The sequence below is a fragment of the Neobacillus niacini genome (assembly GCF_046591715.1).
In the GTDB taxonomy this organism is placed as follows: domain Bacteria; phylum Bacillota; class Bacilli; order Bacillales; family Cytobacillaceae; genus Neobacillus; species Neobacillus niacini_L.
Genome location: NZ_JAWVNQ010000003.1, coordinates 57,672 through 115,342, shown reverse-complemented (window position 1 = coordinate 115,342; position 57,671 = coordinate 57,672). Strand labels below are relative to the sequence as shown.

61 protein-coding genes, 1 pseudogene and 1 other annotated feature (2 of these 63 cut by a window edge) are annotated in these 57,671 nt (G+C 38.3%); of the genes and pseudogenes, 8 read left to right on the top strand and 54 right to left on the bottom strand.

The window, feature by feature from the left end; all coding sequences use genetic code 11:
• The 3 genes in view from zur to SFC47_RS10360 are tightly spaced (each overlapping or abutting the next) and all read right to left on the bottom strand, a layout consistent with a single transcriptional unit that may run on beyond the window.
• Positions 1-97, bottom strand: the 5' end (the start) of a protein-coding gene (gene zur / locus SFC47_RS10370; RefSeq protein WP_411254208.1) for a zinc uptake transcriptional repressor Zur. It extends 314 nt beyond the left edge of the window; 97 of the gene's 411 nt are visible here — the first part of the coding sequence; it begins with the start codon at positions 95-97; its stop codon lies off the left edge, out of view.
• Positions 94-957, bottom strand: coding sequence for a metal ABC transporter permease (locus SFC47_RS10365; RefSeq protein WP_411254207.1), 864 nt, complete (start codon positions 955-957; stop codon positions 94-96). Before SFC47_RS10365 ends, zur begins: the two co-directional genes overlap by 4 nt.
• Complete coding sequence (locus SFC47_RS10360) at positions 954-1,733, bottom strand: metal ABC transporter ATP-binding protein (protein WP_411254206.1); 780 nt, start codon at positions 1,731-1,733, stop codon at positions 954-956. The genes SFC47_RS10365 and SFC47_RS10360 overlap by 4 nt, the downstream gene beginning before the upstream one ends.
• 169 nt (positions 1,734-1,902) lie before the next feature.
• Here SFC47_RS10360 and SFC47_RS10355 point away from each other — a divergent pair, with 169 nt between their 5' ends.
• A complete protein-coding gene (locus SFC47_RS10355; RefSeq protein WP_411254205.1) occupies positions 1,903-2,157 on the top strand; it encodes a DUF2624 domain-containing protein in 255 nt (84 codons plus the stop codon).
• 42 nt (positions 2,158-2,199) lie between these two features.
• On the opposite strand, the gene SFC47_RS10350 is transcribed toward SFC47_RS10355, so the two are convergent.
• Positions 2,200-3,093, bottom strand: a complete 894-nt coding sequence (locus tag SFC47_RS10350; protein ID WP_411254204.1) for a deoxyribonuclease IV — start codon at positions 3,091-3,093, stop codon at positions 2,200-2,202.
• A 23-nt stretch (positions 3,094-3,116) separates the two neighbouring features.
• A complete protein-coding gene (locus SFC47_RS10345) occupies positions 3,117-4,427 on the bottom strand; it encodes a DEAD/DEAH box helicase (RefSeq protein WP_411254203.1) in 1,311 nt (436 codons plus the stop codon).
• Between the two features lie 277 nt (positions 4,428-4,704).
• Between SFC47_RS10345 and vrrA the strand changes: the two genes are divergently transcribed.
• Both vrrA and SFC47_RS10335 read left to right on the top strand, forming a co-directional pair.
• Positions 4,705-5,358 carry a VrrA/YqfQ family protein gene (gene vrrA / locus SFC47_RS10340; protein ID WP_411254202.1) on the top strand — a complete coding sequence of 218 codons (654 nt, stop codon included), beginning with the start codon at positions 4,705-4,707 and terminating at the stop codon, positions 5,356-5,358.
• Positions 5,359-5,893: 535 nt separating this feature from the next.
• Positions 5,894-6,832, top strand: a complete 939-nt coding sequence (locus tag SFC47_RS10335; RefSeq protein WP_411254201.1) for a 4-hydroxy-3-methylbut-2-enyl diphosphate reductase — start codon at positions 5,894-5,896, stop codon at positions 6,830-6,832.
• A 343-nt stretch (positions 6,833-7,175) separates the two neighbouring features.
• On the opposite strand, the gene SFC47_RS10330 is transcribed toward SFC47_RS10335, so the two are convergent.
• From SFC47_RS10330 to rpsU, 23 genes are all read right to left on the bottom strand, one after another.
• On the bottom strand, positions 7,176-8,291 hold the full coding sequence (locus tag SFC47_RS10330; RefSeq protein WP_411254200.1) for a Nif3-like dinuclear metal center hexameric protein: 1,116 nt from the start codon (positions 8,289-8,291) through the stop codon (positions 7,176-7,178).
• Positions 8,269-9,000: a tRNA (adenine(22)-N(1))-methyltransferase gene (locus tag SFC47_RS10325; protein WP_411254556.1), complete on the bottom strand. Its 732-nt coding sequence runs from the start codon at positions 8,998-9,000 to the stop codon at positions 8,269-8,271. The genes SFC47_RS10330 and SFC47_RS10325 overlap by 23 nt, the downstream gene beginning before the upstream one ends.
• A gap of 79 nt (positions 9,001-9,079) precedes the next feature.
• Positions 9,080-9,439 (bottom strand): cytochrome c550, encoded by a 360-nt coding sequence (gene cccA, locus SFC47_RS10320; protein ID WP_411254555.1) that lies wholly within the window; start codon positions 9,437-9,439, stop codon positions 9,080-9,082.
• 541 nt (positions 9,440-9,980) lie between these two features.
• Positions 9,981-11,108: an RNA polymerase sigma factor RpoD gene (gene rpoD, locus SFC47_RS10315; RefSeq protein WP_179157159.1), complete on the bottom strand. Its 1,128-nt coding sequence runs from the start codon at positions 11,106-11,108 to the stop codon at positions 9,981-9,983.
• A gap of 42 nt (positions 11,109-11,150) precedes the next feature.
• Positions 11,151-12,962, bottom strand: a complete 1,812-nt coding sequence (dnaG, locus tag SFC47_RS10310) for a DNA primase (RefSeq protein WP_411254199.1) — start codon at positions 12,960-12,962, stop codon at positions 11,151-11,153.
• 690 nt (positions 12,963-13,652) lie between these two features.
• Positions 13,653-14,462, bottom strand: a complete 810-nt coding sequence (locus tag SFC47_RS10305; RefSeq protein ID WP_411254198.1) for a pyruvate, water dikinase regulatory protein — start codon at positions 14,460-14,462, stop codon at positions 13,653-13,655.
• A gap of 68 nt (positions 14,463-14,530) precedes the next feature.
• Positions 14,531-15,166: a transcriptional regulator CcpN gene (ccpN, locus tag SFC47_RS10300; protein WP_411254197.1), complete on the bottom strand. Its 636-nt coding sequence runs from the start codon at positions 15,164-15,166 to the stop codon at positions 14,531-14,533.
• 47 nt (positions 15,167-15,213) lie between these two features.
• Positions 15,214-16,599 carry a glycine--tRNA ligase gene (locus SFC47_RS10295; RefSeq protein WP_411254196.1) on the bottom strand — a complete coding sequence of 462 codons (1,386 nt, stop codon included), beginning with the start codon at positions 16,597-16,599 and terminating at the stop codon, positions 15,214-15,216.
• Between the two features lie 67 nt (positions 16,600-16,666).
• Positions 16,667-16,851, bottom strand: a binding site (T-box leader).
• 50 nt (positions 16,852-16,901) lie between these two features.
• Complete coding sequence (gene recO, locus SFC47_RS10290; RefSeq protein WP_411254195.1) at positions 16,902-17,654, bottom strand: DNA repair protein RecO; 753 nt, start codon at positions 17,652-17,654, stop codon at positions 16,902-16,904.
• Positions 17,655-17,685: 31 nt separating this feature from the next.
• A complete protein-coding gene (locus tag SFC47_RS10285; RefSeq protein ID WP_081954416.1) occupies positions 17,686-17,829 on the bottom strand; it encodes a YqzL family protein in 144 nt (47 codons plus the stop codon).
• 288 nt (positions 17,830-18,117) lie between these two features.
• A complete protein-coding gene (gene era / locus SFC47_RS10280) occupies positions 18,118-19,038 on the bottom strand; it encodes a GTPase Era (protein WP_411254194.1) in 921 nt (306 codons plus the stop codon).
• Positions 19,028-19,429: a cytidine deaminase gene (locus tag SFC47_RS10275; RefSeq protein WP_411254193.1), complete on the bottom strand. Its 402-nt coding sequence runs from the start codon at positions 19,427-19,429 to the stop codon at positions 19,028-19,030. Before SFC47_RS10275 ends, era begins: the two co-directional genes overlap by 11 nt.
• 192 nt (positions 19,430-19,621) lie before the next feature.
• Entirely contained in the window at positions 19,622-19,999 is a 378-nt protein-coding gene (locus tag SFC47_RS10270; RefSeq protein ID WP_411254192.1) for a diacylglycerol kinase family protein, read from the bottom strand.
• Positions 19,983-20,456, bottom strand: coding sequence for an rRNA maturation RNase YbeY (ybeY, locus tag SFC47_RS10265; protein WP_411254191.1), 474 nt, complete (start codon positions 20,454-20,456; stop codon positions 19,983-19,985). Before ybeY ends, SFC47_RS10270 begins: the two co-directional genes overlap by 17 nt.
• Complete coding sequence (locus tag SFC47_RS10260; RefSeq protein ID WP_411254190.1) at positions 20,453-22,621, bottom strand: HD family phosphohydrolase; 2,169 nt, start codon at positions 22,619-22,621, stop codon at positions 20,453-20,455. Before SFC47_RS10260 ends, ybeY begins: the two co-directional genes overlap by 4 nt.
• Positions 22,622-22,811: 190 nt before the next feature.
• Complete coding sequence (locus tag SFC47_RS10255; protein ID WP_411254189.1) at positions 22,812-23,780, bottom strand: PhoH family protein; 969 nt, start codon at positions 23,778-23,780, stop codon at positions 22,812-22,814.
• Entirely contained in the window at positions 23,777-24,970 is a 1,194-nt protein-coding gene (gene yqfD / locus SFC47_RS10250) for a sporulation protein YqfD (RefSeq protein WP_411254188.1), read from the bottom strand. The genes SFC47_RS10255 and yqfD overlap by 4 nt, the downstream gene beginning before the upstream one ends.
• Positions 24,967-25,269 (bottom strand): sporulation protein YqfC, encoded by a 303-nt coding sequence (gene yqfC, locus SFC47_RS10245; protein ID WP_411254187.1) that lies wholly within the window; start codon positions 25,267-25,269, stop codon positions 24,967-24,969. Before yqfC ends, yqfD begins: the two co-directional genes overlap by 4 nt.
• Before the next feature lie 96 nt (positions 25,270-25,365).
• Positions 25,366-25,803, bottom strand: a complete 438-nt coding sequence (locus SFC47_RS10240) for a hypothetical protein (RefSeq protein WP_411254186.1) — start codon at positions 25,801-25,803, stop codon at positions 25,366-25,368.
• Positions 25,804-25,837: 34 nt separating this feature from the next.
• On the bottom strand, positions 25,838-26,830 hold the full coding sequence (gene floA, locus SFC47_RS10235) for a flotillin-like protein FloA (RefSeq protein ID WP_411254185.1): 993 nt from the start codon (positions 26,828-26,830) through the stop codon (positions 25,838-25,840).
• A gap of 28 nt (positions 26,831-26,858) precedes the next feature.
• Entirely contained in the window at positions 26,859-27,494 is a 636-nt protein-coding gene (locus SFC47_RS10230; protein ID WP_411254184.1) for an NfeD family protein, read from the bottom strand.
• 112 nt (positions 27,495-27,606) lie between these two features.
• Positions 27,607-28,053 (bottom strand): GatB/YqeY domain-containing protein, encoded by a 447-nt coding sequence (locus SFC47_RS10225; protein WP_411254183.1) that lies wholly within the window; start codon positions 28,051-28,053, stop codon positions 27,607-27,609.
• A 15-nt stretch (positions 28,054-28,068) separates the two neighbouring features.
• A complete protein-coding gene (rpsU, locus tag SFC47_RS10220) occupies positions 28,069-28,242 on the bottom strand; it encodes a 30S ribosomal protein S21 (protein WP_007087607.1) in 174 nt (57 codons plus the stop codon).
• Between the two features lie 213 nt (positions 28,243-28,455).
• Between rpsU and SFC47_RS10215 the strand changes: the two genes are divergently transcribed.
• Positions 28,456-29,385 carry a Na/Pi symporter gene (locus SFC47_RS10215; RefSeq protein WP_411254182.1) on the top strand — a complete coding sequence of 310 codons (930 nt, stop codon included), beginning with the start codon at positions 28,456-28,458 and terminating at the stop codon, positions 29,383-29,385.
• A gap of 927 nt (positions 29,386-30,312) precedes the next feature.
• On the opposite strand, the gene deoC is transcribed toward SFC47_RS10215, so the two are convergent.
• From deoC to gpr, 13 genes are all read right to left on the bottom strand, one after another.
• A complete protein-coding gene (gene deoC, locus SFC47_RS10210; protein WP_411254181.1) occupies positions 30,313-30,987 on the bottom strand; it encodes a deoxyribose-phosphate aldolase in 675 nt (224 codons plus the stop codon).
• 87 nt (positions 30,988-31,074) lie between these two features.
• Positions 31,075-32,433 (bottom strand): tRNA (N(6)-L-threonylcarbamoyladenosine(37)-C(2))-methylthiotransferase MtaB, encoded by a 1,359-nt coding sequence (gene mtaB / locus SFC47_RS10205; RefSeq protein ID WP_411254180.1) that lies wholly within the window; start codon positions 32,431-32,433, stop codon positions 31,075-31,077.
• Positions 32,434-32,438: 5 nt separating this feature from the next.
• A complete protein-coding gene (locus SFC47_RS10200) occupies positions 32,439-33,188 on the bottom strand; it encodes a 16S rRNA (uracil(1498)-N(3))-methyltransferase (RefSeq protein WP_411254179.1) in 750 nt (249 codons plus the stop codon).
• A 104-nt stretch (positions 33,189-33,292) separates the two neighbouring features.
• Positions 33,293-34,234: a 50S ribosomal protein L11 methyltransferase gene (gene prmA, locus SFC47_RS10195; protein WP_411254178.1), complete on the bottom strand. Its 942-nt coding sequence runs from the start codon at positions 34,232-34,234 to the stop codon at positions 33,293-33,295.
• 17 nt (positions 34,235-34,251) lie between these two features.
• Entirely contained in the window at positions 34,252-35,379 is a 1,128-nt protein-coding gene (gene dnaJ / locus SFC47_RS10190) for a molecular chaperone DnaJ (protein WP_411254177.1), read from the bottom strand.
• 121 nt (positions 35,380-35,500) lie between these two features.
• Complete coding sequence (gene dnaK, locus SFC47_RS10185; RefSeq protein WP_411254176.1) at positions 35,501-37,333, bottom strand: molecular chaperone DnaK; 1,833 nt, start codon at positions 37,331-37,333, stop codon at positions 35,501-35,503.
• Between the two features lie 32 nt (positions 37,334-37,365).
• Complete coding sequence (gene grpE / locus SFC47_RS10180) at positions 37,366-37,968, bottom strand: nucleotide exchange factor GrpE (RefSeq protein ID WP_411254175.1); 603 nt, start codon at positions 37,966-37,968, stop codon at positions 37,366-37,368.
• Between the two features lie 131 nt (positions 37,969-38,099).
• Positions 38,100-39,131 carry a heat-inducible transcriptional repressor HrcA gene (hrcA, locus tag SFC47_RS10175; protein ID WP_411254174.1) on the bottom strand — a complete coding sequence of 344 codons (1,032 nt, stop codon included), beginning with the start codon at positions 39,129-39,131 and terminating at the stop codon, positions 38,100-38,102.
• Between the two features lie 123 nt (positions 39,132-39,254).
• Positions 39,255-40,397, bottom strand: a complete 1,143-nt coding sequence (gene hemW / locus SFC47_RS10170; RefSeq protein ID WP_411254173.1) for a radical SAM family heme chaperone HemW — start codon at positions 40,395-40,397, stop codon at positions 39,255-39,257.
• Positions 40,398-40,479: 82 nt separating this feature from the next.
• Positions 40,480-42,315: a translation elongation factor 4 gene (lepA, locus tag SFC47_RS10165; RefSeq protein WP_411254172.1), complete on the bottom strand. Its 1,836-nt coding sequence runs from the start codon at positions 42,313-42,315 to the stop codon at positions 40,480-40,482.
• A gap of 161 nt (positions 42,316-42,476) precedes the next feature.
• Entirely contained in the window at positions 42,477-42,791 is a 315-nt protein-coding gene (locus SFC47_RS10160; RefSeq protein ID WP_486348377.1) for a YqxA family protein, read from the bottom strand.
• Positions 42,792-42,822: 31 nt separating this feature from the next.
• On the bottom strand, positions 42,823-44,013 hold the full coding sequence (spoIIP, locus tag SFC47_RS10155) for a stage II sporulation protein P (protein WP_411254170.1): 1,191 nt from the start codon (positions 44,011-44,013) through the stop codon (positions 42,823-42,825).
• Between the two features lie 90 nt (positions 44,014-44,103).
• Positions 44,104-45,228 carry a GPR endopeptidase gene (gene gpr, locus SFC47_RS10150; RefSeq protein ID WP_411254554.1) on the bottom strand — a complete coding sequence of 375 codons (1,125 nt, stop codon included), beginning with the start codon at positions 45,226-45,228 and terminating at the stop codon, positions 44,104-44,106.
• Positions 45,229-45,496: 268 nt separating this feature from the next.
• Between gpr and rpsT the strand changes: the two genes are divergently transcribed.
• On the top strand, positions 45,497-45,757 hold the full coding sequence (rpsT, locus tag SFC47_RS10145) for a 30S ribosomal protein S20 (RefSeq protein ID WP_063251355.1): 261 nt from the start codon (positions 45,497-45,499) through the stop codon (positions 45,755-45,757).
• A gap of 170 nt (positions 45,758-45,927) precedes the next feature.
• On the opposite strand, the gene holA is transcribed toward rpsT, so the two are convergent.
• On the bottom strand, positions 45,928-46,944 hold the full coding sequence (gene holA, locus SFC47_RS10140; protein WP_411254169.1) for a DNA polymerase III subunit delta: 1,017 nt from the start codon (positions 46,942-46,944) through the stop codon (positions 45,928-45,930).
• Positions 46,945-47,255: 311 nt separating this feature from the next.
• Between holA and SFC47_RS10135 the strand changes: the two genes are divergently transcribed.
• A complete protein-coding gene (locus SFC47_RS10135; protein ID WP_411254168.1) occupies positions 47,256-47,390 on the top strand; it encodes a YqzM family protein in 135 nt (44 codons plus the stop codon).
• Positions 47,391-47,463: 73 nt separating this feature from the next.
• Here SFC47_RS10135 and SFC47_RS10130 read toward each other — a convergent pair whose 3' ends face one another.
• The 3 genes and pseudogenes from SFC47_RS10130 to SFC47_RS10120 form a co-directional block, all read right to left on the bottom strand.
• Positions 47,464-49,797: a DNA internalization-related competence protein ComEC/Rec2 gene (locus SFC47_RS10130; RefSeq protein ID WP_411254167.1), complete on the bottom strand. Its 2,334-nt coding sequence runs from the start codon at positions 49,795-49,797 to the stop codon at positions 47,464-47,466.
• Between the two features lie 82 nt (positions 49,798-49,879).
• Positions 49,880-50,326, bottom strand: a pseudogene (locus SFC47_RS10125) (ComE operon protein 2); the annotation flags it as partial.
• A 78-nt stretch (positions 50,327-50,404) separates the two neighbouring features.
• The gene (locus SFC47_RS10120) at positions 50,405-51,040 is read right to left on the bottom strand and encodes a helix-hairpin-helix domain-containing protein (protein WP_411254166.1); all 636 of its coding nucleotides are present in this window, start codon (positions 51,038-51,040) and stop codon (positions 50,405-50,407) included.
• A gap of 87 nt (positions 51,041-51,127) precedes the next feature.
• On the opposite strand from SFC47_RS10120, the gene comER reads away from it, so the two are divergent.
• On the top strand, positions 51,128-51,952 hold the full coding sequence (comER, locus tag SFC47_RS10115; protein WP_411254165.1) for a late competence protein ComER: 825 nt from the start codon (positions 51,128-51,130) through the stop codon (positions 51,950-51,952).
• Between the two features lie 51 nt (positions 51,953-52,003).
• On the opposite strand, the gene SFC47_RS10110 is transcribed toward comER, so the two are convergent.
• Genes SFC47_RS10110 through SFC47_RS10075 form a run of 8 tightly spaced genes read right to left on the bottom strand, consistent with a single transcriptional unit; the run spans position 52,004 to position 57,035 of the window.
• The gene (locus SFC47_RS10110) at positions 52,004-52,756 is read right to left on the bottom strand and encodes a class I SAM-dependent DNA methyltransferase (protein ID WP_411254164.1); all 753 of its coding nucleotides are present in this window, start codon (positions 52,754-52,756) and stop codon (positions 52,004-52,006) included.
• The gene (gene rsfS / locus SFC47_RS10105; RefSeq protein ID WP_179596928.1) at positions 52,753-53,109 is read right to left on the bottom strand and encodes a ribosome silencing factor; all 357 of its coding nucleotides are present in this window, start codon (positions 53,107-53,109) and stop codon (positions 52,753-52,755) included. Before rsfS ends, SFC47_RS10110 begins: the two co-directional genes overlap by 4 nt.
• Positions 53,109-53,678, bottom strand: a complete 570-nt coding sequence (gene yqeK / locus SFC47_RS10100; RefSeq protein WP_411254163.1) for a bis(5'-nucleosyl)-tetraphosphatase (symmetrical) YqeK — start codon at positions 53,676-53,678, stop codon at positions 53,109-53,111. Before yqeK ends, rsfS begins: the two co-directional genes overlap by 1 nt.
• Positions 53,668-54,237, bottom strand: a complete 570-nt coding sequence (locus SFC47_RS10095; RefSeq protein WP_411254162.1) for a nicotinate-nucleotide adenylyltransferase — start codon at positions 54,235-54,237, stop codon at positions 53,668-53,670. The genes yqeK and SFC47_RS10095 overlap by 11 nt, the downstream gene beginning before the upstream one ends.
• A 19-nt stretch (positions 54,238-54,256) precedes the next feature.
• Entirely contained in the window at positions 54,257-54,547 is a 291-nt protein-coding gene (gene yhbY / locus SFC47_RS10090) for a ribosome assembly RNA-binding protein YhbY (protein ID WP_411254161.1), read from the bottom strand.
• Positions 54,541-55,380, bottom strand: coding sequence for a shikimate dehydrogenase (aroE, locus tag SFC47_RS10085; RefSeq protein ID WP_411254160.1), 840 nt, complete (start codon positions 55,378-55,380; stop codon positions 54,541-54,543). The genes yhbY and aroE overlap by 7 nt, the downstream gene beginning before the upstream one ends.
• A gap of 26 nt (positions 55,381-55,406) precedes the next feature.
• Entirely contained in the window at positions 55,407-56,489 is a 1,083-nt protein-coding gene (yqeH, locus tag SFC47_RS10080) for a ribosome biogenesis GTPase YqeH (RefSeq protein WP_411254553.1), read from the bottom strand.
• 30 nt (positions 56,490-56,519) lie between these two features.
• Entirely contained in the window at positions 56,520-57,035 is a 516-nt protein-coding gene (locus tag SFC47_RS10075; RefSeq protein WP_411254159.1) for a YqeG family HAD IIIA-type phosphatase, read from the bottom strand.
• A gap of 398 nt (positions 57,036-57,433) precedes the next feature.
• Here SFC47_RS10075 and SFC47_RS10070 point away from each other — a divergent pair, with 398 nt between their 5' ends.
• Positions 57,434-57,574: a sporulation histidine kinase inhibitor Sda gene (locus SFC47_RS10070; protein WP_411254158.1), complete on the top strand. Its 141-nt coding sequence runs from the start codon at positions 57,434-57,436 to the stop codon at positions 57,572-57,574.
• A gap of 55 nt (positions 57,575-57,629) precedes the next feature.
• Here the strand turns inward: SFC47_RS10070 and SFC47_RS10065 are convergent, their stop codons facing one another.
• Positions 57,630-57,671, bottom strand: partial view of a phosphatidylserine decarboxylase gene (locus SFC47_RS10065; RefSeq protein WP_411254157.1) — the final stretch only. 759 nt of this gene lie beyond the right edge of the window; the window shows 42 of its 801 coding nt (coding positions 760-801); the start codon falls outside the window, past its right edge — the gene reads right to left on this strand; it ends in the stop codon at positions 57,630-57,632.

The following is a 57,671-nucleotide window of genomic DNA, read 5'->3' as shown; positions in this document are numbered from 1 at the left end:
TATCACTATCAGCAAACAATTGAAGCATGTCTTCTCTTTTTCCTGTTTGTTTAAACCCATTCTCTTTTAAGAATTGGATGGCTTCATTAACATTCACCCTGCTGCACCCCCTTGTGAAACATGACTTTTTATCATTATTTTTTTATATATGATGGTAAACACTAATATCGCAACAGCTATCATAACGATCGTTCCACCAGGAGCAAGGTCTAAATAATAAGAAGCAAACAGTCCACCGAGAACAGATATTTCACCAAATATGATAGACAGGAAGATGGTTTGTTTAAACCCTTTAGCAATGCGGATACTTGCCGCAACAGGTAACGTCATCAAAGAAGAAACAAGCATGATTCCGACAATCCGCATGGACGCGGCAATCACAAGAGCAACCATAATGATAAAGATAAAATGAATACTTTTTGCTGCAATTCCAGAGGCTTTTGCATGCTCTTCATCAAACGATAATAAAAACAGCTCTTTATATAATAAAATGATGGTCAATACGACAACGATACTAATAAGAAAAATCACCCATAAATCCGTACGGCTGACTGCAGATACACTTCCGAATAAATAGCTATACAAGTCCGTATTAAATCCATCAGCGAGTGATATAAAGATTACCCCCAGCCCGATACCGCCTGACAAGATGATTGGAATAGCAAGCTCTTGGTAATGTTTATAAACTCCACGTAGTTTTTCAATGAACAACGAGCCGCCCACTGAAAAAACCATTCCTAAATAAAGAGGATTTAAACCGCTTAAAGCAATAAAATATTTTTCAAGAAGAAGGCTGGCTGCGATTCCGGCCAAGGTGACATGACTTAAGGCGTCAGCAATTAACGACAACCTTCTTACAACAATAAATACACCTAATAATGGTGCAAGAAAACCAATTAAGATCCCTGTTAGAAAGGCATTCTGTAAAAATTCATATTGAAAAATCCCTTGAATCATTTAAAAACGCCTCCGTGATCATGATGATGGGAAATGAGCTTGACATCCGTACCATAAAATTCAGACATCCCTTCACTTTGGTGCTTTTCAAATTCACGCGTATCACCATGGAAATGCAAGTGCTTATTCAAGCAGGCAACGTGAGTCACTTTATCTGAAATAGTTCCAACATCATGTGTAACTAATAAAAGTGTTATTCCCCGCTTCTTATTTAAATCCGCTAGCATTTGATAAAAAGCATTTACATTTTCCGCGTCAACGCCAACCGTAGGCTCATCTAGAATCAACAGCTTAGGCTCGCTAACAAGAGCTCGGGCAATGAATACTCTTTGCTGCTGCCCTCCTGAAAGTTCTCCTATATTTCGATGACTAAATTTTCTCATTCCTACAGACTCCAACGCATCATATACCTTTTGAGAATCTTCCTTCTTAAAGAAGCGAAATAATCCCAGTTTCTTTGTTAACCCACTGGAAACAACTTCAAAAACTGTGGCTGGAAATCCAGTATTAAAGGAATTTGCTTTTTGAGATACATAACCGATTTGCTGCCATTCTTTAAATTTACTCATTTCCTGCCCAAAAAGGAAAATTTCGCCTTTTTGCGGCTTTAATAGTCCCAAGATCAACTTTAACAAAGTAGATTTTCCTGAGCCATTTGGTCCGACAATGGCTAGAAATGAACCGTTTGGTATGGCTAGGTTAATATTTTCAAGAACAGTATCCTTTTCATATCGATAGGAAACTTGTTTTATTTCAATAATTGAATGTGAATTCATATGCTCTCACCTTAATTTTAAGAATCATTCCGATTTAACTTAAAGTAGTATACAATAGGAACTTGTTAATGTAAAGCTTTTACCTTTACACGAATACCAAATATGTCAATCTAGTCATATGTCACACTCTATTTTCCTCTTACATACATTAGATGAAGGAGTGATGAGTGTGAAGATTTTTGAGACCGTTATTAATCATAAGATTAATACCATTACTGGCGAAGAGCTTTTCAAGTATGCTGAACAATTTAATATTCGAGTAAATAGGCAGCAAGCCAATAAGGTTGCTCAATACTTAAGAGGCAAAAAAGTAAATATTTTTGATGACCGCGAAAGAGCATTACTCATTAAAGAAATTGCAAAGATTGCTGGCCCTGAGGTAGCGAGAGAAGTAAATAAATTATTTGTTCAATTTACAAAATGAATTTAAAAAGCTGTGCCCACATTGTTGAGCACAGCTTTTGTTTTATGATCGCATAATTTTATCCAAAAGATCTTCGTTGAATTTTTTCTCTCTGAGCATCTCGATTTCAAATAAGTATGGCGGCTTTTTATTATCCTTGTCTTCCCCAACATATGGTGTCTCGAGTATCTTCGGTATATCTGTCAGCTGTGGATGGTGTACGATATAATTAATCGCATCAAAGCCAATATGTCCAAAGCCGATATTCTCATGACGGTCTTTTCTCATCCCAATTGCATTTTTACTGTCATTAATATGAAGAACCTTTAGTTTATCAATGCCGACAATTTTATCAAATTCATTTAATACTCCATCAAAGTCTTCGACAATGTTATATCCAGCATCATGAGTATGACAGGTATCAAAACAAACTGAAAGCCTGTCGCTATAATTTACACCATCAATGATCATCGCCAATTCTTCAAATGACTTCCCGCATTCAGAGCCTTTACCCGCCATTGTCTCTAAAGCAATTTGCAGCTGCTCTTTACCGGTTAGTACTTCATTTAGTCCTTCGATGATTTTCTTAATACCTGCTTCCGTACCAGCCCCAACATGCGCACCTGGATGAAGCACGATTTGTTTAGCACCAATGGCCTCTGTTCGCTCAATTTCTGTTCGGAGGAACCTTACACCTAAATCAAACGTATCTGGATTTGTGGTATTACCAATATTGATGATGTAAGGAGCATGGACAACGATTTCAGAGATTCCGTTCTCCTCCATATGCCTTCTCCCAGCTTCAATGTTCAAATCCTCAATTTTTTTCCTTCTAGTGTTTTGCGGTGCTCCTGTATAGACCATAAATGTATTCGCACCATAGGAAACGGCTTCCTCGCTGGCTGCCAGGAGCATTTTTTTACCGCTCATGGAGACGTGTGATCCTATTTTCAACAAAACGTTCTCTCTCCCTTCAAATCTTACTTTTTCTTTAATTTTCTTTGGCGTTTCTTTATTTTATCGATTTCCCACTGCATTTTCTTTTTATAACCAGGTTTCACTTTTTGAGGTTTTTTGACCATGGATTTAGCGGTCTTATCTGCTTCATCTTCTTTTCTTACTCTTGTTTTCCTTTTATTGCGATCTTCTAATTCCACAAATTCCTCTTTTTTCAGATCCACATACTTAAACTGTATCCCCATTTTTTCAAGGCGGTTTAGTGCATCTTCGTCAGAAATATCATAAACTGTTAGAGCAATTCCTGAGTTTCCTGCTCTTGCAGTCCTTCCCACCCGGTGGATATAAAAGTCTAAATCTGTAGGTAATTCATAATTGATAACATGACTAATACCTTCAATATCAATTCCTCTTGAAGCCAGGTCAGTCGCAACGATATATTGGTACTCTAAATCCTGGATTTGTTTCATCATCTTTTTCCGCTCACGGGGATTAAGATCTCCATGGACCCGGGCAACCTTCAGCCCTTTATTAATCAAAAAGTTGGCAACTTCTTCAGCCATCTTTTTTGTATTGGTAAATACAATCGCTAAATACGGGTTGTATTGAATAAGAGCATCGTGGACAAGTTGTTTTTTATTTCTGTGCCTTGAAGGCAAAAGATAGTGTGTTAGGTTCTCAGCACTCTTTCTCTTGGCGTCAATTTGAATAGTTTTCGGATTTTCCATGTATTTTTTGAGAAACGGTTTAAGTTTTTCGGGAATCGTTGCTGAGAATACAAGCATCTGTAATTTCTCAGGCATTTTGGCAGCTACCTGATCCAAATCCTCGATAAATCCCATATCCAGCATCATATCTGCTTCATCAACGACAAGGACATCTGAAGTGTGAACAAATAGTGCTTGTTCAATCATCAAATCTTTAATTCTGCCTGGTGTTCCTACTACTATATGGGGCTGCACTTTTAGTTTATCAATGGTTCTCTGCTTGTCTGTACCGCCGATGTAGCATCTCGTCATGATGGCTTTATCCGGGCTGCAGTGTTCTGTCACCTTTAAAATTTGGTGATAGATTTGTGAAGCAAGCTCTCTAGTTGGTGCGGTAATGACAGCTTGTACCTCTTGCACCTCTGGTTTTATTTTTTCTAGAATGGGCAATACAAAAGCAAGTGTTTTACCTGTTCCAGTTTGTGATTGACCGATGGCACTTTCGTTTTTCAACACCAATGGGATCATTCTTTCCTGAATTTCAGTTGGTTCATAAAAACCTTGTTCCTTCATTGCGTCTATAATAAAAGGTTGTAAATTAAAACGTTCAAAACGATTTTCCTTCATGTAATTGCTCCTTATTTATTAATATCTCGTTCATGGAGTAGTTTTCTTACTTAAGGACAAAACTTAACCTCTTGTCCATGCATGAGCTTCCACTTTTATTTCCATCTCGTAATTATAGTAAAGTTTCGTCTAAATAACCAGTTATTATCATCTTTTACTTTTGAACTACTTTTAATCATGAAATTTTACAGTTTATCCTAGTGTTTATTCCTAAACCAAATGCAGAAATTTGCATACCTTAGATTATAAGGCTTTATTTTACAGAGGAGGCATATGTATGCAGCAGCCTAGACCGAGATATCCCCTGCATGGGCGTATGGGTCCAAACATGATGGGAAGAGTACCATATGGAGGTCATCAGCAGATGATGAATCCTTATGGCGGCAATGGGACGATGATGGGATATCAACAAAATTTTCATAACGGCAGCGCGATGATAGGACAAACGATGGGAAGAGGGCAAGGCAGAAGAAATGGCGGCGGCTTACTTTCAAAAATACTTGGCGGGAAAAAGCAAGGTAATCAACGAGCAGGCCTCCCAGGGTTGCAGAGTGCCCCGCGCAGCGGGCAAGGGGGAGTTTCCTCTATACTGCAAACCTTGAGTAATCCTGAAAGTCTCACAGGGTTTCTAAATAATACCCAGCAAGTTCTTAAAACAGCACAATCGATTGGGCCAATGATTCAACAATACGGGCCGATTGTTAAGAATCTTCCTATGATGTGGAAATTATATAAGGGGTTTAAAGACCTGCCATCAGAAGATCAATCTGTTGAGGACAAAACAGAGAGCCTGCACGTGGAAGAGCAATCTATCCCAGTGGAAGAAGAACGTTCACACAACAAACCGAAACGGAAAAAAAATATAGAACCTGAGACAGAAGCAGACAGAAAACAACACAGAGGTCCATCTATGCCAAAACTATATATTTAAAAAATGGGTGCTGGAGAAACAGCATCTTTTTATTTGCAATTGTATGGGTTTACTCTTGGATAACTTCAATTACTCTCGGATAACCTTAGCTTACTCTCGGATAACCTTAGCTTACTCTCGGATAACCCAGATTTACTCTCGCATAACCCAGTTTACTCTCGCATAACCCAGATTTACTCTCGGATAACCTAGCTTACTCTCGCATAACCCAGTTTACTCTCGCATAACCCAGTTTACTCTCGCATAACCCAGTTTACTCTCGCATAACCCAGTTTACTCTCGCATAACCCAGTTTACTCTCGCATAACCCAGGTTTACTCTCGCATAACCCAGTTTACTCTCGCATAACCCAGTTTACTCTCGCATAACCCAGGTTTACTCTCGCATAACCAAGGTTTACTCTCGCATAACCCAGATTCACTCTCGCATAACCCAGGTTTCACTTTCCAGAAATGTATCTTTGTATTATTTCTATTAGTTTTATATAATAATTACATAGATTCAAAGTCATATGTTCCTTAGGAGGACTTTATATATGCAAATCATTAAGATTTCACCACGCGGGTACTGTTATGGTGTCGTTGACGCCATGGTAATTGCACGTAATGCTGCATTAGATAAATCATTGCCGAGGCCTATCTACATTCTGGGAATGATTGTTCATAATAAACACGTAACAGATGCTTTTGCGGAAGAAGGCATTATCACACTGGATGGAAAAAATCGCAAAGACATTCTAGACAAGGTTGATACTGGCACTGTTATTTTTACAGCCCATGGTATTTCCCCTGAAGTCAGAGAACTTGCGAAGAAGAAAGGTCTAGTTACGATTGATGCGACTTGTCCAGATGTAACGAGAACGCATGATTTAATAGAAGAGAAAACAAAAGAAGGTTATCAAGTCATTTATATCGGAAAAAAAGGACACCCTGAACCAGAGGGTGCGGTTGGTGTTGCTCCTGGTGCTGTCCATCTTGTAGAGACACCAAGCGACGTTGAAGCGTTAAACCTTCAGAGTGATAAATTAATTGTTACCAATCAAACCACCATGAGCCAATGGGATGTCACTGATACGATGAAGAAGGTTCAGGAGAAATTTCCACATGCAGAGGCTTATAATGAAATTTGCAATGCCACACAAGTACGTCAGGAAGCAGTCGCTGGCCAAGCCACCGAAGCAGATGTAACCATCGTGGTAGGTGATCCTATGAGTAACAACTCTAACCGCCTTGCTCAAGTTTCAGAGGAAATCGCTGGTACAAAGGCTTATCGAATCGCTGATATTTCAGAATTAGAAATTGATTGGATTAAGGATGCGAAGAACGTCGCTGTAACATCAGGCGCCTCAACTCCAACACCAATTACTAAAGAAGTGATAACATTCCTAGAGCAGTTTGACCCCAATAACGAAGCAACCTGGGAACGCCGTAAAAATGTTCCATTAAATAAAATATTACCTAAAGTAAAAAAATAACCGGTCGAATCGTGGTTAAAAAACATTAAAAATAGCAAGGGTTGCTACCCTTGCTATTTTTCATTTATTCGGATTGCGTATTAACGAAGTTTGCAAATCATTTCCGACTTCTCATAACGATTTTTGCGTAGGTATGAGAATTTATAAGCGGAGAATTTCCGCCTAATGTATAAAAGGAAGCTTAATTAGTGGAAATAAGCGGAGGAATTCCGGTTAACTGCTCTAAATAAGTTAAAATCTAGAGATTTGGATAATATAAGCGAAAAATCTCCCCTTATTTAAAAGGAAATATGGGTATTTCCCAATTTAGACGGAATTTCTCCGGTTATTTTTCAATCCCTGCCTAAATAAATTTAAATGGATCTGTATTCACTTCTGAAGGGAAAATTTCAACTTCATACCCTGATTCCTTGCACATTTTGGTTAGTGTTTCGGTAAGTCCTTTTTTCATAACTTTCTCGACATTATGACCGGGATCTATCATATTTAATCCCTCCATCATCGCATCATGAGCTGTATGATAATAAATATCTCCTGTAATATAGACATCCGCACCCTTAAACTTAGCATGTTTGAAATATTTATTGCCATCTCCGCCTAATACGGCCACCTTCTTGACACGCGATGATAAATCACCAACTACCCTAACCTTTTCTACTTCTAATGCTTCCTTGACCCTCTCAGCAAATTCTCCGAGTGTCGTTTCTTTGACTGTTCCAATTCTGCCAAGACCCAGCACTTCACCTTTATTTTCAACAGGATAAATATCATAAGCTACTTCTTCATATGGATGTGCTTTTATCATGGCTGTAACTGCCCTTCTTAACAAGTGTTCAGGTACAATCGTTTCGATTCTTACTTCATCTACTGTTTCTAAACGGCCATGCTGTCCAATATGGGGGGTTGTATTTTCACCAGGCAGAAACCTTCCTGTCCCTTCTGCAGAAAAGGAACAATGGTTATAATTGCCTATATGACCCGCCCCAATGTCCCCGAGCACCTTTCGAATATCCTCAGCGTGACTACTTGGTGTATAGACGACTAATTTCTTCAGCTTCATTTCAGATGTAGGTACTAGTACTTCAGGGCTTTCTAATCCAAGTGCATCCGCTAAGAGGTCGTTGACACCGCCCTTAGCTACATCAAGGTTCGTATGAGCTGCATAGACCGCTACATCATGTTTTATTAGTTTTTCAATCATTCTCCCTTGTACAGTATCTGTTAGGACATTCTTCAGCGGGCGGAAAATTGGCGGATGATGGGCTATGATTAGCTGTACATTCCTTTCAATCGCTTCATCAATTACCTCTTCAAGAACATCAAGGGCAATCATGATTTTATCTATTTTCTTGTTCAATCTGCCAATTTGCAGACCTATTTTATCGTCCTCCATCGCAAGACCCTTAGGAGAAAACTTTTCAAAGAGTTGTATGATTTCATGACCATTCGCTTTCTTCATTGTCCAATACCCCCTCTACCAGAGCGATTTTTTTAGCAATCTCTTGTTTTTTCTCATCATTTTCATTAGAAGGCGCAGCACTTTCTAACTGTTCATAAATCCGCTTCCAGTTCTTTATTTCAAAACTCCATTTCTTTTTAAACACATTTTCTTTTCTCTCAAGGAGAAAAGGTCCTACTAAAAGGCCAGTTTCTATATTCAGATTGCGGTAGGGCTTTAAAGGGTCTCCTCTTTCCGCAACTACTATCTCATAGATTTTGTTATCCTCTTCAATAATTTCTTCTGTAATTAGTTCCCATTCATGATCAACAAGCCAGTTTCGGATGGCAATAGCATTAATATTAGGCTGCAGGACTAGCCGTTTGACTGAAGATAGTTTTTCTTTCCCGGTTTCTAAGATATTGGCAATTAGAGTCCCGCCCATACCGGCAATCGTGACACAATCCACTTCGCCTGGCTGGATTACCTCTAAACCATCTCCCATTCTCACCGATATCATGCTAGTAAGTCCTTGTGCCCTTACATTTTTTTCAGCAGACTGAAAAGGCCCTTTTACTACCTCTCCAGCAATCCCAAAGGTTATCACACCATTTTTTGCAAGAAAACTTGGTAAATAAGCATGATCAGATCCAATATCGGCTAACCTGGAATTCTTCGGAACATATTTTGCTACTGTTTCTAAACGTAAGGATAATTTATCTGTATTCAAATCATTCACCACTTTTTATGTATTACCTACAGTATAAAAAAAGTCCTTTACATTAGCAAAGGACCTTTTCATTGTAACATTATTTAATATCTGCTAACCAGTCAGCCATAGCATCGGCTTCTTCTGGTTTAACCATACCACCTGGCATATTTCCTCTACCCTTGGTAACTACTTCGATAATCTCTTCCTTGGATAACCTATCTCCAACACCAGTTAGAGCAGGACCCATTCCCCCTTGGTATGAGTCACCGTGACAGCTGACACAAGAACTTGTGTAAATTTCTTCAGGGCTTTTTGCTACTTGTTCTGTTTCAGCTCCGCCTTCTTTTTCCTTGGCAAGCTCATCCATATCCCCGAGGCCTTTGAAAGACAATAAGAACATTAGTCCGATTCCAAATACAAAGATTAGGATGTAAGGAATTACCGGATTTCGATTCATCATATAACCTCCCTTATGTACGTATAGCTGTAAATAAATAGTCTTCTACAAACAACTACTATTTTACTTTAAAAACTTAAGAAGGAAAAGCCCTAAACTTACTTTGTCACGATAATATTTATAAAAAAAAACAAAACAGGCTGGTTTCCTTAGAAATGTCAGCCTGTTTATTCTTCCCATTTATTCCTTTTACCAACCAATTAATCGGTAATTGTTAAGCTGATTCAAAACATTTGTCTAATTTTATTTTCAGGAGTTTACAGACTGTCAACAATAAAAAAATTAAAAAATAATTATAGCTATTTTTGTATATGATTTTTATTTTGTTTTACTTAATGCCTTGCGGGATGTACAAAGGAATACCTTTTTTAAAAAAATAAATTGTGATTAAAGTCAAAAAGTTTGCTTTTACCTATTTGCAAAGTGTAAAACAATTCAGTAAAATAAATACAAATGGAGAAAGTGCTTTCATTTCCAGCAAACTCCAAAAAAAATAGTTTACTCCTTTGTCAGAAGTAAACTACTTTATATTAGTAATTATTTATTCTAAAAAGTCTTTTAGACGCTTACTGCGGCTAGGATGTCTTAATTTACGCAGCGCCTTTGCTTCGATTTGGCGGATACGTTCACGGGTAACACCGAAAACTTTTCCTACCTCTTCCAGAGTTCGGGTGCGGCCGTCATCTAATCCAAAACGTAAGCGAAGGACGTTCTCTTCACGATCGGTTAGTGTATCAAGAACATCTTCAAGCTGCTCTTTTAACAATTCATAAGCGGCATGCTCTGAAGGTGAAGTGGCATCTTGGTCTTCAATGAAATCACCTAAGTGCGAGTCATCTTCTTCACCTATAGGAGTTTCCAGCGAGACAGGCTCTTGAGCAATCTTTAAAATTTCTCGTACCTTGTCTGGTGTTAAGTCCATATCTTCACCAATTTCTTCTGGCGTTGGTTCGCGGCCTAAGTCCTGAAGTAACTGTCTTTGGACACGGATTAGTTTATTAATGGTCTCAACCATATGCACAGGGATACGAATTGTCCGGGCTTGGTCAGCAATCGCTCTTGTGATGGCTTGACGAATCCACCAAGTGGCATACGTACTGAACTTAAAACCTTTTTGATAGTCAAATTTTTCTACTGCTTTAATTAATCCCATATTACCTTCTTGGATTAAATCAAGAAACAGCATACCACGCCCAACATAACGCTTGGCAATACTTACCACGAGGCGGAGGTTTGCTTCAGCCAGTCGTCGCTTCGCTTCCTCATCTCCTTTTTCAATGCGGAGTGCCAACTCTTTTTCATCGTCGGCAGAAAGTAAATCAACACGGCCAATTTCTTTTAAGTACATACGTACAGGATCATTTATCTTAACTCCAGGAGGTACGCTAAGATCATTTAAATCAAATTCATCGTCATCCCCTTTTGCTAATTGCTTAGGGTTTGGATCTTCGTCTTCACTTTCACCGACCAATTCAATACCCTGCTCAGTTAGGGATTCTAAGAAATCATCCATCTGATCGGATTCTAAGTCGAAATTTGCCATTCTTTCCGCAATATCATCATAGGCAAGGACGCCGGTTTTTTTTCCCAGTACCGTTAACTGGTCTTTTACTTGTTCAAAAGTTAATTCGTTCTCAGCTTCTTTTGAACGGGCTGATTTTTCAGCCATATGTCCCCCTCCTTCCAGAATCAAAGACATTAAAAATGGAATCTATAGCGATTTACGCAATTGAATAATTTCATTTCCAATTACGGCAGCTTTACTAAAATCACTTTGTCGCTCAGCTTCTTTTTGTTCCACTTCTTTTTCTTTTATCTTTAACAATTTTTGATAATTCAACACCTGTTTGATATAATCAGTTAATTCTTGATTGCTTAATTCTTCATTAATTGACATCATTTCAATATCAGCGACTATTCTTCTAAGATTATCATCTTGAATATAGGTTAAAAATGCACTAGAATCAGGATTCAAATGATCTTCGTAAAAACCAATTAGATATGTTATTATTGCCTGATGTTCATCGATATTAAACGTATTACCCTGTAATAAATCCTGAACCTTATAGGCTGTGTCCCGATTTCTTAACATATGGGCAATTAAACGTCTTTCTGCAGTAAAATGAGCAGGCTTTAATTTCTTATCTGGTCTTACAATTACATTTGGCTTATTATGAATTTGCGGTGCTTGACCATTTGCCTTCTTTTTTTCCGAGAAGAAAATCTGTTTTAGCTGCTGCTGTAAGGCATCAAGAGAAATGGAGAACTCAGAAGCAAGCTGCCGCAAATAATGATCTTTTTCAACAGCTTTTGTCAAAGTACTAATTTCTTTTAATATTGTTTCGATATAGGCTAGCCGTTCTCCTTCTATTTGAAGATTTTTTCCTCTTCGATAGTAGAGAAATTTAAATGCCATCCAGGTAAGGCTCGCACCTATGACCTCATTACGAAACTTATCAGCACCATTCTTCTTTATATATTCATCAGGATCAAGGCCATCAGGCATCATCGCTACTTTTATTGAACAACCGTTCTCAATCAGCATATTTCCTGCTCTAAAGGCAGCTTCAATTCCTGCTTTATCGGAATCAAAACAAATCGTTATTGATTCTGTATTCTGCCGTATCAGGGTGATGTGCTCTTCCGTTAAAGAAGTTCCCATCGTGGCAATGCCATTTTCAACACCAGATTTATCAGCTGCAATGACATCAGCAAATCCTTCAAAGAGAACAGCTTGCTGCAATTTTCGTATACTAGGTTTGGCCAAATGAAAATTATATAAAATTTTACTTTTATTAAAGATTACTGTTTCGGGACTATTTAAATATTTAGGCTCATCGGCCCCTAGTGATCTTCCCGAATAAGCAATGCAGTTTCCATTACGGTCAGAAATTGGAAACATAATTCGGTCTCGAAATCGATCAAAATATGTTCCATCCCTTTCTCGTTTGATAATCAAACCGGCCTTTTCCATTAATTCTGGAGTAAAATCTCTTTTAGTAAGAAATTTATAGACAAAATCCCATGAATTTAATGAATAACCTATTTGAAATTTATCAATCGATTCTCTAGTAAAGCCTCGGTTCAACAAATATTCTAAAGCATGTTGACCGTCTTTCGTATTTACTAGTAAATGGTGATAAAATTTACGCAAAAGCTCGTGCGCGTCCAGCATTGACTGAATTTCTGGAGAAACACTCTTACCCTTCCCATTAGCTGAGAAGTTTACTTGTAAATCAATATTAGCCTTTTCAGCTAATTTAACGGCTGCTTCTAGAAATGAAATTCCTTCAAGCTCCATTAAAAATGAGAAAACATTTCCTCCCGCTCCACAGCCAAAACAATGATAAATTTGTTTATCGGATGAAACGGAAAATGATGGGGAGTTTTCTCCATGGAAAGGACATAATCCGAAGTAATTTCGCCCTTGTTTTTTAAGTTGAATATATTCGCTAATAACTTCAACTATATCAACAGACTGACGAATTTGATTGATTTTTTCTTCGGCAATCCGTTCTGCCATGAAAACATCTCCAATTATACTTATTCTGCAAAGAAATTTGATTTCCTGCATATTTCGACAAAATTTTAATAGAACTTACATAAATTTTGCACGTGCACGGGCAAGTCCAATATCCTGTGTTACAGTAATATCCCCCTTTGCAGTATGATTCATTGATTAAGTCCATCGCTTCTATCTTGGAATCAACAAAGTTCCATGCAGCATTACCATATGTAGTCGTATTGTTCCTTGATCCTAGATAAGAAGCAATAATAAGAACTTTTATGGAAAATGTAGAAGCAATTTCGACAATTTCCCCTTTCAACGGGCATGAATCTGCATCGACAAATTAGTTGGAATGCCGTTTGTATAAGTAATAATTCTACATCTCTCAGCATATTCCTTCTTTATGAAGCCAACTTTTTTAACTAACCCGCCACCCGGCAAGCCCTATAACGCGCTTCATTGGGTAATTGTGCTTATGCATTCCGTAGTAAATGAATGTGAAATGAGAATTGCCCTAAAGGACTTATGTCGAATTTTTTTCTTTAGGTTCCCTTGACATCTAACAATAAATAGTTTATTCGTATACATGCAAGTCTAAACCTAAAAGATTCATTTTTATCACAATTTTTTATTATAGTACATTATTTTCTATATTTCCATACTTTTTTGGCCTTATTTGAAAAACACATAATCTAAGATTATGTGTTAGGATCTTCTTTTATGAAAGTAATTTAGGATAACATTCGCTGTCTCTTCTACAGCCTTATTGGTAACATCAATAACTGGACAATTAATTCGGTTTACTACCTTTTCAAAGAAGGTTAACTCATCACGAATTCTTTCAATATTCGCATAGCTTGCCTGATCATTTAAACCTAGTGAGATTAACCTTTCCCGCCTAATATTATTTAATTTTTGCGGGCTGATCTTCAGACCGAAACACTTTTCGGCCGGCACCTTATATAATTCCTCTGGAGGGTCCACTTCTGGAACAAGCGGGACATTGGCAACCTTCAAGCGCTTTAAAGCTAAATATTGGGAAAGAGGGGTTTTTGACGTCCTAGATACTCCTATTAAGACTATATCCGCTTTTAATATTCCCCTAGGATCTCGTCCATCGTCATACTTCACCGCAAATTCAATGGCTTCAACTTTTTTAAAATAGTCCTCGTCAAGTTTTCTTACGAGTCCAGGTTCGCAAAGAGGGGTTTTACCGCTGAAAATTTGAATCTGGTCCATAATCGGTCCCATTAAGTCTACAGCATAAATTCCTGCTTCATCTGCTTTCTCCTTCATATAAACCCTCATATCAGGTTTTACAAGCGTAAAGGCAATCATTGCGTGGTCCATTGTAACTAGCGAAATGACTTCATCAATATGCTCCTTGTCCTCTACATAAGGGAATCTTTTCAGTGTCATTCCTGACCCATTAAACTGGCTGATTGCTGCTTTTGTAACTAATTCAGCTGTTTCCCCCACTGAATCAGATACGACATATATGACTGGTGTAATCATTCTTCCTCAACAGCTCCTCTAGGTATACTTTTTATTATTTTTCTACATCCGGGCCATAATGTTACGGATTACTCATCACCTAAGGCGACAAATGCCTTTGTAATATTTGTTTTTGTTATTCTGCCGATTACTTCTAAACCATTTGCAGCCTTCCTTACTACAGGAAGTGCGTCAATTTGTTTATCAATAAGTAATTTAGCAACATCAATCAATGAGTCTTCCATTTCACACACTGTTATATTAGGCATTCTTGTCATAATGATGTTTATTGGCAGTGCTGTAAGCTCCTGTTTGCCGATACTAGCTCTTAGCAAATCTTTTCTTGATAAGACACCAACTAGGTAAGCGTTTTGGTCTACAACAAATAATGTTCCCACATCCTCAAGGAACATTGTACAAATTGCATCATACACTGAAACATTTTCTCTCACTATGACAGGGATTGAATTATAATCTCGTACAAGTATCTTTTGGAGATTTTCAGTTAGCAGCTGTGTTCCAGATTTGCCTGTGTAAAAGTAACCTACACGAGGTCTTGCGTCCAGATACCCGGCCATGGTTAATATCGATAAATCAGGCCTGAGTGTTGCTCTTGTTAGGTTTAACTGTTCAGCAATGCTCTCCCCAGTAATCGGTCCATTATCCTTCACGATCTGAATAATAGTTTCTTGGCGTTTGGTCAGTTCTATTTTTCTCACCACCATCTTTTATCCATTATGCAGGGGTGCGGCATAAACCGCACCGCCAAACTTTAAAACAATATCTTTTCTTGGATGAAAGTGACTAGTTCTGCGATTGGTACTCTGGTTTGTTCCATTGTGTCACGGTTTCTGATTGTTACCATTTTGTCTTCTTTAGAGTCAAAGTCAAATGTTATACAGAATGGTGTACCTATTTCATCATGTCTGCGGTAACGTTTTCCAATTGAGCCAGCTTCATCATAGTCAACTGAAAAATGTTTTGCTAATGTTTCGTACACTTCTCTTGCTTCTTCTGACAGCTTCTTCGATAACGGAAGGACTGCAGCCTTAAATGGTGCCAGTGCAGGATGGAAACGCATAACAGTTCTGGATGTTCCATCTTCGAGCTGCTCTTCGTCATAAGCATCAATTAAAAATGCTAATGTTACCCTGTCTGCTCCCAAAGAAGGCTCGATACAATAAGGTACATATCTTTCATTAGTCTCTGGGTCTATATAGTTGAAATCTTCACCAGAGAATTGCATATGCTGTTTAAGATCATAATCCGTCCGAGAAGCTACGCCCCAGAGTTCTCCCCAGCCAAATGGGAATTTATATTCAAAGTCAGTAGTCGCATTACTATAGTGTGAAAGTTCATCCTCTGAATGATCACGAAGTCTTAAGTTTTCCTTATTTAATCCTAGAGAATGAAGCCATTGTTCTGCAAAGTTCTTCCAATAATCAAACCATTTCAATTCCTCACCAGGTTTACAGAAGAACTCAAGCTCCATTTGTTCAAACTCACGAGTTCGGAATGTAAAGTTACCAGGTGTAATTTCATTACGGAAGCTTTTTCCGATTTGTGCAATCCCAAAAGGTAATTTCTTTCTCATTGTACGCTGAACATTTTTGAAATTAACGAAGATCCCTTGTGCCGTTTCAGGGCGGAGAAATATTTCGTTCGTGCTTGATTCTGTTACCCCTTGGAAGGTTTTAAACATAAGGTTAAACTGACGAATACCAGTAAAATCATGACTTCCGCAATCTGGGCAGGCAATATTATGTTCTTTAACGAGTTCTTCCATTTTATCAAACGGAAGTCCATCAACAATCATCTCGATTCCCTTTTCATCAAGGGCATTTTCAATTAACTTATCAGCACGGTGTCTGGCTTTACAGTTTTTACAGTCAATCATAGGGTCATTAAAGTTACCGATATGACCTGAAGCTTCCCAAGTCCTTGGGTTCATCAAAATACTGGCATCTAAACCAACATTGTATGGAGACTCTTGAACAAACTTCTTCCACCAAGCCTGTTTAATGTTGTTTTTAAATTCAACACCTAATGGTCCATAATCCCATGTATTTGCAAGTCCTCCGTAAATTTCGGACCCTGGAAAGATAAATCCTCTGTGTTTTGCATGAGAAACAATTTGCTCCATAGATACACTACTCATTGTTTTAACTCCTCTTCGTTTTATAAAAATAGAAAATAAAAAACTCCCATCACTATGCTATTTAAAGCATAGGGACGAGAGTTACCCGCGGTTCCACCCTATTTGCTGCAAGATTAGCAGCCTCTTTGATGTGTGAGTTCACACATGATATGCTCAAGAACGCCTTCCTTAGGTCCCTATACCCTAGCTCACACCATCCTAGGTTCGCTTTTATAAGAAGTACTAAGTACTTTTTTCCGTCAACGCATCTATTTATTATTAAAACACATCATATCTAAATCTAAAATAAAAGTCAATAAGTACTAGAATTGATTTCTGAATTTTTCCATTGACTGGAGAAACTTCTTTGTTTTTAGATAAAGACCTGAATATTCTTCGTAGTAAGCAGTAATGACTCTTTTTAACTCATCCTTTGTTTCCTGCTTGACTGAGATGTTTCCAAGCCTTGAGAGATCAATAAAATATAATTGCCGTAATAATTTTACAGATGATGGCGATAATTTATAATGGTACGGATCCTTCTCTAAACAACGATGACAGATAAAGCCGCCTTCACGGATGGAAAAAGAAAAAATTCCGTCTGTGCTGCCGCAAACGGAACATTGATTAAGAATTGGATATAATCCTAATACATTCAGCATCTTCATTTCATAGATATTCATCAGTATATCTGAGTCGTACCCTTCATTCATATAGTTAAGTGTTTGGAAAAGCAGTTCGAAATGAAATGGGTTTGGTTTCTTATCATCTGTACACTTATCTGTTAATTCGACGATATAACTAGCATATGCAGTTAGGAATATATCTTCTCCAATGCTCCTAAAGCTTGTAATCATTTCTCCCTGTTGAAGAGTTCCTAATCCAGTACCTCTTTGGACGAGAAAATATCCGTGAGTAAAAAGCTGGGAGATAGAGGAAAGCCGGCTGTTTGGCTTTTTAGCACCTCTTGCCATAACACCGGTCTTTCCCCATTCTCTGGTATATAGAGTAATAATTTTATTGGTTTCACCATAATCTGTAGTTCTAATGACGATGCCTTCACACTTTTGGAGCATATTTGTCACCATCCCGATACATTAGACAAACTTATGAAACGGGAAAATCCATTTGCGCTAGATCTTCATTCTGATTTCCGGGTATTTCTTGGTTTTCCTTCTCAAGCTCTTTATAGAGAAGATATGTGTCAATATTACCTGTCTGAAGGAATACTTTCCACGTAAAATCCATCATCGAAAACCCCACCTTTCATGATTTAGACTAGCCTTTTTAAGAATCCCAAACCTTACAATTATCATAGCCTGCCCGAGCAAAAATCATAAGACGAAAAATTTGTTAATGTTGTCCATGCATAATTCTATTAATACGATAATATTTTAGTTAGGGTTATTACGAAAAGCGGAAGCGCCTTGTTCAGCCCCGACAAGCATAAGACGAGCCGGCAGGAAGGTTGCTTTTTAACCTTCATGACGGATTGGCTTATGACTCGAGGGGCTAGGCGCTGCAGCTAGACAGCATGAATTAATATTCATCTTCGTTAAAGCCATAATCGCGAAGCTGGGACATTTTATTCCGCCAATCCTTTTGTACTTTAACCCAAAGCTCTAAGAAAACTTTTGAACCTAAGAGATTCTCAATATCCACTCGGGCGCGTTTTCCTATTTCCTTTAGCATACTTCCTTGTTTCCCAATAATGATGCCCTTTTGAGAATCTCTTTCCACAATAACCGTGGCCATTACATGAATGATATCCTTGCCTCCGTGCTGACGTTCCATTTTATCTAGAACAACAGCAAGGGAATGAGGTATTTCTTCACGTGTTAAGTGCAGCGCTTTCTCACGTATTAATTCTGTGATGATAAATCTTTCTGGATGATCGGTTACCTGGTCAGCCGGATAATACTGAGGCCCCTCAGGTAAATAAACTTTAATTTGTTCTAGTAAACGTTCCACATTATTTCCTTCAAGTGCTGAAATAGGAACAATCTCTTTAAAAGGATATTTTTCTTTATATGATTCAATTAGTGGCAGTAATTCATCTGGGTGTATCTGATCAATTTTATTTATTACAAGGAAGATAGGTGTGTTGATGGTTTCGAATTTTTCAAGAATAAATTCTTCCCCGCGTCCAAACCCTTCCTCAGCATTTACCATAAATAGGATTAAATCAACTTCTTTTAATGTGTTTTGTGCAACCTTCATCATAAAATCGCCTAGTTTATGCTTTGGCTTATGAATCCCTGGAGTATCAATAAAGACCATTTGGGTATCATCTAAGGTTAATACACCCTGTATTTTATTTCGAGTTGTCTGTGGCTTATCGCTCATAATAGCAATTTTTTGACCAATAACACGATTAAGAAATGTTGATTTACCTACATTGGGCCGGCCAATAATGGAAATAAAACCTGATTTATAACCTTTATTTTCATTACTCAGCATGTAAATCCTCCGGAGAAAAGGCACCTGGCAGTAACTCAGCTACAGTAATTTCTAAAATATCACCTTTTAAGTTGGTAAGAACAACCTTCATGTCACCTGGACACAGTTCCGAAATTACCTGCCGGCATGCCCCGCATGGCGAGCACGGACGCTCTGTATCAGCGACTACTGCAAGCATTTTAAAGTCACGATCACCTTCAGAATAAGCTTTAAACAAGGCAGTACGTTCAGCGCAATTGCACATGCTATAAGCGGCATTTTCAATGTTACATCCATGATATACTTTTCCATCTGTTGTTAAGAGGGCAGCTCCTACTTGAAAATTAGAGTAAGGAACATATGCTTTTTCTCTTGCTTTCTTTGATTCTTCGATTAGTTTCTCGGTGTTCAAAATTCAATCTTCCCTTCAGGCAGTAATATCTGCCGCTTTCTTTATTTTACCCTAAAAATGTCATAAAATCATCACTTGTAGCGAAAAAGTAATATAAAAATTTGAATTTTCATAAAAATCAGCTAATTCATTTATTTTTGTTTAAAGCCGATAAGTAATTGTACCGAATTCATATTTCCATTTCAAATCACATTAGAATAACCAGTCAAAAAAATATGGTATAAAGATAAAGATTCCGACCACAACCGCAGTAACAGTGTATATAAAGACCGCTCCTGCAGCTATGTCTTTGGCTTGTTTTGCAAGCGGGTGGTATTCTTTTGTAATTAAATCAACTATAGTTTCGATTGCAGTATTTATTAATTCTAGTGAGAAAACACCGCCTATTGCCACTATGACAAATAACCATTCCGTTTTACTAATAGAAAAGAATATAGAACACCCAATTACTATTAAAGATACCAATAAATGAATGCGCATATTTCTTTCTGTCCTAAGGGCTGTCTGAATCCCAATCAAGGCAAAATTGAATGATTTCCATAAAGGAAAGCGTTTATCTTGTAAGTCCATAATCGTCTAAGATTTCCTTTTGTCTTGAAAACATTTTTTCTTCCTCTTCCTTTTCCATGTGATCATAGCCCAGGAGATGGAGGAAACCATGGACGGACAAAAAGCCTAGTTCACGAATAAATGAATGCCCATATTCCTTTGCCTGTTCTTCAGCCTTAGGTATAGAAATGATGATATCTCCCAAGACACGAGGCAGCTCGGCCCCCACTAATGGTATTTCTCCTTCACCAAGCTCTTCCATTGCAAATGAAATAACATCCGTAGGGGCGTCTTTGTCTCTAAATTCCCGATTAATTTCATGAATTCTTTCATTCGTTACAAATGTAACAGAAACCTCGCTATCTTCTTCAACATTTTCCTTTTCTGCCGCAAAATTCAACAGGTTTTCAATTTGTTCCATTTGCTCATTAGACAGTTGATTTGTTTCGTCCACTAAATCAATCATCAACTTGTTCATACTTGAACCACCTTCTTCGTCATCTCTGGATATTCAATTCTTGAGTGAAAAATTCCCTTTAATGTTTCACAAAAAGAGTGCGAAACCGTTTCTAGTTCTTTTAATGTTAAGTCACATTCATTTAACTGCCCATCCTGAAGCCGGTCTGAAACAATCTTCTTAACTAGCGATTCGATCGTTTCAGGCGTAGGCTGATTAAGCGATCTAACCGCAGCCTCTACGCTGTCAGCAATACCAACAATAGCCGATTCTTTAGTCTGAGGCTTTGGGCCAGGATAACGGTATTCTTCTTCCTTTACATCCTGCCCGCCTTGTAATGCCTTATGGTAAAAGAATTTCAATAAAGTAGTACCATGGTGTTGTTCAGCAATATGAATAATTTCCTTTGGCATATTATATTTTCTTAATATTGCTGCTCCATCCGTTACGTGGGAAATGATAATATTTGCACTTTTATCAGGAGGCAGACGGTCATGCGGGTTTTCAAGGTGCATCTGATTTTCTATGAAAAAGTTAGGACGTTTTGTTTTACCAATATCATGGTAATAACAGCCAACTCTTGCAAGCAAACCATTAGCGCCAATAGCTTCACAGGCTGCATCTGCTAAATTCGCCACCATAACGCTATGGTGATAGGTCCCAGGTGCCTCCATTAAGATTTTCCTCAAAAGTGGATGATTAGGGCTCGATAGCTCAATCAACTTCATTGTGGATAGAATTCCGAAGCTAGTTTCTAATAATGGTAATAATCCCATTGTCAAAACAGCTGAACCAATCCCTGAAAAGATGGCTGTTAAGATATAATACCCATATTCCAATCCTGAAAATTGCCCATTTGGCAAAAACATAAGTGCCCATATGGTAAAAAGATTAACTGCAGCTGCAATGGACCCTGCTTGCAAAATTTTGGAGCGCTGATTTTGGTCACCTAAAAAGAGTAATGCTGCCAGGGAACTAAACAAAATATAAATTCCCACAGAAAAGTTAAGTGTCCCAGAAACTCCTTCATTAAATAAAAGACTTCCAAATATTGAAAAGATAATTGAAGAAAGAATCGCAAGTTTTTCGTCAATTAAAATCTTAATTAACATCCCGCCCATAGCTGCTGGGAATAAATACCCAATTCCTGAATAGTTAAAAATTTGAAGCATACTGATAATTTTCAATATAAAAAACGTCAGAATAAAAACAATCCCAAACAAGAGCAGGTTCGTCTGTCGCTTCTCCGGATTTTCCTTCATTTGATAGAAATAATAATAAATCGAAGACAGAATGATTGAAAGTAAGATTATTAAACCAATGAATGGTTTATAAGATTGTTTATTGTCTAATAACCCTACTAACTCCAGCTGCCTGAACTCTTCCTGACGGATTAATTTACCTTCTTCTATAATAATTTGTCCCTGCAGGATTCTAACAGGCTCAATAGATTCTGCTGTTTGTTTACGCAGTTCTTCTGTAGCCTCTGGATCATAAAACTCATTCTGAATGACTGCATATCTTCCTAATTCTATCGATGCATTCTTTAAATCACCATTCAAGGTTGTGAATTTTAATTCTTCTTCAAGGCTTTTTTTCGCATTTTCTACATCGTCAGCTGAAATCCGCTTGTTCATTACATTGTTTATTGCCGTTACTGTCAAGTCTTTTGCAATCGATAACTCATCATCGCTGGCTTGTACAAGTGCAGTAAAAACACGCTCTGATAAATCTTTAATTACACGATCAGTTAATTTCCCCTTTAGCAGGGTTACTTCTTCCTCAACAGAAGGTTCGAGTACATCAAATGGTTCATCACCTGTCTCTAGCTTTTTTTTCATGTCATCCTCTATTTCTTTATTGACTTCTACAGCGGAGTCAAAAATGGATGAAATCAAATCTACTTGATTGGATGAATATTCCTTTTTCAACGTGTAGACGTCTTGAACATGATCCAAGGCCTCTTGACGTTTTTTTTCTGTACTAATTTTATCCTCAACTGTTGCTGGGGATCGAATTGTTTTCTCAGCTACTGTTAATAGGCTAATATCGAGTTTTTCAGGCTTTACATTGCCATACATAGAGATAAATAGGATGATACCTAAAGCTACAAACACGATAATTCTGAAGAAGGTATAATCAAGAAGCTTTTTTATTTGAAATAAGTATTGCTGGATTTTTTTCAACTAACTCCCCCCAAAAGCACCAAAAATAACCGTAGTCAAGTATGTAATCACGCTTTATGTAAAATGATAACAGTTTTTCCCTTAAGTTTCATCTTCTAAAAAAAGATTGGCTGTTAAAGTATGGAAATTGTTGTGATTGTATGGCAAAAGGGATAAACCCCTAGACGGTTTATCCCTTTTGCCATTACGTTTAGTTTTGCACCGGTTTTTTTTCGTATGCCTCAATAATCCTTCCGACAAGCGGGTGACGGACAACATCACTTTGTTCTAAGAAAATAAACGAAATTCCTTTTACACCTAATAAGATATTCTCTGCTGCAATTAGACCGGACTTGGCACCTTTTGGTAAATCGATTTGTGTTTGGTCACCAGTAATAACCATTTTCGAGCCAAAACCAAGCCTTGTCAGGAACATCTTCATTTGGGCATGTGTTGTATTTTGGGCTTCATCTAGAATTACAAATGCATCGTCCAATGTCCGGCCCCTCATGTAAGCTAACGGGGCAATTTCAATGGTCCCGCGTTCAATTAACCTTTGTGTATGTTCGGCACCTAAAACGTCATTTAACGCATCATATAGAGGACGTAAATATGGATCGACCTTTTCTTTTAAATCGCCAGGTAAAAATCCAAGACTCTCACCAGCCTCTACTGCGGGTCTTGTTAAAATTATCTTGTTTACCTGACCATTCTTTAAAGCATTTACTGCCATTACCACTGCTAAATACGTTTTACCTGTTCCCGCTGGTCCAATTCCAAATACAAGGTCATTTTGTCTGATAGCCATAATGTATTGTCTTTGCCCGAGCGTTTTAATTCGAATACTTTTACCTTTTACATTCTTTGCAATTTCTTCATCGTAAAGATTATCAAAGTAATCGAGGGTCCCTTTCTGCGCCATTTGAATGGCTGACAATACATCCCTTTGGCTGATGGTTACGCCCTTTCTAATGACAAAAATAAGTTTATCAAGAATTTGACTTGCTAGAATTACTCTTTCTTCATCTCCAGAAAGGCTGACTGATTCACCGCGTGTAACAATCGATACTTTGAGTTCATCTTCAATTATTTTTAAATTTGCATCCGCATTGCCAATCAGGGCTATTGCTTCAGTTGGATTTTCTAGTTGTACATTTATTGTTTTTAGATTTATCGTCATTCAGGAGTCTCCTTGGGTATTGGTTGTCCAATCGCAATATTTTCGATAATCTTAAAGTGGATATCTAGGATAACTTTACCATTTTTCAACTCTTTGTGTAAAATTTTTTCATCTTTTATCTTAGCTTCTTCATCCAACCCGCTTTTTATTTTATTTTTGGCTAATTCAATTGCAATTTTTTCAGCTTCACCCTTCGTATACGTTCGAGTCATCTCTTCTTTTGCTCTCAATGTTTCATTACCAATAGAAATGGGCAGCTTCCATTTGAGGAAATAAATACTCTTTTCATTTTTTTCTGCCTCATATTCCTTAAATTCAGGTTCACCAAATCCCCATACAGGTATCTCTAAATTGCCTAAGATTAAAGAGTGCTTTTGCATTTCTTGACCATTAAATACATGGAAATTCGTTTTTAACGGCAGTTCAACATGGCTTTTATACCACGTTTCCCCCCAGACCTCACCAACTGCAGCAACTTGCTGTGTTTGGCCTTCTTTTCCTATAACACCGGAAACAAGTAATTGACCTGCTTCCACATGATCATTAATATCTACCATCTTCTGCCCGGTCTCAACATACATTGATGAAATAACGGCTTTCTTTTTTGCTACAAGATTTCTTGGCGGCAGCTGCTCCGGCTTTTCAGGTTCCTTCTTCTCAACGACTTGAAGGTGATAGGTTGTCCCCTTTAACTCCACACCAACCCACGTAAGATTGCCTACATTATTTGTTAAATTCCGTTGAATTCCTTCTACATTATCCACAAAGAATTGAACCTTTCCAATTTTCACACCCATCTTGTCCAATTCTTTGCGAATCTGATACTCTGTTGCAGGTTTAGCTCCCTTAATTTCAATTCCCCAAATAACATTAGATAAGAACATAATAATCAATAGGAAAAGAATAGCTCCACCAACGAACCCGCCGTTTTTCAATAATCGCTTAAATAAAAAAGGCATTCCTGCCCTTCTTAAGAAAGTAATGGAGCATTCTTTTTCTCTTGCATAATGCCTAATTTTTAAAGCATCCTCGAGTCTCATCGTAAAAGTAATCGTTTCAGTTCCATGTCGTTTTACATTCCATATCATCAGGCCATTCCTAGTAAGAACGTTTAAAAATCTTTCTATTCCTCTTCCCGATACTTTTACCGTTACTTTGCCAGAAAAAAATTCGATCCATTGGTTTTTCATTTTGCTCCTCCTGGATTTTCATTTATATAAATGACCTGATCAATCTTACCCTCAAGTAAAATCTCTTCAGGCAATATCGTTTTAATTACGAAAGAATTCCCTCTTACTTGTAATTGACCCTGCTTTAACAACAAACGCAATTCTTTATCTGTAAAAGTAATTAATCCTCTATGGTTCTCAATGTATATATGGATTTGCCCAATCATCGTAATTCGGGGTAAATCCATCATGACGTCTTGAGGAAGATCCATTTTTTGTGTCATCCAGTTTCGGACACGCTGGCCCCATTTTTTTGCCATAAAAAAAGAACCCCCTTTCATCTCATATGTATGAAATGAAAGGAGGTTCTAGCACACCTTTTTCTTATGTTATAAAGGCTTATAAAAATAATTTATTTAGCCTTTTCTAGAAGAATATGGCTTTTTTGCTCTTGGTTCACCTAATATCTCCGCCCAAATAATTCCATTAATAATTGTCTTTTCGTCTGGTTTTTCAAGTGTAATGTCGCCGGATTCCACTTTGGTTTTGACATTTTTACTTGGCTGCAACGGTTTTTCTTGCAGCTTTGGGATAACTGGGTACTGCTTTAGCTCATGATATTTCTTCTCTAGACTCTTCGTATCATTTTCCTGGTTTACAGAAACACCTGAAGATATCATCTGCTCTTTGTTACTAGGAATCCCGGCCATTTGCTGTTCAACCTTTGTGCGAAATTCATTAAATCCTTTTGATGGAAAAGGTTTTGTTCTTGTTCCTGGATTATTTTTACCCTTCGCTTTACCAAAGATTGATGAGAGAATCCCAGCAATAATTAAAAATAAAATGGTTTCCATGCCTCACCCTCCATTCGGGTAATCAATCGGTGGTTTAGCGGTCGTCTTTCTTATCACCAGTCATCTTGCCGATAGATCCGCGCATATCTGTATCAGCCGAAATATTTTTATAGTTCATATATTCCATAACACTGATATTACCAGATTTCAAGGCTTCTGACATCGCCAGCGGCACCTCTGCCTCTGCCTCAACAACCTTTGCTCTCATTTCCTCAACTCTTGCCTTCATTTCCTGTTCAGTCGCAACAGCCATCGCCCTGCGCTCTTCTGCTTTTGCCTGAGCAATTTTCTTATCAGCCTCTGCTTGTTCGGTTTGAAGTTCAGCACCTATGTTTCTTCCTAAGTCAACATCAGCTATATCAATGGACAGGATTTCAAATGCGGTACCAGAGTCTAACCCTTTAGCTAAAACGGTTTGCGAAATCAATTCAGGGCTCTCGAGTACTTTACTATGGTCAAGGGAGGAACCAATCGTCGAGATAACCCCTTCACCAACACGCGCGACGACAGTATCTTCTCCCGCACCACCAACAAGACGGTCAATATTCGCACGGACAGTAATTCTCGCTTTTGCTTTTACCTCTATTCCGTTCATAGCGACACCTGCAATAAACGGGGTTTCGATTACTTTTGGATTAACACTCATTTGCACAGCTTCTAATACGTCACGCCCCGCAAGGTCAATCGCGGCACAACGCTCGAATGATAATTCAATGTTTGCACGATGTGCTGCAATCAATGCATTCACCACTCTATCCACATTCCCTCCTGCAAGGTAATGACTTTCGAGCTGATTGGTTGTTACATTTAATCCTGCCTTATGTGCTTTAATTAGCGGATTGACCACTCTGCTCGGTGTAACCCGTCTTAGTCTCATCCCAACTAATGTAAAGATACTGATTCGAACACCTGCAGCAAGAGCCGAAACCCAAAGCATTACCGGAACAAACGATAATAATATTCCGAGAAAAATTAATGCCACAACGATAATACCAATCATAAATAAACTTCCACTTGTTAATTCCATAGCACTTACCTCCTTGTTATTCCTTACTTTAAACTTTCCTTACGACGATACGGGCTCCTTCAACCTTTATGACAGTGATTCTTGCATTTTGATCAATGAAATCACCTTCACTTACCACATCGACTCTTTCATTATTAATAACAGCTGTTCCAGACGGCCTTAATACTGTCAATGCAATCCCTTCTTTTCCTACTAAGTCTGTCCGGTTTACATTCGACACATAGCCATCCTCTTTTTTTGCAGAATCAAATAGAATCATACGATTAAACAAAACCATCTTCTTGCCCAGGACCTTAATCATAAAAAATAGAACAGCAATAGAAATACAGATTGCGATGAAAATAGAGATCCCCATATTTAAAGGATTCTCTCCAGCTATAAAAAGACTTGCTATTAATGCGGCTAACCCTAGTGTCCCTGAAATCGCTCCTGGAAGAAAAAATTCTAAGAAAATTAGCATGATTCCTACAGCAAATAACATAATCGTTCCGAATCCAGCGAGACCAGCTTGAAAATGCCCATAAAAAAATAGTAGTAACGCAAATAAACCTATGAATCCGGATATGCCAAATTTTGATGAAAATAGCTCATATACAATGGCTGCCCCTGCAATCGATAATAGCAGCGTTACAACGATTGGGTTTGTTAGAAACTCTATCATCATTACCCTCCCCTCTAGTCGACACTATTCATACGTTTATAGAGCCATTTAAGTTTCATTTAAAAATATGAAAAAACCGCAAGCTATCCGCTTGCGGTTTTGGTTGTCAGAATAATTATGAAAGGTGTTGTTGTACGTATTTATTAACAAGTGACCCGTCTGCTTTGCCCTTTACTTTAGGCATGATCGCAGCCATCACTTTTCCCATATCCGCTTTTGATTTTGCACCGACCTCAGAGATTGTTTCTTTAACAATTTCTGACAACTCTTCTTCGGAAAGCTGCTTCGGTAAATACAGTTCGACGATTGCCAACTCTGCACGCAATTTATCAACAAGGTCTTGACGACCTGCTTTATCAAATTCATGGAGGGATTCTTTGCGTTGCTTCACTTCGCGAGAAAGGATAGTTAACTCAGCTTCTTCGGAAAGCTCTTTAGTTCCAAGCTTAATCGCTTCATTTTGCAATGAAGCTTTTACCATCCGAATCGTTACGAGTTTGTCTTTTTCCTTATTTTTCATCGCTTGTTTCATGTCATTATTTAAACGCTCGAGAAGACTCATAAATTACACCCTCTCTTAGAACTTACGTTTTCTTGCTGCTTCAGACTTTTTCTTACGCTTTACACTTGGCTTTTCGTAGAATTCGCGCTTTCTTGCCTCTTGCAAAGTACCAGTTTTTGATACTGTACGTTTGAAGCGACGAAGAGCATCTTCAAGCGATTCGTTTTTACGAACGACGGTTTTAGACATTCTCTTTCCCTCCCTCCGAAACACAACACACTTACATTCAATCCATGTACCTTGCAATTATAATATAACCTGTAAACAAGGTCAACTGTATTTATAGAGTTGAAACAAGCTTTTACTATTTTTATTCATATATCCATAATTTTTTGAACAACCCCCATAAATCTGGCATGTCCCTTTCCCACAGGCATACAATGAAGAGAGGGGTGAAGAGACATGCTATACATAATATTATTTATCTTATTTATCTTATTATTTATATTTGGAATGACCATTATTAGGTTTGGATTATTTAATTTATCAGGTAATAAATTAAAAGGATGGCTGACAAAACTTACAAGTACACCACTAAAAGGAATGGTGACAGGCACGTTTGTCACTGCATTATTACAGAGCAGTTCTGCAGTCATGGTTATTACGATCGGGTTAATATCAGCGAAAATTATGACTTTTCCTCAATCGATTGGAATTATACTGGGTACAAATATTGGAACTACCTTTAAAACCGAGCTTATTACCTTTAACCTTGATAAAGTTCTCGTTCCACTCGCTATTATTGGAGCCCTTCTTACCTTTTTTAAACCTATTAAGATTAGAAGTATCGGGATGGTCACCTTTGGTATCGCCTCAGTTTTCACAGCTATGAAAGGTTTTGAGCTATTAGCTCAGCCTTTAACTGCACTCCCTTTTATCAATAATTTCATCCTCTCTATTAACGATAATATATTGTTAAGTATCCTGACTGGAGCCATTATTACTGCCATTATCCAATCTAGTACAGCTATGACCGGCATCACCATGGGATTTTTAACTGCAGGTCTTCTTCATCTTGATGCAGGAATTGCCATCGTATTTGGAGCCAATATCGGGACATGCATTACCGCTCTGATTGCTTCTATTGGAGGCGGTAAAGAATCAAAATTAGCAGCATTCGCTCATGTTTGGCTAAACGTCGCTGGTGTTTTACTTTTTACTCCGTTTATACCGGTATTGTCTGAGAATGCTCATTTATTAGCGGATGAAAAAATGATCCAACTAGCACATATTAGTGTAATATTTAATGTCGTTTCATCTATTATGGTTCTGCCTTTTGCTACGAAGTTTGGGGAAATGATTCTTAAGGTTCATGGAGGAAAGGCAAAATAATGGTTTTATCGATATGGAAACTTTGTAGGATGGTGGGCACTTATTAGGGGATGAGGGCCCTTAGTCTTATTAAAAGTGAAGAAGCGGGCACTCATGGGAGCTATGAGTGCCCGTACCCTTATAAAAATTGAAGCGACGGGCACTCATGAGAGTGATGAGTGACCGTTACCCTATAAAAATTGAAGCGGCGGGCTCTCATAATGGCCATGAGTGACCGTTACCCTATAAAAATTGAAGCGGCGGGCTCTCATAATGGCCATGAGTGACCGTTACCCTATAAAAATTGAAGCGGCGGGCTCTCATAAGAGTGATGAGGACCGTAATCCTAAAAAAATAGAAGTAGCGGGCACTCATAAGAGTGATGAGTGACCGTTACCCTATAAAAATTGAAGCAGCGGGCTCTCATATGGGCCATGAGTGACCGTTAGCCTATAAAAATTGAAGCAGCGGGCTCTCATATGGGCCATGAGTGACCGTTAGCCTATAAAAATTGAAAGCAGCGGGCTCTCATATGGACCATGAGTGACCGTTACCCTATAAAAATTGAAGCGGCGGGCTCTCATAAGGGCCATGAGTGACCGTTACCCTATAAAAATTGAAGCAGCGGGCTCTCATATGGGCCATGAGTGACCGTTACCTTATAAAAAAAGCAGCAGCGGGCTCTCATATGGACCATGAGTGACCGTTACCCTATAAAAATAAGAGTAGCGGGCACTCATATGGGCAATGAGTGACCGTTACCCTATAAAAATTGAAGCAGCGGGCTCTCATAAGTACCATGAGTGACCGTTACCCTATAAAAATTGAAGCAGCGGGCTCTCATATGGACCATGAGTGCCCATAACCCTATAATAATAGAAGCAGCGGGCACTCATATCAGCAATAAGAGCTCAATATTATGTCAAAAAGACGGCAATCGCCATCTTTTTAATAATCTGTAGCAGCAGTAAGTCCTTGAAGAATAGCTACTCCTGCACTTGCACCAATTCTTGTCGCACCCGCTTCAATCATCTTTTCGGTATCTGCTGTATTTCGCACCCCTCCAGAAGCTTTCACACCAATATCAGGTCCTACAGTTTGTCTCATTAATTTGATATCTTCAACAGTAGCACCACCTGTTGAGAACCCAGTTGATGTTTTCACATAATCGGTTCCAGCCTTGACTGCCAGTTGGCAGGCACGGACTTTTTCTTCCTCTGTTAACAAGCTCGTCTCTATAATAACTTTTGTTAATGCCCTGCCCTTTGCTGCCTCAACAACAGCACGAATATCCTTTTCTACCAACTCATCATTTTTATCTTTTAAAGCACCAATGTTAATAACCATATCAACTTCATCTGCACCATTTTCAATTGCATTATTTGTCTCAAAAGCCTTTGTTTCAGGCGTTGTGGCACCTAATGGAAATCCAATAACGGTACAAACCTTTACACCGCTGCCACTTAGTAAATCTCTCGCAGTACTTACCCATGTGGGATTCACACATACGGAAAAGAATTTATGTTCTATTGCCTCTTGGCAGAGTATTTCAATTTGTTGACGGGTTGCATCCGCTTTTAACAGTGTATGGTCAATCATTGCCGCAATATTTGTAGTAGCCATGGTAAGACTCCTTTCGGTTTTAAAAGCATTTACTTCTTACAATAGGATACCCAATTTTCAATAAAAAAAGGGACCGAAATAGGTCCCTTAAATGGCAGCTTCTTCTTCTGCAAATACATCAGTTTTTATACGATTATCTTCAATGATACGAACAAATTGTCCTTCATTATATGGATATCCAGCTTTTGAAATTTTCACCTTAACAAGTTTACCAATCATCTCTTCACTTGCAGGGAATACCACTTTTAAATAATTATCTGTGTACCCTACATACATACCTTCACTGAATTCTTCTTCAGGAATTACTTCTAATACATCGTTTTCGAATTGTGATGCATATTCCTTTGCTAATTGATCAGAAAGAGCAATCAAACGGTGCACACGTTCATTTTTAACCTCTTCGTCCACTTGATCATCCATCCTGGCAGCAGGTGTTCCAGTACGTTTAGAATAAGGGAATACATGCAGTTCTGAGAATTTATGTTCATTAATAAAATTATACGTTTCCATAAATTCCTCTTCTGTTTCACCAGGAAAACCAACAATTACGTCTGATGTAACAGCAAGACCAGGAAGTACCTCTTTTAGCCGGTCTAATCTTTCTCCAAAGAACTCCATCGTATATTTACGGCGCATTCTTTTCAGTACTGTATTTGAGCCTGATTGAATTGGGATATGCAAATGACGAACAATAATATTTGAGTGTTTAATTACTTCAATTACTTCATCACTGATCTGGCTAGCTTCTATAGAAGAAATTCGCAGACGTTCAAGTCCCTTAACCTGAGCTTCCAGATCACGAAGAAGCATAGCTAAGTTGTAATCCTTCATATCCTCTCCATACCCGCCAGTATGAATTCCGGTTAAAACAATTTCCTTGTAACCCGCATCCACAAGCTGTTGTGCTTGGCGGATAACTTCTTTTGGATCACGTGATCTCATAAGCCCGCGAGCCCATGGGATAATACAAAAAGTACAGAAGTTGTTACAGCCCTCTTGGATTTTCAAAGAGGCTCGTGTACGATCGGTAAAGGCAGGAACATCAAGTTCTTCATAAACTCGATTCTTCATGATGTTACCTACACCATTTATTGGCTGGCGTTCTGTTTTATATTGTTCAATATACTCAAGCATTTTCACTCGATCCTGAGTCCCGACTACGATATCAACACCAGGTATTGCCATAATTTCTGCAGGTGATGTTTGCGCATAACATCCTGTTACACAAATAACGGCATCAGGATTTTTGCGGACCGCACGGCGGATGACTTGGCGGCTTTTTTTATCCCCTGTATTTGTAACCGTACAAGTATTAATAATATAAACATCAGAGATTGATTCAAAATCAACTCGTTCGTAGCCTTCTTGCTTAAACAATTGCCAGATTGCTTCAGTCTCATAGTGATTCACTTTACATCCAAGTGTATGAAAAGCGACTGTCGGCATTGTATTCATCTCCTCATTAATTCAAAATGGTAGGAAATCGCCGCTAAAGCATATAGTGGCGCAGTTTCCGTTCGTAAGATACGCGGACCTAAACCGCATAGTTCAAAGTCATTCTCCTGTAAAAGATTAACCTCTTCTTCAGCTAATCCACCCTCAGGACCGAATACCAAAAGCAGCGATTCACCTGGCTGCATTTTTTGTAATGCTGCCGAAAAAATAGATGTTTCACCACTTCTGCTCTCTTCTTCAAAAGCAGCTAATTTATAATGAAAATTTTTGCTTTTCTCAATCAAAGCTTTAAAATTCATCGGACTGATAATTTCAGGAACCTTCCCGCGATGGGATTGCTCTGCAGCTTCCTTGGCAATTTTCTGCCATCTCTCTACTTTTTTACCAGCCTTTTTATCATCCCATTTTACGACTGAACGGCGGGCAGCAAAAGGAATAAATTCGCTGGCACCCATTTCAGTGCCTTTTTGAATAATCCATTCAAGTTTGTCTCCCTTTGGAAGACCGCTTGCAATCGTTACTGAAATTGGAAGCTCTGACTTCTCATCTTTCCATTGTACAACGTCTGCAACGACTTGTTCATCGGTAATTTTTGCAATTTCACAAACTGCCGCATCCCCTTTTACATCAACACAAATGATATTGTCTCCGATTTCCATACGCATCACCTTAATAATATGGTGGCGGTCATCCCCATCAATCACAAAACCATTTTCAGTTACTTGTTTAACAAAGTAGCGTTGCACACGATGCACCCCTCTAAAACATTTTACAATTTATTTTACTCTATGGGTTGTCACAATTAAAGCCGGCAAATAGAAAAAAGGGGCATTATCCCCTTTTTTAAAAGTTATACCCTTTTAGCGATAATCGCAACCCAATCTTCCATTAAGATTGTTTCTGTGATCTCAAATCCTGACTGAATTAGACCTTCTTTTACTTCATCTTTCTTCTGCTGAATTATTCCTGAGGCAATAAAGGTTCCTCCAGGTTTCACTACCGTTGCTACATCATCTGTGAAACGCAGAATAACTTCCGCTAAAATATTGGCAACGACAACATCAGCTGAATTCTCTTCAACACCATCTAATAGATTATTTTGCGAAGTATTTACTTTATCGCTGACTTTATTAAGCTTAATGTTAAGTCTTGCTGAAGTTACAGCCACTTCATCTAAATCATAGGCAGTGACATCTTCCGCACCTAACATGGCAGCAGCAATACTAAGGACACCAGAGCCGGTACCGACATCAATTACCCGGTCACCTGGTCTGACAGTCCTCTCTAATGCTTGGATACACATGACCGTAGTCGGGTGCGTTCCGGTTCCAAATGCCATCCCGGGGTCGAGTTCAATGATTAATTCATCACTGCTGACTGGAGTGTAGATCTCCCAAGTAGGTACAATCGTGAACTTCTCAGAAATTTTAACTGGATGGTAATATTTCTTCCATGCAGTAGCCCATTCTTCTTCATTTACTTCACTAATGGTTACTTTATTGATCCCGATATCAATATTGTGAATAATAAGGTTATTTATCGATTCTTTAATCGCGTCTACCGTCTCACCTAAAAAACTGTTAACTGGCAGGTACGCTTTGACGATAACACCTTCTTCAGGGTAATCATCTGGATTGAGTTGGTAGATTTCCCCGAACTGATCTTGCCTTTCCTTTGTTAGTTCAAAAGGATCTTCAATAACTACACCGCTGGCACCGGCCTCGTGTAAAATATGTGATATTGGTTCAATCGCTTCGTTTGTAGTGTGAATACTAAGTTCAGACCACTTCATTCTACCAACTCCAATCCTTACTCGCCCTTAAAGGCTCGTTTTACTTTTGAGAAAAATCCTTCTTCATGTTCACCAATTGGCGAGCTGCCACTAAGGTCTGCAAACTCACGAAGAAGCTGCTTTTGTTTATCTGTTAATTTTGTAGGGGTAATAATTCGGACAATTATGTGCTGATCTCCTACTCCGTAACCACGAACATTTGGAATTCCTTTGCCTTTTAGGCGGAATTTAGTTCCTGTCTGTGTTCCGGCTGGGACCTTAAGTTTTACTTTGCCATGCAGTGTTGGTACTTCAATTTCATCACCAAGAGACGCCTGCACAAAGGTTAATGGCATTTCACAATATACATCATCGCCATCTCTCTCAAAAAACTCGTGTTCTCTTACGTGGAAAACAATATATAAATCTCCAGATGGCCCTCCGTTAATTCCAGCCTCTCCTTGTCCAGAGATCCTTAACTGTTGACCATCGTCAATACCTGCAGGAATTTTCACATGAATCTTTTTGCGTTTTTTCACTTTACCAGTACCGCCGCAGGTAGCACACTTATGTTTAATTTCTTTTCCTGTGCCATTACAATGGTGACAAGAACGGCGATTAACCACTCTGCCAAACGGAGTATTTTGCTCAATATTGATCTGACCTGATCCATGACAGTGTTGACATGTTTCAGGCTTTGTTCCTTTTTTAGCACCAGATCCGCTGCAAGTACCACAGGTCTCTTCACGCGGAATTTCAATATCAGTTTCTTTACCGAAAGCTGCTTCTTCAAAAGTAATGGTCATAGTGTACTGCAGGTCTGCACCCTGTCTAGGAGCATTTGGATCGCGTCTTCGTGACCCGCCGCCGCCAAAGAATGTGTTGAAGATATCTTCAAATCCCCCAAAACCGCCGCCAAAATCAGCGCCGCCTCCGAAGCCTTGATTTGGATCTGTATGACCAAATTGATCATAATGAGCCTTTTTTTGATCATCGCTTAAAACCTCATAAGCTTCAGCGATTTCTTTAAATTTATCTGCAGCATCAGGCTCTTTATTAATATCCGGATGATATTGTTTAGAGAGCTTTCGATATGCTTTTTTTATTTCATCCTTAGAAGCGCTCTTACTAACACCAAGCACCTCATAGTAATCTCGTTTACTCATGATTACCACTCCCGAATCTGTCACATAAAGATTATTCTAACACAATAAAAACACAAATTACAAAGAAAAAGCCAAAGCCGATGCTGACTTTGACTTTTTCATCAGTTAGTTTATAAAAATTTTACTTCTCTTCTTTGATTTCTTCAAACTCAGCATCCACTACATTATCATCTTTAGGACCAGCTGCTTCGCCTTCTGCACCTTGAGCTCCTTGTGCCGCTTGAGCAGCCTGCTCATAAAGCTTAACCGTTAACGCTTGAACAATTTCTTGTAAAGCGTCTTTTTTAGCACGGATTTCTTCAAGATCGTTTTTCTCAATCGCTTCTTTTAAAGCATCTTTTGCTTCGTTAGCCTTTGCAACTTCAGAAGCATCCACTTTATCTTCTAAATCTTTTAATGTTTTTTCAGTTGTAAAGACTAATTGGTCAGCTTCATTGCGCAGTTCCACTTCTTCTTTACGTTGTTTGTCAGCTTCCGCATTCTCTTCAGCTTCTCTGACCATTTTTTGAATTTCTTCATCTGAAAGACCAGTAGAAGATTTAATTGTGATTTGCTGTTCTTTGTTAGTGCCTAGATCTTTCGCACGTACATTTACGATACCGTTCTTATCGATATCAAAAGTTACTTCAACTTGTGGAATTCCACGTGGTGCTGGTGGAATATCTGATAATTGGAAGCGTCCCAAAGTTTTATTAAGATTTGCCATTGGACGTTCCCCTTGAAGAACATGTATATCAACAGCTGTTTGGTTATCAGCAGCAGTTGAGAATACTTGAGATTTTGATGTTGGGATTGTTGTATTACGGTCAATTAACTTTGTGAATACACCGCCCATTGTTTCAATACCAAGTGAAAGTGGTGTAACGTCAAGTAATACTACATCTTTAACATCACCAGTGATTACGCCGCCTTGGATTGCAGCACCCATTGCTACCACTTCATCTGGGTTAACCCCGCGGTGTGGCTCTTGACCAGTTGCTTTTTTAATTGCTTCTTGTACAGCAGGAATTCGAGTTGAACCACCAACGAGAATAACCTTATCAAGCTGTGATGGAGTAAGGCCGGCATCACTTAATGCTTGTCGAGTTGGTCCCATTGTACGTTCAACAAGGTGAGCAGATAGCTCATCAAATTTAGCTCTAGACATTGTCACTTCAAGGTGAAGTGGTCCAGCAGCCCCAGCAGTGATAAACGGTAAGGAAATTTGAGTAGAGGTTACACCTGATAGATCCTTTTTCGCTTTTTCAGCTGCATCTTTTAAACGTTGTAATGCCATTTTATCTTGAGAAAGGTCAATGCCATTTTCTTTTTTGAATTGTTCTACTAAATAATCAATAATTACTTGGTCAAAGTCATCGCCGCCAAGACGATTGTCACCAGCAGTCGATTTTACCTCAAATACTCCATCTCCAAGTTCAAGAATGGATACGTCAAAAGTACCGCCGCCAAGGTCGTATACTAGAACCGTTTGGTCCTGATCTGTTTTATCTAGACCGAATGCAAGTGCTGCAGCAGTAGGCTCATTAATAATACGCTCAACTTCTAATCCAGCAATTCTTCCAGCATCCTTAGTTGCTTGACGTTCTGCATCATTAAAATAAGCTGGTACAGTGATTACAGCCTTAGTTACAGGTTCACCAAGATAATCTTCAGCATAAGATTTCAAATATTGCAGGATAATAGCTGACATTTCTTGCGGAGTATAATTCTTCCCTTCAGCTTCTACTTTATAATCTGTTCCCATATGGCGTTTAATGGACATAATCGTATTAGGGTTTGTGATCGCTTGACGCTTTGCAACTTCCCCTACTTGACGTTCGCCATTTTTAAATGCCACAACTGACGGTGTTGTGCGGTTTCCTTCTGGATTTGGAATAACCTTTGGTTCGCCGCCTTCAAGAACAGCAACACATGAGTTTGTTGTACCAAGGTCAATACCGATAATTTTACTCATTTCCTTTTCCTCCTAAACCAAATATGTAGGTCTTATTGATTTACTTTCACCATTGACGGACGGAGAACCCGGTCCTTTAACATGTAACCTTTTTGGAATTCTTCAATGACAAAATTACTGTCATAATTCTCATCTTCACCTGTCATTACCGCTTGATGGAAGTTTGGATCAAATTCTTTCCCAACTGCTTCTATGGCTTCAACGCCTTCTTTTTTTAAAGCTTCTATTAATCCGCGATATACCATTTCCATACCTTGGAGAAGCGATTTTGACTGTTCATTATCTGCTTCTATATTCAAAGCTCTCTCAAAATTGTCCAATGCTGGAAGCAATTCGATGGCTAATTTTTGCGCTCTATATTTCTCACCGGCTTCGATATCTAATCGTGTACGGCGGCGGAAATTATCAAAGTCAGCTTGGAGGCGTAAATAACGATTATCCGCTTCCTCCAGCTTATTGGTGAGTGTTTGAATCTCAGCTTCAAAGTCAATACCTTTAGCTTCCTCATTAGAAGTATTGTGTTCCTCACTGGTCTCAGCAAAAACCGTTTCAACTTCCTCATCGGTAAGCTGTGAATTTTCATTGATTTGTGATTCAACTTCCTCGTTTAGTGTATGATTATTTTCTTTTGTCAACTTACTCACCTCCTTAAAGGGTTGGTAAATTTATGAACTTAAATATTTGATTCCATGAAAAGGGGGGTGAAAAGAGCCTTTCACCTAGTTTAATTAAGCAGTATTTAACCCCTTATTCAATATTTCCAGCCCTAATATTTTTGATACAAGTTCGTTAGCACTGAGGTTAAATCCTTACTTAAGAATTGGAGCAGGCTTATTACTCTGGAATATTCCATTCTAGTTGGACCGAGAATGGCAATTGTACCCAATTTCTCTGCCCCCACCGAATAAGTTGCTGTAATGAGACTGCAATTTTCCATAGCACTATTATTGTTTTCTCTGCCGATTTTCACATTAATACCAGTTGAATCATTTTTGATTAAAGGATAAATCCATTCTTCGTGATCAATCATTTGCAGGAGACTGCGAATTTTACTGATATCATGAAATTCTGGCTGACTTAACATATTTGTCTTCCCGCCAAAGAATAGCTTTTCATTCGCTGGCATTTTTAAAGAATCCGCTATGGTGTGCAGCATCAAGTCATAATTACGAATATGCTGCCTTAATAACATCGCTACTTCTTTATAGATTTTATCATTGAGGTCTTCAAGTGCTACCCCTGTTAACCGTTCATTTAAAATATTGACCGTCTTTTCCAAATCGCTGGCATCAACGGTAGGCGGCAAGTAAAATGTCCGGTTTTCAACATGCCCTGAATCGGTAACGAAAATTGCCACAGCACTTTCCTTATTTAAAGGAATAATTTGTATCCTTTTAAGCTTATTAAAGCTGGCAGCAGGGCCTAAAACAATCGAAGTATAATTTGTTAGGTCGGATAAAATTTTTGCTGATTTTTGAATGATTTTTTCAAACTCAAAAATCCTTTCTGCAAAAATCGATTTAATAATCGATATATCCTGCTTATTTAATGCTTGAGGCGACAATAAATGGTCTACATAATACCTATAGCCTTTTTCAGACGGAACACGCCCGGAAGAAGTATGCGTTTTTTCGATATATCCTAATTCCTCAAGGTCGGCCATTTCATTCCGTATTGTTGCTGAACTAAATGATATTTCTTCTTTTTTTGACAAACTTCTTGAGCCGACAGGTTGTGCAGATCGAATAAAATCATCAACAATAACCTGAAGAATCAATAATTGACGATCTGTTAACACATGCATCACCTCTGTTAGCACTCATTGAAGTCGAGTGCTAATTCTATTAATAAATTATCAAAAATAGGGGGATGGTGTCAATCATTTGGCATTAAGAAATTGCAAAGGTAATTACGTCAGCAGTTATTTCATAACCCCTAAAAACGATTGAAACACCTCATTTCCTAAAAGCCGCCCTGTTTTTGTTAAATATATATTATCTTTTTTTACTTCTATCCATTTTTTAGCAATCAAATCTGAAATCTCATTTTCAAAAATTTGCAGTGGGTCCATATCAAACTTTTCAATGAAATGGGATACAGATACACCATCTGTTTTTCGCAGGCCTAAAAACATTTCTTCTTCTACTTGTTCTGCTTTTGAAGTTTGATGTTCATTGAATATTGGGAGATTCCCTTCAGCAATTTGTTCCATATATTTTTTCAGTGGTCCTGCATTTGAGCGTCTCCAGCCATTCACATAGCTGTGAGCTCCTGCCCCGAACCCATAATAGTAATCGTTATTCCAGTATGTTAGGTTATGTCTGCTTTCATAGCCAGGCTTTGAAAAATTACTAATCTCATACTGGTTGAATCCATGCTTCTCCATTTCCTCCATTAGCAGTACATACATCGCTGCTTCCGCATCTTCTCCCGGGGTCGGAAGTTTTCCTTTTTGCATAAGATTATAAAAGACTGTCTTTGGTTCAATAATTAACGAGTACGCCGAATAATGTTGAATGTCTAGTGAAAAAGCTTCGGTCAATGATTCTTTAAAGTCAGTAATCGTTTGCTTCGGCAGACTAAAGATTAAATCAATGCTAATATTTTTGAAGCCAATAGATTTTGCATTGTCTACAGTATGGTAAACATCCTTAGCACGGTGGACACGGCCAATACTCTTTAATAATTCATCATTAAAGGTCTGAACACCAAGACTGAGTCGGTTTACACCTGCATCTTTTAATATTTGTAACTTTTCTTTTGTTAAATCGCCTGGATTTGCTTCAAATGTAAATTCAAGATTATTACTCATAGGCAGGTTCCTGGTTATACTTTCGCAAAACCTTTCTAACTGCTGTTCATTCAAAGACGTAGGAGTTCCTCCGCCTACAAAAATGGTTTCCAGTCCATCAGTCGGATATTTTTGCAATGTAAGAATCATTTCCTGCTCCAGCGCATTTAAATATTGATCTACCGGCTGCCCTTTTAAAAATACTTTATTAAAATCGCAGTAATGGCAAATATGTTCACAAAAGGGGATATGGAGATAGGCAGCTTTAATCATAAGTTCACACCTTTTCATATAACTCAAAAAGAGGCTGGATTTCGCCTTTTGATAGACTCGTCCTAACCTCCCGTTTTGTTTATTATTTTTTTGAATTGTTGTCATCCATTTTAAGGACAGCCATGAAGGCTTCTTGTGGGACTTCGACAGAACCAACCTGTTTCATCCGCTTTTTACCTTCTTTTTGTTTCTCGAGCAGCTTCCGTTTACGGGAGATATCTCCCCCATAACATTTAGCCAAGACATTTTTACCCATGGATTTAATCGTTGAACGAGCAATAATTTTTTGACCAATAGCTGCTTGGACAGGAACTTCAAATTGCTGCCTTGGAATTAATTCCTTTAGCTTCTCAACTATGACTTTGCCGCGTTCGTAGGCAAAATCTCTATGAACGATAAAGCTTAAGGCATCCACCTTTTCAGCGTTTAACAATATATCCATCTTAACCAATTTTGAAGGTTTGTAACCAATTAGTTCATAATCAAATGATGCATAGCCTCTGGTGCTAGACTTAAGTTGATCAAAGAAATCATAAACTATTTCTGCTAACGGAATTTCATAGATGATGCTTACACGGTTTTCACCCTGATATTGCATATCAATAAAAATACCACGCTTCTGCTGGCAAAGCTCCATGATCGCACCGACATATTCATTTGGAGCCATCATTGTTGCTTTTACATATGGCTCTTCAACACGGTCAATTTTCTGTGGATCCGGAAGATTGGAAGGGTTATCCACTTTTACTTGAGTGCCATCTGTCATGTGTACTTCATAGATAACACTTGGGGCTGTTGTAATCAAGTCAATTTTGAATTCACGCTCAATCCGCTCTTGAATAATCTCCATATGAAGAAGTCCTAAGAACCCGCAGCGGAAACCAAAACCTAAAGCTTGGGAAGTCTCTGGCTCGAATTGAAGTGCAGAATCGTTTAACTGCAGCTTCTCGAGTGCTTCACGTAAATCATTGAACTTCGCAGTATCGATAGGGTACAAGCCGCAATACACCATTGGATTTAATTTACGATACCCTGGAAGCGGCTCGGTTGCACCATTTTTTGCATTTGTAATCGTATCACCGACCCGAGTATCACCAACATTTTTAATGGATGCTGTAAGGAATCCAACATCCCCTACGGTTAACTCATTGAGAAGTGTAGATTTTGGTGTAAATACCCCAACCTCATTTACTTCAAATTCTGCTCCGGTCGCCATCATTTTTATTTTATCGCCCACTTTTACGCTGCCTTCTACTACACGGATATAGGCCACTACTCCGCGATATGCATCATAAAGGGAATCAAAAATCAATGCTTTTAACGGGGCATCAGGGTCACCCGTTGGAGCAGGAACACTTTTAACGACCTGTTCGAGGATCTCTTCAATCCCAATACCTGCTTTAGCAGAGGCTAATACGGCTTCAGATGCATCAAGTCCGATAACTTCCTCAATCTCATTGCGGACTCTTTCAGGCTCCGCACTTGGTAAATCAATTTTATTAATAACTGGTAAAATTTCAAGATTATTATCAAGGGCAAGGTAAACGTTCGCCAAGGTTTGGGCTTCAATCCCCTGCGCCGCGTCAACAACTAATACTGCCCCTTCACAAGCAGCAAGGGAACGAGATACCTCATAGGTAAAATCGACGTGCCCTGGTGTATCGATAAGATGGAAGGTATACTCTTCCCCATCTTTTGCTTTGTATTTTAATTGCACAGCATTTAACTTAATCGTAATTCCGCGTTCTCTTTCTAAATCCATTGAATCCAGAAGCTGCGATTTCATTTCACGAGATGTTAATGCATTCGTTTTTTCTAAAATACGGTCTGCTAACGTTGATTTCCCATGGTCAATATGGGCAATAATCGAGAAATTTCGAATCTTTGATTGTCTTTTTAGTTTTTCTTCTCTGTTCATGTATTTCACTCCTACCATAACTCGCACATGTACACTATTTCTGATTATAGCAGTACGGGAAATAAGATTCAATCAAAACTAAAAATGCTCAAATTGCCTTGCCAAATGGCGTGGAGCTAAACAAAAAAATAGCGGCAACCGAGTAGGAACCGCTAGTTTAATTACTTAGTTATTAAATTAATCAGTTTTTCCGAAGCATTTGAGACACCTTCAGATATCTTCTTTCCCATCGAGGAAAAAAAGTTAAATGCACTTATTTCCTCAAGCTTCTTTTTCTTTTCATCAATATTGTGGCTTGATATTTCATTTCCCAAGAATGTAGCCTTTACATGCTCACCATTATCATTAATACCAACGGCATTTTGAAAATTCGGGTCATCGTAGCCCTTCATCTTATGAATACCATCGTTTGCTAACTGCATCCCAGCTAAAACACATATAAACATTATGGCGATCATACAGAAAAATTTCAGCATGAACATTTTCATATGTCATGCTCACCTGCCTCTATTGTTGATCAGTGGATTGTTCTACATCAGAATTAACTTTTTCTGCCTGCCAGTAGTATTCACTAAAAACATCCGCAAGTGCGTCAGCTGAACGGTTTAATTCCTCAAAAGTGTTATCAACTCCGCCAAATTCCACTAGTATTACATTTTCAGACAAATTTTGATTATATACACCGTTCTGCCCAGCACCCTGGTTCATGTGAATACCCCAGCTCAAACCCTTATATTTTTCTTCAAGAAGATTATGCAAATCACGTGCAAGCTTTTCATTTTTTTCATGGTTAGGATTTTTCCCGCCAATAACAAAAGCCAATTGTGCATATGCCTTGCCATTAATCATTACCGTCGTTTTATCTTTACGTCTTGCATCTCGGTGGATATCAATAAAATAATCCAATTCACGGTTTTGAGCCATTGCCTCTTGGACTAATTGACCAGATTTTTGGTACGTGCCTGCCATTTTCACTGACCCCATAATGTCAGATTTATCAATGGAGGTTCCAATACCTCTAGCTTCTAAACTTTCCTTTAACTGATCGCCAATCTTGGTGACGTTTAGTTGTGAATGATAAGCAAGATTCGGATCTGTCACCCCCTGTAAATAGGGAAGATATGACTCACGATTATGAGTAAAGTAAAGATGTACTACCTTTTTATCACCAGTTGTTAGTGATGGATTCGAAGGAATATTATCATCTTTTCCTTTATCAATACCTTCAATATTTTGCAGGGATGCTTCTCTTTCTGCCTTCATAATTTCTAGCGGTGGAGAAGATTCAAATGGCATATTCGTGTAATTTGAACCTTGACCAGCTACTAAGATTTTTCCATCAAATTGGTCAAAGCCTGGCAGCTCTCTGCCTAGCAGGCTCCTTGGGTCATTTAAATTAATATTGCTCGAGAGTTTAAAAATTAAGTTGGTCAGCTTAGGACTTGCTGTTAAATCATCTTCAATAGATAGAAAATGATGATTCTCCCATGCCATTAATTGATAGAGCATTTTCCCATTCACTTCATTTGCTGCAGTATGAACAGAATTAGACATAGGTCTGAATTGGGGCTTTAATGACGTTAACAGCCCGCTGATAGAAAACACCAATAACATAAACAATAAGATAAAAGAGGTTCCTTTTATAAGATTTGTCCCTTGCACCGTCAAAAACAATCCGGAATTCCTAGTAGATTTCATGGTTCCACCTCTCAATTTGATTCTAGTAAATACTTATGACATTACTAGAATTACTAGAACCATAATTCGCAATTAAGAGGGTGGAAAGAGTTATCTCGTATAGTAGCCCGCATTTTTTTGATCGACATTACTGTGGAGAGAAGCATTCAATCCGCTTGCAATCAGGTTGGCCATATCTTCAATGAATACATCAACTTCCTTTGGCGTAACCATTAGGTTATGTCCAAGCGGAGAGAGAACCTCGTAAATTAATTTTCGTTTTTCTTCCTCTTCTAACGTTCCAATCATCCCTAAAAAGGTTTGACGGTGTTTTTCTTCCGGAAGATCCTCCTCGGTCAATTTTTTTCGTTTCCCAAAAGTCATACCTGCGGGTGCGAGGGCTCTTGATGGGCGATTTCCCTCCTTAAGCTCTTTGCCAAAATGCTTAAGGATATAATCAATCGTATCACTTGTTATCGAAACTGCATCGACCACTGTAGGAACTCCAATAGCTATGACAGGCACTCCTAGTGTTTCTTTGCTCAATTCTTTTCTTTTGTTTCCTACCCCAGATCCAGGGTGAATACCTGTATCAGACACTTGAATGGTAGAATTTACTCTGTCAATTGATCTTGCCGCTAATGCATCGATGGCGATGACAAAATCAGGCTTAGTTTTCTCGACAACGCCAAAGATTATATCGCTTGTTTCGATACCTGTTAATCCCATTACGCCCGGGACTAGAGAGCTTACAGGACGATACCCTTCCTCTACACTTTCTGGCTGTAATTGGAACAAGTGTCTGGTAATTAAGAGGTTCTCACATACCATTGGACCAAGTGCGTCTGGAGTAACATTCCAATTTCCAAGACCCACCACTAAGCAGGAGGCATCCTTTTTGATACCAGTTCCTTCTAAGAAGTGTGCAAATTCTTTCGCAAAAATTTCCTCGACTTTTTGTTGTAAGGGTGTGTCCTGCTGCCGTATTCCCTGAACTTCAACTGTTAAATAGCGGCCTGATTTTTTACCGAGCTGTTGTGCTCCCTGGTCTGTGATCTCAACTAATGATATTTTGATATCTTCTATATCTTTTTCTTTGATGATTACTCCTTCAATTTGGGAGATGTTCTCTCCCTGTTGAACAGAGCCTTCTCTGTCAGCAATAACCATTTCTCTCGCTTCAATCGCTAAATCGGTTCGAATTGAATACTGGCTTAAGTCGATATTATCGTTGATGTTCTCCTTCATTTGTATCGCTCCCATCTAATTTCTGAATCCAGCTCCAGTTAATCCCACTGAGCAAGTTGGTTCCGCTTTTTAATTAGAAACTATTTCCTATTTTTGCCCCTTTTCCGCTAAAACATTCAAGTTTATTCTTTTATCTAGTTAATCTAGTATTGCAATATAAGGTGTGGTTTGATAAAATATCTCTTGTTCTGAATAATTGTGAATGAATGTAAAGTCGAGTTCATATAGTCTCGATTCTTTGTAGGAGGTGAAAGTAATGCCTAACATTAAATCTGCTATTAAGCGTGTAAAAACAAGCGAAGCTCGTAATGCTCAAAATACAACTGCTAAATCTGCAATGCGTACAGCTGTCAAGAAAGTTGAAGCTGCTGTTACTCTTAACGATGCTCCTGCAGCGAAAGAAGCATTCTCTACTGCTGCTAGCAAACTAGACAAGGCTGCTGCTAAAGGACTTATCCATAAAAATGCTGCTGCCCGTAAAAAATCACGTCTTGCTAAAAAAGCTAACTCTCTATAAGAAAAGCGGAAGCGCCTTGTTCAGGGGCGACTGGCATAAGACAAGCTGGCGAGAAGGCTGTTCTTTAGCCTTCTTGACGGATTGGCTTATGACCCGAGCCCCTAGGCGCTGGAGCTAGACAATATTAAGAGCATGAAAAAACGATTCCCTGCCGGAATCGTTTTTTCTGTTTAACGTTTTATTTTAAATAATAGCATTTCAATTAGTAATGATTTATTCATACCGCCCGTTTTCATTTGGTAATCAGCATCTGCCAGCATCCCCATAAGATTTGTTAGTTCTTCATCGGTAAATTGATTGGCTTGTCCTGCAGCTAACTTTACACGAAAGGGATGAGTCTTCAAAAACCCAGCCATTTGCTGTTGTCCATACCCTCTTCTCGAAAGCTCCTTTACCTGATAAATAAGCCTGAATTGACCGGCAAGCAAGGCCAAAATCTTAATCGGTTCCTCATTTTGCTTTAAAAGATCATAATAAATTCTAAGTGCCTCTTCGGGTCTTCTTTGCACTACTTTCTCAATTAAAGTGAAAATATTTTGCTCCAATGAACGCGAAACTAACTTTTCGACCATATCAGCATTAATTTGTTTTTCACTATGCGCATATAATGCTAACTTGTCCACTTCACTTGTAATCATAAACATATTTGTTCCAACCAATGTTAGTAAGAGTTCAAGAGCATTAGGTTCGATAACAATCCCCTGTGCTTTCGCTCTTTCCCTCACCCAATTTTTCAAATCATGTTCATTTAACTTCTTTGCTTCAACTGTGACAGCACTTCTCTTTAGCTCTTTGGTTATCTTTTTTCGTTCATCGAGCTTTTCATAAGGAGCTGATATAACTAAGACCGTATACGGAGCAGGCTCTTTTAAATACTTTTCAAATCGCGCAATATTATGATCGATTTTTTCTTTCGTCTTTTCAGCCGTTAAAAACTTTGGATTATGTAAAAAAATCACTTTCTTCTCACCCAGAAAAGGAAAGGTTTCTGCATCTTCTAAAGCCGTTTCAATGGGTGTTTCATCTAGGTCATAAGCAGTAAAGTTAAAATCCTTTTCTTCTTCATCTAAAACCTGATTAAGCAATAACTGCTTCGTTTCATTGATTAAAAAGGCCTCAGTGCCATATAATAAATAAATGGGAGCAATTTCCCGTTGTTTAATTTGTTTCCAAATATCTAATACCATTTCCAAGCTCCCCTTTGATTCACTTTCCATTATCTATCGTAATGAAGCTTGGACATTTTGACAAGTGTTAAAAGGGAATTGACAGCTTTTCGTATGAAAGCGCCAATTCCCGATCTATAATGAACGCCCGCAATTAAAGCCCTAGGATCTTTTAATTGCTTGGCGGAGTTCCTTGTGTAAATTTAGTGTCACCTTATCGGTCTAAACTATTTGTGTCAACTCTTGTCAATATAGGAAGTAGATATTAAATGCACTCTGGATTTTTTAAGTAAAAAAGCTTATACTATTATGTGAAATAGGAGGGGTATATTGTGAACGAATTTGAAAAGAATGTACAGACTAAACGCAATGACGCAATCGATTCTGGAGTAGGTTTTGTTGTTTCTTTTGGTTTTTTCGCTACAATGTTTATTATTGCAACAGTAATTAAAGTTGTCGGATCCTAATCTTAATGCACTGCTACATAGTTAGTACTCGGAGGCTGTAATCGTACAGTCTCTTTTTTCATTTTCTGTTATGTTATTGCTTTATCATATGTAAAAAGGAAGAAAAGGTTCCACTCTCCTGATAAAACCTATACGTTATTGCACCATGGATATCCGTTCTATATATAGTTGTATTCTCAAGTTGTTCTAACACCTCATCATGGGGATGCCCATAGCGATTATGTTCACCAACCGAAATCCATGAGACAGCCGGTTTTATTTTACTAATAAATTGCTCACTTGTTGACGTTTTACTGCCGTGGTGCCCTGCCTTCAATACATCTATCTTCAAATTAGGATATTTCGTTATAATTCTTTCCTCTCCCTCTTGATCAAGGTCGCCGCCAAAGAACCAATTAAGCCCGCCAATATTTGCTGTTATTGCGATAGATCCGCTATTTCGTTCTCCTTGAAAGTTTTCTTTTGGACTTAAAACATAAAATTTACTCTTTTCATTTTCCCAATAGCTTCCTTCAGCAACCATAATAACTGGAATACCTTTTATTTTCGCCTCCTGAATTATGTCTGACTCTAAGTTTGATTGTTCAGCAACTGAAGGCATGATAATTTGGCTGACTTCTATTTCCTTTAAAACAGCTAGAGCTCCGCCAATATGATCACTATCACCATGTGTCAGAATCAATTTATCTAGTTTAGTGATCCCCTTTCCTTTTAAAAAAGGGACAACAACATCCCGCCCTGTTTCAAAGGGATTTGCTGACTTTTTCCATTCGTCCTCTTCGAATTGGATGGTTCCTCCCGTATCAATTAAATAGGTACCTTTACCGAATGGGTAATGGATTAGAATACTATCTCCCTGCCCCACATCAATCATCGAGACTTCCCCAAATGGATTTGCCCAATTCCAAATGTTCTGGAAAGTAATCAAGATGAACGCTAAAAGGATAACCTTAAGTCTTTGTTTTTGGTATAAACCTGCTTCCCATGTTAGGAAAATAGTGACGATGATGACCAGATAAATGATAAAGAGAAGCATATTAGGCCTTCCGGTTACTAGCTGGGCAAAAGAAAGGTCTGCAAGTTTTTCAATAAGTCCATTGGCTAGAGTGATAATTTTCATAAAAAAGGTAATAAGAAAAGACGGAGCAGCCCCAAATATTAGTTGAATGAGATATAAGAGATAAAATCCCGGCAGAAATACATAGGAGAAGAGAGGAATATAGAGGAGATTAGCAAGAATACCGATAAACGAAATTTCGAAAAAGTGATACAGCAAAATCGGTATAGCTGCGAGTTGTGCAATAATGGAGGTTACGACCATTGCAGAGAGTATTCCTTTATATCGAGGAAAAATACTGTAGGCAGAAATAATAATGCCATAGCTGACAGAAAACGATAATTGAAAGCCCGCGTCAAAAATAATCAAGGGAGAAAAAAATACATAAATCATCAGGGTAAGACTAATAACATCCATAGGTGACAATTTTATTTGCTTTTTCCAACGGACAACCAATAATACAAGAAACAGCATTAATACCGCACGTATAACAGAGGGTGAAGCACCAGTTAAAATGGCATATACCGGTAATAGAAAAAGGAGAAAATTTATCATGAACTGTCTAGTTAACCCGACCCTAAGACCTAAATAAAAAACCATCCCAATTAATAAGGAAACATGAAGACCTGATATAGCCAACAAATGCACAATGCCTGTTTTTTGATAATTTATCAGAACCTCAGGGGCAAACATACTTCGGTCACCATAAATCAAAGCAGCGGATAGGGCAGCAATTTCTGCGGGAAAGTGTTTTTCGAGATACTTAATGCCAGTGAAACGAACCTTTTTAATAAAGGTAATAGGAGTTGATTTTACTTCAGCACATTTATTGAGAGGGTTATGATCTACTTCAACTATTTTATAAATCTGTTTGCCAGCTAAATATTTCCGGTAATTAAATGCATTGTGATTTTTGGCGATAGAGGGATCTGCCAATATACCATATACATGACAAATCCGGCCATAAAAAATTGTGTTTTTCAGAGCCTCCTTCTCTGCCTCTGATTTTATTTTATATCTTATTAATAGCTTCTCTTTGTACTGTATATCAAATGCCATTACCTGGAGCAGGTCGCCATCCACTTTGGTGTTTTCGGTATATTTTAGATAAAAGTTTGTAAGAGCGTCAGGCAGCTTGGTTGTATTATGGGTAATCGTATGTTGACCAGTATAGAAGAAGGTAAAAAAGAGGACGAGGACGGTGACCAATTGTTGTCTTGTAAAGTTCTTGAACATATATAAGAGATAAAAATAAAGGATGAAACAAAAAAAGACAGACAGAAAAAAGAAAAATGAGGATAACACTCCTAAAAGGGCGGCAACTGCAAAGTAGAAACATTTATTATTCATTTTGGTCTCCATTGTTTGGGAGTAGTTTTAACGCCGGTAAACCCGGCGTTATGTATAATTTGGGGGATTATTGACTTATTTTCCGAAAATCAATTACTGATTCCTTTAACTCTACCTTTTCGGTTTTGACATTTGCCTGCTGAAATAATTCCACTGCATGAGGATGATTCTTATAATCCTCTGCGTAATAAACAGTCTTAATCCCTGCTTGGATTATCGCTTTACAGCATTGGAGACAGGGAAAATGAGTAACATAAATCTCTGCTTCTGCTGTGGGTACACCAAATTTGGCACATTGCAATAGAGCGTTCATTTCGGCATGTATCGTCCTAACACAGTGGTTATCTATGACATAACAGCCTTTATCAATACAGTGATCTCCGCCAGCAATAGAACCGTTGTAACCTCCGGCAATAATTCTTTTATCTCTGACGATTGTCGCGCCCACTGTCAAACGTGTGCAGGTACTTCTTAACGCCAGCAAATGACTTTGAGCCATAAAATATTGATCCCATGAAATGCGTTCCACTTTCTCCAACTCCTCCAAATTTCGATATATTTCTTTCTTAAGTGTAATATCTTAGACTTAAAATGGTCAATGTGTTTCTTATTGAACGGTAACGAGATCCTTTAGTTTCTCAAATGTCTTATCACCAATCCCGCTAATATTCTTTAAATCTTCGACATTCTTAAAGCTTCCGCTTGTTTCTCTATACTCGATAATGGCAGCCGCCTTTTGTGGTCCAATTCCCGGAAGGTTTTGCAACTGTGTTTCATCTGCTTTATTTAGATTAATTTTTCCAGAATTACCTGAAGCGCTCCCAGATGTCGAAGCATTAACCGGTGATCCAGCAGGTACCGTAATTCCTTCCTGTCCCTTAGCGGGGATATAAATAACCATTGCATCTTGAACATGTTCAGCAAAATTCACTTGGCTTTCATCAGCGTTCTCAGTCAGCCCTCCAGCTCGATGGATAACGTCTATCACCCTCTCACCTTCCCTTGTGGAATAAACTCCCGGCATGACAACCTGCCCCTTAACATCAACCATGATAACTTCTGGTTCTTCTATTTGGCTTTGTGGCGGTGAAGGAACCTGCTCTTCCTTAATTTCTTCCGGAACAATATTTCCTACATCTCCTACAGAAGATTTACTTTCTTCTGAGATATAAAAAATGGCCCCAAAAGCGATGATAACCGTAATGATCACATAAATCCTATGCTCGTATATCCAGTCCTTCATGAGTAATCCATCCTTTCAATTGGTATATTTCACTATCATATTTCATATTGTTATTAGAGAATCTGCATGCGAAGGAGGGTCGGAATAATGAAAATTGGTATCATTGGTACCGGTAATATGGGGACAATTTTGGTCGAGGCTTTGATCGATGGAAAAGCAGTTTCCCCTTCTTCAATGGTTATTACAAATAGGTCTAAAACAAAAGCGATGCTGCTTAAAGATAAATATAAGGGTATAAGGGTTGGGGAAAATGCGGCTGAAGTGGCATCTCAATCCGATTTAGTGTTTATTTGTGTGAAGCCCTTAGATGTCTATGCCATTCTTAATGAAATTAACCCGCATCTAAATAGTAGAAAATGTGTTATTTCCATCACAAGTCCTATCGATACAAGTCAGCTTGAAAGAAAGACAGCCTGCTCCGTTATCAGGGTTATTCCAAGCATTACAAACCGCGCATTAGCGGGAGTTTCACTGATAACCTATGGTGAACATTGCAGTGAAAATTGGAAAACAAAAGTGGAAAGTATTTTTGCGAAGATTTCGGTTCCGGTTACGATTGAGGAGAAAATCACCAGAGTAGCTTCAGATATCGTCAGCTGTGGTCCGGCATTTTTCAGTTATCTGCTGCAGCGTTTTATCCTCGCAGCTGTAAAAGAAACAAAAATTGATCAAGAAACCGCTACAGTTATGGCGAGTGAAATGATTGTCGGCCTAGGAGAGTTATTAAAACAAGGACATTATACATTACCTTCATTACAAGAAAAAGTTTGTGTTAAGGGCGGTATTACAGGTGAGGGCATTAAGGTGATGGAGGAAGAGCTTGGAGATCTCTTTGAACATATTTTCCAAGCAACACATACAAAGTTTAATGAAGACATTGAAAAAGTAAGTTCGCAGTTCTATAAGCATTAATTCGCCAAGAAAAGACAAATACCTTTATTTATATTAAAAAAAAGCCATCTTTTATTTTGATGGCTTTTTTGCAATGAAAAATATTCTCTCTGTATCGTCCTGCGGTTTACTATCCAGAAAATCCGCACAGATTTCGAGCAATTCAAATCCAGCTCTTTCTAACCATTCTGAATACTGCTCCACAGGGTATGTTCGTTGATAATGAAGTTCATCAAAACGATCATATTTACCTGAATGTTCATCTAAAACAAAAAAACTCAGCTCGTGCTCTACACTATTGGGTAATTCACCAGCAAAACTATTCCATATGTAGGATAGGTGATCGTCAGTGAGCGTAAAGGTTTGATCGATAAAGAGCTCAGATATCTTATAAACAGAATGGACATCAAAAATGAATAGGCCGTTATCTTTTAGATGACTGCAGGCACTCGCAAAAGTATGTATTACGTCTTCATCCGATTTGAGGTAATTTAGGGAATCACAAAAAATCCCTATAATATCAAATTCTCCATGTCCTTCTAGATTTGTCATATCCTGCTCAAAAAAAGGAATATTCATTCCTTCCTCCTGTCCTTTTGCCTGTGCAACACTAAGCATATCCGCTGACAAATCCACTCCTGTAACAGAAAAGCCCTCCTTAGCGAAACGAACAGAGAGCTCTCCGGTACCACATGCCAAATCAAGTAAATTTTTACCATTCACTTGATATTTATTCAATTTTTCCGTTACAAATCTTACCCATTCATCATATGGAGCATCTTGCATCAGCTCGTCATATAAATAGGCAAACTGCTCATAGCTCATGTTGTCAGCTCACTATGGATATCCTCTAACGGCGCATCGCCCCATAAACGTTCTAACTTATAGTAACTTCTTTCATCACGATGGAATACATGTGCAACCACATCACCAAGATCAATTAGAATCCAAGTTGCTTCATCAAAGCCTTCCATTCTTCTTACATTATATCCGTTTTCTTCTGCTTTTTCTTTAATTTCTCTTGCAATCGCCTGAACCTGTTTGTCAGAGTTTCCATGACAAATAATAAAATAATCAGCAATTAGGGAAATCCCCTGCATGTTTAATGCTAGAATATCTTCTGCACGTTTATCATCTGCAGCCTTTACTGCAATTTTTAATAACTCTTGATTAGACATCAATCAATCCTCCGTTTCATTACGAGATCATTATAGGTTAGAAAGCTATCCGGATAAACCGGCAGATTCTTTTTCATTAAGAATAGTATTGTATTTTTTACTGCTTGTATTAATGCATTGTCCAAATTTTCTTTTGCTAAAGCTCTAACTTCATCTACACCTGGAAAATGACGCCCTGGTTCAATGTAGTCAGCTAAATATATTACTTTTTCAAGCAGAGTCATTCCGGGTCTTCCAGAGGTATGATATCGTATCGCATCCAGTACTTCCTTATCTTCTACCCCTGCTTCCTTTTCTACTAAGTATGCCCCTGCTGGTGCATGCCACAACTCAGCATGATAATGAAGTAAATCTTGAGGAAAATTTTGCGATAAAATAATCTGTTTCATTTCATCCTTTGGCCGGAATTTTGCATAGTCATGAAAAATTGCTGCCATTTCTGCCTTCTTTTCATCTGCACCATACTGCTCAGCCAAAACGATAGCAGTTTCCATTACGCCTAAAGTATGTTGATACCTATGGTCAGTCAACTGCTCTTTAACTATTTTTAATGCCTCATCACGTTCCATATAAATGATTCTCCCTAATATAATCAATGACTGGGTCTGGTAATAAATAGCGTACAGTCAAACCTTGTGATACTCTTTCCCTAATCATACTGGATGAAACATCAAAGGCAGGTACATCTACATAAGTAATTGGATAATCTGTTTTTAAACTGTACTGAGGTCTTTTGACGCCCACAAATTGAACAAGTTCTATCAATTCATCAATTTTATGCCAATTGGGGAGGTATTCTATCATATCCGCACCAATGATAAAGTAAAATTGATGGTTTGGATATTGTTCATTTAAAATCCTCATAGTATCGACAGTAAAAGAAGGTCCCGTTCTTTCTAACTCCCCTTTTTCAATCTTAAATGCTTCATTCCCATTGATTGAAAGCTTGAGCATTTGAAGACGATCTTGATTGTCAACTGATTCCGACTTTTTTTTATGAGGAGGCTCTTGGTTTGGCATAAACCATACTTCATCAAGATTAAGCTTGGAGAGAACCTCATTAGCAATTAAGAGGTGGCCGTAATGAGGCGGGTCAAATGTCCCTCCTAATATCCCAACCTTTGACATGATGATGAAACCTCCTTTACTATGGAAGTGTTATTTGCTTCTTCTCCACTGATTCTTTGTATAAAACAATGGTATTTCCAATAATCTGGACAATGTCTGCACCCGTTCCATGAGCAAGCTGCTCTGCAACGACGTTTTTATCTTCTTCACAATTTTGCAGAACACTTATTTTAAAAAGTTCTCTTGCTTCTAGTGCTTCTCCCACTTGCTTAATCATATTGTCATTGACTCCGCCTTTTCCTACTTGGAAAATGGGATCCAAATGATGTGCTTTTGACCGTAGATATCTTTTTTGTTTTCCTGTTAACATTTCACGCCTCCAAGCTGATGTAATACATTCTCTCTCATTCTGTTGACATCCGGGAATATTCCTGTCCATTTCTCAAAAGCAAGCGCGCCTTGATAAACAAACATTTCAACTCCATTTTGAACAGTTGCTCCCTTTTGTCTTGCTTCTATTAAAACTTTAGTCTCTAGCGGGTTGTAAATAATATCACAAACTAGAGATTGGGATTTTATATTTTTTAGACTGATCGGCATTTCTGCAATTTTCGGGAACATCCCTATCATCGTTGTCTGAATAACCACATCATATTCATTCAGATGCAGTTCTGCCTCCTCTAAAGTTAAGGCTTTAGATTTTGACTCATACGGGCATGACTCGATGAGCTCAACAGCCTTACTGACTGTTCGATTCGTAATATCTATTGCCAGAGGATTCATTTTTGCCATTGTAAAGTAAATCGCTCTCGCCGCGCCTCCAGCACCAATGACTAGCACTTTCTTATCAGAGTAGGATGAGACATAAGGCTCTAACCCCTTAATAAACCCATATCCATCAGTGTTATAGCCGACTAGTTTCCCGTCTTCATTAACAACTGTATTTACTGCCCCAATGCTTAAAGCCAATTCATCGATTTCATCTAAAAAAGGAATAATGGTGCTTTTATGTGGTATCGTGATGTTGAAGCCTGAAATGCCAATTGCCTTCAAACCCTTAACTGCCGTTTCTAATTCTTCTCTTCTTACATGAAATGGATGATAGTGAGCATCTATTTCGTAAAAAGATAACATATCGTTAAGCATAACTGGTGACATCGAGTGACCAATTGGATCTCCCAAAACCGCAAAAAGTTTCTTCACCCTGTTTCCCCCCATTCCCTGTCTATTTAGATTAAAGATTTACGGGTTAAGGTTTGTACTCCCTTAGGCACGTATGCTGCTACCTTTACTCCCGGTTCGTTTATCGTTATCCAGCCAAGCCCAGAGAACACTACATCTGTTTTGGCATCCTTAATCGTAAATTCCTGTTTCACTAACTCAGGAAATGTTCCTAACTCATCTTTTCGAGGCGGAGAAAGCATTTCTCCAAGATGATTTTCATACAACTCATCTGCATTTTCAGTTTTCGTCCGATGGATATTAATTTCATTTGAAACATGGCAGACAAATGAGTTCCTGCCCCCGCTAATGTAGTCGAACCTGGCTAATCCCCCAAAAAACAAGGTTTGGCCCTCATTCAATTGAAACACCTTAGGCTTAATTTCTTTTTTCGGTGTTATTACTTTTAAATCCCTCTTATCAACAAAATGTGCCATTTGATGATGATTGATAATCCCAGGTGAATCAATCAGGGCTTTTCCATCCTCAAGAGGTATTTCAATAATATCTAAAGTCGTTCCAGGGAAATGTGAAGTAGTAATAATATCTCCTTCTCCGGTAACTTCTTTGATAATTCTATTAATAAATGTAGATTTCCCAACATTGGTACATCCTACAACATAGACATCTTTCCCGTTTCGCATTTCATCGATAGCTGCGGCAGTTTCTCTAATGTACTTTCCCTTTTCCGCACTAACTAAGAATACTTCTTCAGGTCTTAAACCAAGCTCTTTTGACTCTTGCTTCATCCAATTAATTAATTTGTTATGCTTTACTGATTTCGGCAATAAGTCCACCTTATTTCCGACCAGCAGGATTTTGTTGTTTCCTACAAATCGGTGCAGCCCTGGAAGCCAGCTTCCATTAAAATCAAAAATATCAACAATCATAACAATCAGGGCATCGGTCTGGCCAATCCCATTCAATATTTTCAAGAAGTCATCGTCGGTTAAACTGACATCCTGAACTTCGTTGTAATGCTTAAGTCGAAAACAGCGTTGACAAATAATACTTTCCTTTTCAAGTGCTGATGAAGGTGCATAGCCTAATTCCTCGGGGTTCTCAGTCTGAACCTTCACCCCGCACCCCATACATAAATATTGCTCTTGTTCACTCACACTTTAGTCCTCCCATTGAATCATCCCTTTTTTCCTGAACCAGTTTAAAATTCTACGTTCAGCAAAGCGGTTAAATTTAGTTACAAACCCATCAGTTTGGGCAACAGGCACCACAAGAATCGTATGGAATCCGCTTCGATTACCACCTAAAACATCCGTTAGTAATTGATCCCCTATGACCACAGTCTCTTCCTTTTTCAGTCCCATTTGGGCTAACGCCTTATTAAATGCACGCACCATAGGTTTCCGTGCTTGAAATATAAACGGGATTTGTAATGGGTCAGAGAATTCCTTTACCCGCATCTCATTATTATTTGAAACAATCGTAACGAGTATTTTATGCTTTTTTATTTGTTCGAACCATTTTATTAATTCAGGAGTGGCATTCGGCCGATCCCATTCCACAAGCGTATTATCTAGGTCAGTAATGATTCCTTTTATCCCTCTTTTTTTCAAGTCTTCGGGTTGAATATCTAATATGCTTTTTACATGCTCATCAGGCAAAAATTTCTTTAACACTCAGTTTACACCTCATTAATTCATCTGTTTATCTGTACCATCATAACCAATTTTACCCTTAGTATCAAAATAAAACTATTATAGCTGTATGAGTTTATTATTTGTCAAACTGAAACATTTTTGCTGTAAATATGAAATAAAAAATATTTTTCGACAAAATCCCTTGTTTTACACCTCTGTGGATAAAGTTATTAACATTATACCCATTGTTTCAGTCACATTTTTATCCTTTATAAACAGATTAGTCACAAGTTATCCACTGGTAATTGTGAATAATTGGAAAGGTTGTCCATTTCAACTTAATTTGGTAGATTTAGGGTACACCAAATGAACCTACCATTTTATGCTTCATTTATATCTTTTAGTACCATTTATTTTTCTTATGGAGGTGCTTCTGCTTGCGTAAACTGTCAGATGAGTTATTACTTGAATCTTATTATAAAGCAAGAGAATTAAATCTTAGTCCCGAGTTTATCCATCTTATCGAAACAGAAATTCAACGCCGCTCCCTATTTAACAAATTGAAAATTTCATCTTAATATTTTACTTATGACCCTAGAGGGTCTTTTCTTTTTCCCTAAAAAAGGAACGGCACTATTTAGCGCCGCCATTTTGATTCATCAAGCATCCAATTTT

Coding starts and splice junctions, on each gene's coding strand:
- SFC47_RS10365 (WP_411254207.1), bottom strand. CDS start 957: ATGATTCAAGGGATTTTTCAATATGAATTTTTACAGAATGCCTTTCTA.
- SFC47_RS10360 (WP_411254206.1), bottom strand. CDS start 1,733: ATGAATTCACATTCAATTATTGAAATAAAACAAGTTTCCTATCGATAT.
- SFC47_RS10345 (WP_411254203.1), bottom strand. CDS start 4,427: ATGAAGGAAAATCGTTTTGAACGTTTTAATTTACAACCTTTTATTATA.
- vrrA (WP_411254202.1), top strand. CDS start 4,705: ATGCAGCAGCCTAGACCGAGATATCCCCTGCATGGGCGTATGGGTCCA.
- SFC47_RS10335 (WP_411254201.1), top strand. CDS start 5,894: ATGCAAATCATTAAGATTTCACCACGCGGGTACTGTTATGGTGTCGTT.
- SFC47_RS10330 (WP_411254200.1), bottom strand. CDS start 8,291: ATGAAGAAAGCGAATGGTCATGAAATCATACAACTCTTTGAAAAGTTT.
- cccA (WP_411254555.1), bottom strand. CDS start 9,439: ATGAATCGAAATCCGGTAATTCCTTACATCCTAATCTTTGTATTTGGA.
- rpoD (WP_179157159.1), bottom strand. CDS start 11,108: ATGGCTGAAAAATCAGCCCGTTCAAAAGAAGCTGAGAACGAATTAACT.
- dnaG (WP_411254199.1), bottom strand. CDS start 12,962: ATGGCAGAACGGATTGCCGAAGAAAAAATCAATCAAATTCGTCAGTCT.
- SFC47_RS10305 (WP_411254198.1), bottom strand. CDS start 14,462: ATGATTACACCAGTCATATATGTCGTATCTGATTCAGTGGGGGAAACA.
- ccpN (WP_411254197.1), bottom strand. CDS start 15,166: ATGGTGGTGAGAAAAATAGAACTGACCAAACGCCAAGAAACTATTATT.
- SFC47_RS10295 (WP_411254196.1), bottom strand. CDS start 16,599: ATGAGTAGTGTATCTATGGAGCAAATTGTTTCTCATGCAAAACACAGA.
- recO (WP_411254195.1), bottom strand. CDS start 17,654: ATGCTCCAAAAGTGTGAAGGCATCGTCATTAGAACTACAGATTATGGT.
- SFC47_RS10285 (WP_081954416.1), bottom strand. CDS start 17,829: ATGATGGATTTTACGTGGAAAGTATTCCTTCAGACAGGTAATATTGAC.
- era (WP_411254194.1), bottom strand. CDS start 19,038: ATGCTGAGTAATGAAAATAAAGGTTATAAATCAGGTTTTATTTCCATT.
- SFC47_RS10270 (WP_411254192.1), bottom strand. CDS start 19,999: ATGGACTTACAAGATAAACGCTTTCCTTTATGGAAATCATTCAATTTT.
- ybeY (WP_411254191.1), bottom strand. CDS start 20,456: ATGAACAAGTTGATGATTGATTTAGTGGACGAAACAAATCAACTGTCT.
- SFC47_RS10255 (WP_411254189.1), bottom strand. CDS start 23,780: ATGACGATAAATCTAAAAACAATAAATGTACAACTAGAAAATCCAACT.
- yqfD (WP_411254188.1), bottom strand. CDS start 24,970: ATGAAAAACCAATGGATCGAATTTTTTTCTGGCAAAGTAACGGTAAAA.
- yqfC (WP_411254187.1), bottom strand. CDS start 25,269: ATGGCAAAAAAATGGGGCCAGCGTGTCCGAAACTGGATGACACAAAAA.
- SFC47_RS10240 (WP_411254186.1), bottom strand. CDS start 25,803: ATGGAAACCATTTTATTTTTAATTATTGCTGGGATTCTCTCATCAATC.
- floA (WP_411254185.1), bottom strand. CDS start 26,830: ATGGAATTAACAAGTGGAAGTTTATTTATGATTGGTATTATCGTTGTG.
- SFC47_RS10230 (WP_411254184.1), bottom strand. CDS start 27,494: ATGATGATAGAGTTTCTAACAAACCCAATCGTTGTAACGCTGCTATTA.
- SFC47_RS10225 (WP_411254183.1), bottom strand. CDS start 28,053: ATGAGTCTTCTCGAGCGTTTAAATAATGACATGAAACAAGCGATGAAA.
- rpsU (WP_007087607.1), bottom strand. CDS start 28,242: ATGTCTAAAACCGTCGTTCGTAAAAACGAATCGCTTGAAGATGCTCTT.
- SFC47_RS10215 (WP_411254182.1), top strand. CDS start 28,456: ATGCTATACATAATATTATTTATCTTATTTATCTTATTATTTATATTT.
- deoC (WP_411254181.1), bottom strand. CDS start 30,987: ATGGCTACTACAAATATTGCGGCAATGATTGACCATACACTGTTAAAA.
- mtaB (WP_411254180.1), bottom strand. CDS start 32,433: ATGCCGACAGTCGCTTTTCATACACTTGGATGTAAAGTGAATCACTAT.
- prmA (WP_411254178.1), bottom strand. CDS start 34,234: ATGAAGTGGTCTGAACTTAGTATTCACACTACAAACGAAGCGATTGAA.
- dnaJ (WP_411254177.1), bottom strand. CDS start 35,379: ATGAGTAAACGAGATTACTATGAGGTGCTTGGTGTTAGTAAGAGCGCT.
- dnaK (WP_411254176.1), bottom strand. CDS start 37,333: ATGAGTAAAATTATCGGTATTGACCTTGGTACAACAAACTCATGTGTT.
- hemW (WP_411254173.1), bottom strand. CDS start 40,397: ATGATTAAAGCTGCCTATCTCCATATCCCCTTTTGTGAACATATTTGC.
- lepA (WP_411254172.1), bottom strand. CDS start 42,315: ATGAACAGAGAAGAAAAACTAAAAAGACAATCAAAGATTCGAAATTTC.
- SFC47_RS10160 (WP_486348377.1), bottom strand. CDS start 42,791: ATGCTGAAATTTTTCTGTATGATCGCCATAATGTTTATATGTGTTTTA.
- spoIIP (WP_411254170.1), bottom strand. CDS start 44,013: ATGAAATCTACTAGGAATTCCGGATTGTTTTTGACGGTGCAAGGGACA.
- rpsT (WP_063251355.1), top strand. CDS start 45,497: ATGCCTAACATTAAATCTGCTATTAAGCGTGTAAAAACAAGCGAAGCT.
- holA (WP_411254169.1), bottom strand. CDS start 46,944: ATGGTATTAGATATTTGGAAACAAATTAAACAACGGGAAATTGCTCCC.
- SFC47_RS10130 (WP_411254167.1), bottom strand. CDS start 49,797: ATGAATAATAAATGTTTCTACTTTGCAGTTGCCGCCCTTTTAGGAGTG.
- SFC47_RS10120 (WP_411254166.1), bottom strand. CDS start 51,040: ATGAAGGACTGGATATACGAGCATAGGATTTATGTGATCATTACGGTT.
- comER (WP_411254165.1), top strand. CDS start 51,128: ATGAAAATTGGTATCATTGGTACCGGTAATATGGGGACAATTTTGGTC.
- SFC47_RS10110 (WP_411254164.1), bottom strand. CDS start 52,756: ATGAGCTATGAGCAGTTTGCCTATTTATATGACGAGCTGATGCAAGAT.
- rsfS (WP_179596928.1), bottom strand. CDS start 53,109: ATGTCTAATCAAGAGTTATTAAAAATTGCAGTAAAGGCTGCAGATGAT.
- yqeK (WP_411254163.1), bottom strand. CDS start 53,678: ATGGAACGTGATGAGGCATTAAAAATAGTTAAAGAGCAGTTGACTGAC.
- SFC47_RS10095 (WP_411254162.1), bottom strand. CDS start 54,237: ATGTCAAAGGTTGGGATATTAGGAGGGACATTTGACCCGCCTCATTAC.
- yhbY (WP_411254161.1), bottom strand. CDS start 54,547: ATGTTAACAGGAAAACAAAAAAGATATCTACGGTCAAAAGCACATCAT.
- yqeH (WP_411254553.1), bottom strand. CDS start 56,489: ATGGGGTGCGGGGTGAAGGTTCAGACTGAGAACCCCGAGGAATTAGGC.